The sequence below is a fragment of the Pseudomonas sp. KH_050 genome (assembly GCF_057838875.1).
Genome location: NZ_CM174478.1, coordinates 959,957 through 1,017,112 on the forward strand (window position 1 = coordinate 959,957; position 57,156 = coordinate 1,017,112).

51 protein-coding genes, 1 other RNA gene and 1 pseudogene (2 of these 53 only partly in view) are annotated in these 57,156 nt (G+C 58.5%); 26 read left to right on the plus strand and 27 right to left on the minus strand.

The window, feature by feature from the left end; translation table 11 throughout:
* Positions 1–358, plus strand: partial view of a phosphatase PAP2 family protein gene (locus AC3IUA_RS04465; protein ID WP_489359305.1) — the end only. It extends 476 nt beyond the left edge of the window; 358 of the gene's 834 nt are visible here — the last part of the coding sequence; its start codon lies beyond the left edge, outside the window; its stop codon occupies positions 356–358.
* Here the strand turns inward: AC3IUA_RS04465 and AC3IUA_RS04470 are convergent.
* From AC3IUA_RS04470 to AC3IUA_RS04480, 3 genes are all read right to left on the minus strand, one after another.
* Entirely contained in the window at positions 343–2,202 is a 1,860-nt protein-coding gene (locus AC3IUA_RS04470; RefSeq protein WP_489362234.1) for a CocE/NonD family hydrolase, read from the minus strand. The genes AC3IUA_RS04465 and AC3IUA_RS04470 overlap by 16 nt on opposite strands.
* A 90-nt stretch (positions 2,203–2,292) precedes the next feature.
* Entirely contained in the window at positions 2,293–3,741 is a 1,449-nt protein-coding gene (locus AC3IUA_RS04475; protein WP_489359306.1) for a YfcC family protein, read from the minus strand.
* 283 nt (positions 3,742–4,024) lie between these two features.
* Positions 4,025–4,930 (minus strand): LysR family transcriptional regulator, encoded by a 906-nt coding sequence (locus AC3IUA_RS04480; protein ID WP_489359307.1) that lies wholly within the window; start codon positions 4,928–4,930, stop codon positions 4,025–4,027.
* Positions 4,931–5,226: 296 nt separating this feature from the next.
* Here AC3IUA_RS04480 and AC3IUA_RS04485 point away from each other — a divergent pair, with 296 nt between their 5' ends.
* Complete coding sequence (locus AC3IUA_RS04485) at positions 5,227–6,381, plus strand: OprD family porin (protein ID WP_489359308.1); 1,155 nt, start codon at positions 5,227–5,229, stop codon at positions 6,379–6,381.
* A gap of 105 nt (positions 6,382–6,486) precedes the next feature.
* Here the strand turns inward: AC3IUA_RS04485 and AC3IUA_RS04490 are convergent, their stop codons facing one another.
* Positions 6,487–7,290 (minus strand): alpha/beta fold hydrolase, encoded by an 804-nt coding sequence (locus AC3IUA_RS04490; RefSeq protein ID WP_489359309.1) that lies wholly within the window; start codon positions 7,288–7,290, stop codon positions 6,487–6,489.
* 63 nt (positions 7,291–7,353) lie between these two features.
* A complete protein-coding gene (locus AC3IUA_RS04495) occupies positions 7,354–7,599 on the minus strand; it encodes a DUF3079 domain-containing protein (protein ID WP_489359310.1) in 246 nt (81 codons plus the stop codon).
* Between the two features lie 168 nt (positions 7,600–7,767).
* Between AC3IUA_RS04495 and AC3IUA_RS04500 the strand changes: the two genes are divergently transcribed.
* From AC3IUA_RS04500 to AC3IUA_RS04510, 3 genes are all read left to right on the plus strand, one after another.
* Complete coding sequence (locus tag AC3IUA_RS04500; RefSeq protein WP_489359311.1) at positions 7,768–8,019, plus strand: helix-turn-helix transcriptional regulator; 252 nt, start codon at positions 7,768–7,770, stop codon at positions 8,017–8,019.
* A 780-nt stretch (positions 8,020–8,799) separates the two neighbouring features.
* A complete protein-coding gene (locus AC3IUA_RS04505) occupies positions 8,800–9,234 on the plus strand; it encodes a hypothetical protein (protein ID WP_489359312.1) in 435 nt (144 codons plus the stop codon).
* 334 nt (positions 9,235–9,568) lie between these two features.
* A complete protein-coding gene (locus tag AC3IUA_RS04510) occupies positions 9,569–14,338 on the plus strand; it encodes a DUF4347 domain-containing protein (RefSeq protein WP_489359314.1) in 4,770 nt (1,589 codons plus the stop codon).
* Between the two features lie 181 nt (positions 14,339–14,519).
* On the opposite strand, the gene AC3IUA_RS04515 is transcribed toward AC3IUA_RS04510, so the two are convergent.
* From AC3IUA_RS04515 to AC3IUA_RS04545, 7 genes and pseudogenes are all read right to left on the minus strand, one after another.
* Positions 14,520–14,807 (minus strand): hypothetical protein, encoded by a 288-nt coding sequence (locus tag AC3IUA_RS04515; protein WP_489359315.1) that lies wholly within the window; start codon positions 14,805–14,807, stop codon positions 14,520–14,522.
* A gap of 257 nt (positions 14,808–15,064) precedes the next feature.
* On the minus strand, positions 15,065–15,472 hold the full coding sequence (locus AC3IUA_RS04520; RefSeq protein WP_489359316.1) for an isochorismatase family protein: 408 nt from the start codon (positions 15,470–15,472) through the stop codon (positions 15,065–15,067).
* A gap of 51 nt (positions 15,473–15,523) precedes the next feature.
* Positions 15,524–15,991, minus strand: coding sequence for an N-acetyltransferase (locus AC3IUA_RS04525; protein ID WP_489359317.1), 468 nt, complete (start codon positions 15,989–15,991; stop codon positions 15,524–15,526).
* Between the two features lie 54 nt (positions 15,992–16,045).
* Positions 16,046–16,129: pseudogene (locus tag AC3IUA_RS04530) on the minus strand (DNA repair protein RadC); the annotation flags it as partial.
* 187 nt (positions 16,130–16,316) lie between these two features.
* Positions 16,317–17,372, minus strand: coding sequence for a YkvI family membrane protein (locus AC3IUA_RS04535; protein ID WP_489359318.1), 1,056 nt, complete (start codon positions 17,370–17,372; stop codon positions 16,317–16,319).
* 96 nt (positions 17,373–17,468) lie between these two features.
* The gene (locus AC3IUA_RS04540) at positions 17,469–17,849 is read right to left on the minus strand and encodes a RidA family protein (protein WP_489359320.1); all 381 of its coding nucleotides are present in this window, start codon (positions 17,847–17,849) and stop codon (positions 17,469–17,471) included.
* 26 nt (positions 17,850–17,875) lie between these two features.
* Positions 17,876–19,012, minus strand: a complete 1,137-nt coding sequence (locus tag AC3IUA_RS04545) for an NAD(P)/FAD-dependent oxidoreductase (RefSeq protein WP_489359321.1) — start codon at positions 19,010–19,012, stop codon at positions 17,876–17,878.
* Between the two features lie 183 nt (positions 19,013–19,195).
* Between AC3IUA_RS04545 and AC3IUA_RS04550 the strand changes: the two genes are divergently transcribed.
* Together AC3IUA_RS04550 and AC3IUA_RS04555 are read left to right on the plus strand one after the other, a co-directional pair.
* The gene (locus AC3IUA_RS04550; RefSeq protein WP_489359322.1) at positions 19,196–19,810 is read left to right on the plus strand and encodes a helix-turn-helix domain-containing protein; all 615 of its coding nucleotides are present in this window, start codon (positions 19,196–19,198) and stop codon (positions 19,808–19,810) included.
* Between the two features lie 324 nt (positions 19,811–20,134).
* Positions 20,135–20,596 (plus strand): hypothetical protein, encoded by a 462-nt coding sequence (locus AC3IUA_RS04555; protein WP_489359323.1) that lies wholly within the window; start codon positions 20,135–20,137, stop codon positions 20,594–20,596.
* 157 nt (positions 20,597–20,753) lie between these two features.
* Here the strand turns inward: AC3IUA_RS04555 and AC3IUA_RS04560 are convergent, their stop codons facing one another.
* From AC3IUA_RS04560 to gltP, 4 genes are all read right to left on the minus strand, one after another.
* Complete coding sequence (locus tag AC3IUA_RS04560; protein ID WP_489359324.1) at positions 20,754–20,945, minus strand: hypothetical protein; 192 nt, start codon at positions 20,943–20,945, stop codon at positions 20,754–20,756.
* Between the two features lie 29 nt (positions 20,946–20,974).
* The gene (locus AC3IUA_RS04565; RefSeq protein ID WP_489359325.1) at positions 20,975–21,304 is read right to left on the minus strand and encodes a hypothetical protein; all 330 of its coding nucleotides are present in this window, start codon (positions 21,302–21,304) and stop codon (positions 20,975–20,977) included.
* A gap of 311 nt (positions 21,305–21,615) precedes the next feature.
* Positions 21,616–21,906, minus strand: a complete 291-nt coding sequence (locus tag AC3IUA_RS04570) for a hypothetical protein (RefSeq protein ID WP_489359326.1) — start codon at positions 21,904–21,906, stop codon at positions 21,616–21,618.
* Positions 21,907–21,983: 77 nt separating this feature from the next.
* A complete protein-coding gene (gltP, locus tag AC3IUA_RS04575) occupies positions 21,984–23,315 on the minus strand; it encodes a glutamate/aspartate:proton symporter GltP (RefSeq protein WP_489359327.1) in 1,332 nt (443 codons plus the stop codon).
* A gap of 573 nt (positions 23,316–23,888) precedes the next feature.
* On the opposite strand from gltP, the gene AC3IUA_RS04580 reads away from it, so the two are divergent.
* Positions 23,889–25,157, plus strand: a complete 1,269-nt coding sequence (locus AC3IUA_RS04580; protein WP_489359328.1) for a malic enzyme-like NAD(P)-binding protein — start codon at positions 23,889–23,891, stop codon at positions 25,155–25,157.
* A gap of 253 nt (positions 25,158–25,410) precedes the next feature.
* On the opposite strand, the gene ssrA is transcribed toward AC3IUA_RS04580, so the two are convergent.
* The 7 genes from ssrA to AC3IUA_RS04615 all read right to left on the minus strand — a co-directional run bounded on the left by ssrA (position 25,411) and on the right by AC3IUA_RS04615 (position 34,001).
* Positions 25,411–25,804, minus strand: a transfer-messenger RNA (tmRNA) gene (gene ssrA / locus AC3IUA_RS04585).
* Positions 25,805–25,901: 97 nt separating this feature from the next.
* Positions 25,902–26,180, minus strand: a complete 279-nt coding sequence (locus AC3IUA_RS04590; protein ID WP_489359329.1) for a hypothetical protein — start codon at positions 26,178–26,180, stop codon at positions 25,902–25,904.
* Positions 26,181–26,389: 209 nt separating this feature from the next.
* Entirely contained in the window at positions 26,390–29,200 is a 2,811-nt protein-coding gene (locus tag AC3IUA_RS04595) for an FAD-binding and (Fe-S)-binding domain-containing protein (protein WP_489359330.1), read from the minus strand.
* The gene (locus AC3IUA_RS04600; RefSeq protein ID WP_489359331.1) at positions 29,197–29,868 is read right to left on the minus strand and encodes a LutC/YkgG family protein; all 672 of its coding nucleotides are present in this window, start codon (positions 29,866–29,868) and stop codon (positions 29,197–29,199) included. The genes AC3IUA_RS04595 and AC3IUA_RS04600 overlap by 4 nt, the downstream gene beginning before the upstream one ends.
* Positions 29,868–31,334, minus strand: a complete 1,467-nt coding sequence (locus AC3IUA_RS04605) for a LutB/LldF family L-lactate oxidation iron-sulfur protein (protein WP_489359332.1) — start codon at positions 31,332–31,334, stop codon at positions 29,868–29,870. Before AC3IUA_RS04605 ends, AC3IUA_RS04600 begins: the two co-directional genes overlap by 1 nt.
* Positions 31,331–32,155, minus strand: a complete 825-nt coding sequence (locus AC3IUA_RS04610; protein WP_489359333.1) for a (Fe-S)-binding protein — start codon at positions 32,153–32,155, stop codon at positions 31,331–31,333. Before AC3IUA_RS04610 ends, AC3IUA_RS04605 begins: the two co-directional genes overlap by 4 nt.
* A gap of 151 nt (positions 32,156–32,306) precedes the next feature.
* Positions 32,307–34,001 (minus strand): lactate permease LctP family transporter, encoded by a 1,695-nt coding sequence (locus AC3IUA_RS04615; protein ID WP_489359334.1) that lies wholly within the window; start codon positions 33,999–34,001, stop codon positions 32,307–32,309.
* A gap of 262 nt (positions 34,002–34,263) precedes the next feature.
* On the opposite strand from AC3IUA_RS04615, the gene AC3IUA_RS04620 reads away from it, so the two are divergent.
* A complete protein-coding gene (locus AC3IUA_RS04620; RefSeq protein ID WP_489359335.1) occupies positions 34,264–35,031 on the plus strand; it encodes a GntR family transcriptional regulator in 768 nt (255 codons plus the stop codon).
* 142 nt (positions 35,032–35,173) lie between these two features.
* Here AC3IUA_RS04620 and smpB read toward each other — a convergent pair whose 3' ends face one another.
* Complete coding sequence (smpB, locus tag AC3IUA_RS04625; protein ID WP_489359336.1) at positions 35,174–35,656, minus strand: SsrA-binding protein SmpB; 483 nt, start codon at positions 35,654–35,656, stop codon at positions 35,174–35,176.
* Between the two features lie 118 nt (positions 35,657–35,774).
* On the opposite strand from smpB, the gene AC3IUA_RS04630 reads away from it, so the two are divergent.
* The 3 genes from AC3IUA_RS04630 to AC3IUA_RS04640 are packed head-to-tail and all read left to right on the plus strand — an operon-like array spanning position 35,775 to position 37,924.
* On the plus strand, positions 35,775–37,178 hold the full coding sequence (locus AC3IUA_RS04630) for a sodium-dependent transporter (RefSeq protein ID WP_489359337.1): 1,404 nt from the start codon (positions 35,775–35,777) through the stop codon (positions 37,176–37,178).
* Positions 37,179–37,185: 7 nt separating this feature from the next.
* Positions 37,186–37,620, plus strand: coding sequence for a type II toxin-antitoxin system RatA family toxin (locus tag AC3IUA_RS04635; protein WP_489359338.1), 435 nt, complete (start codon positions 37,186–37,188; stop codon positions 37,618–37,620).
* Positions 37,613–37,924, plus strand: a complete 312-nt coding sequence (locus tag AC3IUA_RS04640; protein ID WP_489359339.1) for an RnfH family protein — start codon at positions 37,613–37,615, stop codon at positions 37,922–37,924. The genes AC3IUA_RS04635 and AC3IUA_RS04640 overlap by 8 nt, the downstream gene beginning before the upstream one ends.
* A 64-nt stretch (positions 37,925–37,988) precedes the next feature.
* On the opposite strand, the gene AC3IUA_RS04645 is transcribed toward AC3IUA_RS04640, so the two are convergent.
* Entirely contained in the window at positions 37,989–38,516 is a 528-nt protein-coding gene (locus AC3IUA_RS04645; protein WP_489359340.1) for an outer membrane protein assembly factor BamE, read from the minus strand.
* 98 nt (positions 38,517–38,614) lie between these two features.
* Between AC3IUA_RS04645 and fur the strand changes: the two genes are divergently transcribed.
* On the plus strand, positions 38,615–39,019 hold the full coding sequence (gene fur / locus AC3IUA_RS04650) for a ferric iron uptake transcriptional regulator (protein ID WP_489362236.1): 405 nt from the start codon (positions 38,615–38,617) through the stop codon (positions 39,017–39,019).
* 58 nt (positions 39,020–39,077) lie between these two features.
* Here the strand turns inward: fur and recN are convergent, their stop codons facing one another.
* On the minus strand, positions 39,078–40,751 hold the full coding sequence (gene recN, locus AC3IUA_RS04655; protein WP_489359341.1) for a DNA repair protein RecN: 1,674 nt from the start codon (positions 40,749–40,751) through the stop codon (positions 39,078–39,080).
* A 251-nt stretch (positions 40,752–41,002) separates the two neighbouring features.
* Here recN and grpE point away from each other — a divergent pair, with 251 nt between their 5' ends.
* The 8 genes from grpE to AC3IUA_RS04695 all read left to right on the plus strand — a co-directional run bounded on the left by grpE (position 41,003) and on the right by AC3IUA_RS04695 (position 51,518).
* A complete protein-coding gene (gene grpE / locus AC3IUA_RS04660) occupies positions 41,003–41,569 on the plus strand; it encodes a nucleotide exchange factor GrpE (protein WP_489359342.1) in 567 nt (188 codons plus the stop codon).
* 102 nt (positions 41,570–41,671) lie between these two features.
* Positions 41,672–43,588 carry a molecular chaperone DnaK gene (gene dnaK / locus AC3IUA_RS04665; protein ID WP_489359343.1) on the plus strand — a complete coding sequence of 639 codons (1,917 nt, stop codon included), beginning with the start codon at positions 41,672–41,674 and terminating at the stop codon, positions 43,586–43,588.
* Between the two features lie 324 nt (positions 43,589–43,912).
* Complete coding sequence (dnaJ, locus tag AC3IUA_RS04670; protein WP_489359344.1) at positions 43,913–45,037, plus strand: molecular chaperone DnaJ; 1,125 nt, start codon at positions 43,913–43,915, stop codon at positions 45,035–45,037.
* Positions 45,038–45,047: 10 nt separating this feature from the next.
* Positions 45,048–45,851, plus strand: a complete 804-nt coding sequence (gene dapB / locus AC3IUA_RS04675; protein WP_489359345.1) for a 4-hydroxy-tetrahydrodipicolinate reductase — start codon at positions 45,048–45,050, stop codon at positions 45,849–45,851.
* Positions 45,852–46,108: 257 nt separating this feature from the next.
* The gene (carA, locus tag AC3IUA_RS04680) at positions 46,109–47,245 is read left to right on the plus strand and encodes a glutamine-hydrolyzing carbamoyl-phosphate synthase small subunit (RefSeq protein ID WP_489359347.1); all 1,137 of its coding nucleotides are present in this window, start codon (positions 46,109–46,111) and stop codon (positions 47,243–47,245) included.
* Positions 47,246–47,390: 145 nt separating this feature from the next.
* Positions 47,391–50,612, plus strand: a complete 3,222-nt coding sequence (gene carB, locus AC3IUA_RS04685) for a carbamoyl-phosphate synthase large subunit (protein WP_489359348.1) — start codon at positions 47,391–47,393, stop codon at positions 50,610–50,612.
* Positions 50,609–51,085 (plus strand): transcription elongation factor GreA, encoded by a 477-nt coding sequence (greA, locus tag AC3IUA_RS04690; protein ID WP_489359349.1) that lies wholly within the window; start codon positions 50,609–50,611, stop codon positions 51,083–51,085. The genes carB and greA overlap by 4 nt, the downstream gene beginning before the upstream one ends.
* Before the next feature lie 28 nt (positions 51,086–51,113).
* A complete protein-coding gene (locus AC3IUA_RS04695) occupies positions 51,114–51,518 on the plus strand; it encodes an MFS transporter (protein WP_489359350.1) in 405 nt (134 codons plus the stop codon).
* Positions 51,519–51,527: 9 nt separating this feature from the next.
* Here the strand turns inward: AC3IUA_RS04695 and AC3IUA_RS04700 are convergent, their stop codons facing one another.
* Entirely contained in the window at positions 51,528–51,836 is a 309-nt protein-coding gene (locus AC3IUA_RS04700) for a YhbY family RNA-binding protein (protein WP_489359351.1), read from the minus strand.
* 117 nt (positions 51,837–51,953) lie between these two features.
* Here AC3IUA_RS04700 and rlmE point away from each other — a divergent pair, with 117 nt between their 5' ends.
* The 5 genes from rlmE to tpiA all read left to right on the plus strand — a co-directional run.
* Positions 51,954–52,586 carry a 23S rRNA (uridine(2552)-2'-O)-methyltransferase RlmE gene (rlmE, locus tag AC3IUA_RS04705; protein WP_003177853.1) on the plus strand — a complete coding sequence of 211 codons (633 nt, stop codon included), beginning with the start codon at positions 51,954–51,956 and terminating at the stop codon, positions 52,584–52,586.
* Between the two features lie 200 nt (positions 52,587–52,786).
* The gene (gene ftsH, locus AC3IUA_RS04710; protein ID WP_489359352.1) at positions 52,787–54,694 is read left to right on the plus strand and encodes an ATP-dependent zinc metalloprotease FtsH; all 1,908 of its coding nucleotides are present in this window, start codon (positions 52,787–52,789) and stop codon (positions 54,692–54,694) included.
* 8 nt (positions 54,695–54,702) lie between these two features.
* Positions 54,703–55,554, plus strand: a complete 852-nt coding sequence (gene folP / locus AC3IUA_RS04715; protein ID WP_489359353.1) for a dihydropteroate synthase — start codon at positions 54,703–54,705, stop codon at positions 55,552–55,554.
* 16 nt (positions 55,555–55,570) lie between these two features.
* Positions 55,571–56,908 (plus strand): phosphoglucosamine mutase, encoded by a 1,338-nt coding sequence (glmM, locus tag AC3IUA_RS04720; protein ID WP_489359354.1) that lies wholly within the window; start codon positions 55,571–55,573, stop codon positions 56,906–56,908.
* Positions 56,909–56,974: 66 nt separating this feature from the next.
* Positions 56,975–57,156 carry the 5' end (the start) of a triose-phosphate isomerase gene (tpiA, locus tag AC3IUA_RS04725; RefSeq protein WP_489359355.1) on the plus strand. It continues 574 nt past the right edge of the window, so 182 of the gene's 756 nt are visible here — the first part of the coding sequence; it begins with the start codon at positions 56,975–56,977; its stop codon lies beyond the right edge, outside the window.

A 57,156-nucleotide genomic window follows, 5' to 3' on the forward strand; every position in this document is an offset into this window, starting at 1 on the left:
AGAGTGGTACGAAAATTTCGACCTGCTGAAAGTTGCTGGCCCGGGCCGCTGCTGGCCAGGTGGTCATGCCTCGGGGGGCTTCACCCTGCTCGCGTTGTACTTCGTGGCTCGCCGCTATCGCTGGCGCCATTCCAAGGCAATCCTGCATGGCTCGCTATTGCTCGGCTTTGTCTATGGCACTACCCGGGTGCTGCAGGGCTGGCACTACATGTCCCACACTTTCTGGGCGGGGATCTTCGTCTGGCTCGCCTGTTTGCTGACCGCACTGGCATTTTACGGCCGAGCACGGCTTGAGCTGCCGGCTCTGCAAAAGGCCGAAGAGCCGTTGGTGGGGGCTCAGCCTCAGTCGATTGGCTGAGATTCAAAACCTGGCAACAGCTCTGACGGGATGACCGTGAGCACCAGGCGCGAGGCAAACCTCGCGCTCAGGTGCAGGGTGTTGCAGGCAATTCTTGGGTGTTGTGCCTGGCCTTCGGCCTCGCCGCTGTTGGGGTTGACGTCGAAATGCGGGAAGTTGCTGCTGGCGATGTCCAGGCGCAGGCGATGGCCGCGCTTGAACAGGTTGCAGGTGGCAAAAGGCTCGATCACGATCTTCACCCTCTTTCCCGGTGTCAGCAGCTGCGGGTCCTCCCAGGAGTCACGGTAGCGGCAACGACGGATCCCGTCGGTGATGTTCATCGCATAACCCAGCGGGTAGTCGGCGCTGGGTGGATAGACGTCGACCAGTTTGGCAGTGAAGTCGGTGTCCGGCGCGTCGCTCTCGACCCAGAGCTCGATGCGCAGCGGGCCTGCGACAACCAGGTCCTCCTTCAGCGGTTCGGTCTGGAAACTCAATACATCGTCACGCTCTGCCAAGGGGCTGTTATCGCCACGTGTGCCGAAGAAGTCCGGATGCTCGCGTTGGTCAAAGGCTCCGCCAACGAACACCGGAGCGCCGGAAGTCAGCGCGCCGCCAATGGTCGGCACCGGTGAGGCAGGATCCGCTCGATAGCTCAGTTGCGCCTCAGTGGCGGTCGGTGGCGTGCTGCTCAGCTGCTGTTGGCGGTCAAGGTACAGCGACAGTTGCTGACTGCCCGGCAACGGCCAGTGTTGACTTTCCAGCCAGCGCCCCCCGTGCTGCAGCCGGCCATTGCAGTCTTTGGCGCCGCTACCGCCCCCCATCAAAAATACCTTTACCCCAGTGTGCGCGGGCGTCTGCTCCGATGGGCTTTTGAGTGAGCGTTCAAACCAGTTCAGGCGACAGCTCAGCCAGTCCTCGGCGACCTGCCCATCGAATGCCGCCCGCGGACCGAACTCGACATTGCCGCAGTGGCTGATATTGCGATCACCGTGTAGCCAAGGCCCCATGATCAGCTGTTGCGAGGCCTTGTTGCTGCGGCTGAATGCCGCGTAGTTGGCAAGGGTCGAACTGACATAGGCGTCGTACCAACTGGACATGAACAGCACCGGGATATCCGGTAGCTGGTCATAGTGTCCCTCGGCGTAAATGCCGGGTCTTTGCCAGTAAGATCCAAAACTGCCCTGGGCCCATTGTTCAAGCAGGTAGGCTTCGTATTCCGGGACGTGCCGCAATGGCGACTGACCCGCTTGCCAGGGCATGCGGGCAAACCATTGATGAATGTCTTCCTGTTCCAGCGCCTGGCGAATCAGTGGGTCGGCCAGTGCGGCTGGGCTCTCCTTGGCTTGCCTCCAGGCCCAGGTCGCCTGCTTGAGTTCGAACGCGCCACCTTGGCGGATGCCACACTGGAAGGCGTTGGCGAAACCGCCGGAGTCCAGGACCATGCTGCTCAACCCGGGAGGCTGCAGGCAGGCCATCGCCAGTTGGGTATGGGCGGCATAAGACAAGCCCATGCTGCCGATCCGGCCGTTGCACCAGGGCTGCTCGATGATCCAGGCCAGGCTGTCGTAACCGTCCTCGCCCTCGGTGGTGTACTTGGTGAACACCCCTTCGGAAGCATAGCGGCCACGACAATCCTGGAATACCGCAACAAACCCCTGGGCAGTGAAGCGCGCCGCCATTTCCTCGCGGCAAAGATGATGACCGTCGAGTTGCTTTTCCGAGCGCGAGGGTTTGCTCTTGTCATAAGGCGTGCGCTCGATGACCACCGGGAATGGGCCCTGAGCATCGACGGGCAGGTAGATATCGGTGGCCAGGTGGACGCCATCGCGCATGGGGATCAGTTGGTTGCGCAGAAGCTGCAGGGCCGGGAATGCTGGTTCGCAAGTAAAAGTCATATCAAAGCCTTGTTGAAACCGGCGCCGGACGGCAGGGCCGCGGGCGCCGTTGAATACTCAGTAACCGGTCGTCACCGCGATGGCCAGCAGCACCATCGACAGCGCTGTGTAGATCAGGAACAGTGGCAGGATGTAGCGCGCCCATTGGCCCCAGCCCACCTGCGCGGTGGCCAGCAGCACCAGCAAACCACTGGAGGTCGGGGTGATCATGTTGGTCAAACCGTTGCCCAGCAGGAACGCATAGACGGTGGTCTGCGGGCTGACGCCAGACAGCTGGCCGAGCGGGCCGAAGATCGGCATGGTCACTGCCGCCTGGCCGGAGGTGGAGGGAATCAACACATCCAGGCCCAACTGAGCGAAGAACATCCCATAGGCAGACACCACCGGCCCATGGTCACTCACCACACTGGCCAGGCCATTGACGATAGTGTCCAGAACCTGGCCGGTGCTGAGGATGATTTCCACCGCGGTGGCCAGTCCGATCAGCACACCGGCGATCAGCACCTTTTTCATACCGTCGACAAACGCGCCGGCGGCGATGCTGGCGCCCAGGCCGGCAATCAAAGTGAAGGCCACGCTCAACAGCAGGTAGAACGCCGACAGCTCGTGGTATTTCCACTCCCAGCGGGTCGAGGCATAGACCATGAAGGCGATGCCGCTACCCAGGACCAGCAGGTTGATCAGGTGCCGGATCGGCAATGGTTTATGTTCGAAAGTGATCTTCGCGCTGGCGTCGTATCCGTGTTTGCGGATGCTCCACAGCACAAACGCGATGCCCACCAGCAAGAACAGGGCGTATGCGGCGACGCGCATGCTCATGCCGCTGAAAATCGGTAAACCCACCATGGGTTGTGCCACCGACAGCGCCACCGGGTTGGTGATCGATGCCAGGTAGCCGATCTTTACCGAGATGCACACGATGGCCAGGCCGATCAGGTTCGACAGCCCGAGGCGGTTGGCCATGGCGACCATCAACGGCACGATCAGGATGAACTCCTTGGCCAGTCCCATGAAGGTGCTGCCGGCGGAAAACACCAGCATCAGCGTCGGCACCAGCACATAGATGTTGCCTCGGGTCAGGCCGAGCAAGCGTTCGAGCCCGGCATCTATCACCCCGGCCTTGTTCAGTACGCCGAACATGCCGCCGATGAACAACACCATGAAAATCAGCCCGGCGCGCTTTTCGATGCCCTGGGGAATGGCCATGAAACCTTCCACCAGCGACACCGGCCGGGCCACCGTATCGCCGGCCTTGCGTGGCTCAATGGAGAACAACTGGCTCAGTGAGTCCTGTTTTTCCAGCACCTGATAGGAACCGGGGACCACCAGGCCATTCTGGCGCTGGAACTTGCCGGAGTTGACCGCATAGGTGAAGGCCACGGCGAGCAGGACGATGCTCAACAGGATGATCGCTGGATTGATTTGCTTACGTTGGTTGAGCTTGCCCGACTCCTCTTGAGGAGGTTTGGCGGTTGATTGGCTGATGGTTATCTGTGGTTCAGTCATGGTTCTTGCCCTGGCTGGCGACATGTCGTTGGAGGACGGAACCCAAGGTCCCGAATGAACGGTGCGAGGACGACGCTACGCCTGGCGCAGCAATGGTCCTGCAGTCAAAGGAGGGGCAACGTGGTGCTTTTCAACGAACATGGCAGGATGGCCCTCGCGGTTATTGTTTTTGGTAGTGGCTCTTGGTGACGCAGACACTAGGGCAAACTTTCGAGGGCGACAACGTTATGCGTGGAACGGGTTGAGCTATGCGTTTTGTCATGGTTTGCGAGGGGGGGGGGGCTTAATTTGAGTTGCGCACCGCCTCACTCAAACGCAGCTTGAGGTGCTCGGCAAATGCATTCACCACCTTGGAACGCGGTTCGTCACGGCGGAAGGCGAGGCCGAAGGAATAGGGCAGGGCAGGTCGGAAGGGCCGTGTGACAATCGGCAAATGAAGGAAGTGACTGGCCAGCAGACCGTTGACAATCGATACCCCTAAACCTTCGGCGACAAAGCTGCACGCGGCCCCTGCCGAGTGCACTTCGATCCGCACTTGCGGCGTCAGATTAGCCCCGCGAAAGACTTGATTGAGCTCTGCCCGCAAGGCTCGTTGACGGCCCAATAGCACCAGCGGCACATCACGCAAATGCTGAACCTCGATCACTTCATGACGCGTCAACGGATGGCCTGCCGGCATCACGCACACGCCTTCGGTTTCCAGCACCGGCTCGATGTCGAAGTCTGGTATTTCCGTCGGCAAGCGCACAAATCCGAGGTCGGCGGATCGGTCGAGCACTGCCCGCTCGATGGTGTCGTAAGAGCCGGTCAGCAGCTCGACAACGATGTCCTCATGGTCCTTGAGAAACCCGGCAACAATTTTTGGCAGCAGCTCCTGAGTCATGCTGGTCGGCACCCCGACCTTGAGCAGGCTTTTGCGCGAGCGGCCGACCCGCATCTCGTCCGCCAGCCGCTGAATGCGCTGCATGCCATCGACCAGCCCGGCGACTTCGGCGAGCAGTTCTTCGGCTTCGGGGGTGGCCATCAACCGCCCCTTCTTGCGCAGGAACAAGGCAAACCCCAACGCGTCTTCGAGCTGGCTCAGCAGGCGACTCACTGCTGATTGGGAAAGGCCCATTCGGGTCGCCGCACCGATGGTCGAGCCGGTGGACATGATGGCTTTGAAGGCTTCGAGTTGTTTGAGATTCACCCTGGTTTTCCTGTGGTTCGCGGCTCTTCGAAAGATCCTGCAACGTGATTTGCGCATAGCCTGATGCGCTTCTCGCATAACGTTGTCGGCGTTCCGGCGAGCCGTTAGTGTCCGCTCCCTAACGACGCTGAGTCCAGTGTGTAGCCAAACAACATCGAGTCATTTTCCATTCACTGGACGCTAGCGACTGCCAAATAAAACCGACAATACGGCACTGAGGATTTTTTATGCGTGAGCTTTTCACGAGGGGGAGCGTCGTCTCTGCGGGGCTGTTGGTAAGTCTTTCGCCGGAGCTGATGGCACAGGGATTTTTCGAGGATGCGCAAGGCAAACTGACGCTGCGCAATTACTACTTCAACGACGGTTATCGCGACGGTGGCGAGGACCGCAAAGAGTGGGCACAGGGTTTTTTGCTCAACCTGCAATCGGGTTACACCGAAGGCACCCTTGGCTTCGGTCTGGATGCCTTGGGGCTGGCCGGGCTGAAGCTGGATTCGAGCCCGACCCACGCCGGTACCGGGTTATTGCCGGTACACGATGACGGGCACGCCGCGAGTGAATATTCCAGCCTCGGCGTGACGGCGAAGATGCGTATCGGTGATGCCGTGGTGAAAACCGGCACGTTGCTGCCGAAGATCCCGGTGCTGGTCCACAACGATGGTCGCCTGTTACCGCAGACCTTCCGTGGCACCCAGATTGAATACTCCGGTGTTCCCGATCTGTACCTGCACGCCGGGCATCTGGATAAGTTCAAGCAACGCAACTCCACCGACAGCGTGAACATTCATCCTCAGGGCTACAACGGTAACAAAGGCAGCGACTTCGATTTCGCCGGCGCGACTTACAGGTTCACGCCCAACCTCAGCGGCACCTGGTACTACGGCGAAATGCGCGAGTTCTACCGCCAGCAGTTCCTTGGACTGGTCCACAAACAACCGCTCGGCCCCGGCAACCTGACCAGCGACCTGCGTTACTTCATCAGCGGCGACGCGGGCGAGGCGCGCAACGGCAAAGTCGACAGCGACATGTTCAGCGGGCTGTTCACCTATCGCCTCGGCGCTCAGGCGTTGGGCCTGGGTTACCAGAAAGTCAGCGGTGACACCGCCCTGCCTTACACCAGCGTGTCCACGGTGTACTCGTTCAGCAATGCCGGCGTCGGCAAATTCATCCAGGCCGGTGAGCAGACCTGGATGCTGCGTTACGACTATGACTTCGCCGCAGTCTTGCCGGGCCTGAGCTTCATGACGCGCTACTACAAAGGCGAGAACGGCGATTTCAGAGGCCGCGAAGCCCGCGAGTGGGAGGCCGACACCAACCTGCGTTACGTTGTTCAGGACAGCGCCCTCAAAGGGCTGGGAGTCGAGCTGCGCAAGGCGACTTACCGCTCGACCTACGCCAGTGACCGCGATAACACTCGCCTGTACCTGACCTATGACATTGCCCTTTGGTAGGCGAAAAAAGCGCGGGAGAGCGGGCAAAACCTTAGTGCCTTGAATGACAGGGCGGGGACAGCCGATGGAGTGAAGAAAAGTTCATCTATCGGCCCAAGAGAAGACTCAGCTCCGCTCGATAAATCGTGCAATGACCTGATTGACGATGTCTGGATGAGTAACGGGACCCATGTGCCCGAGCTCTTCGAATTGCACCCTCTCGACGTTTGGCAAAGCACCGGCCAGTAGCCGCGCCACCCCAAGTGACGAAACCGGCGAGTGCTTGCCTGTCATGTAGAGCACCGGAATGTCGAGCGAGCGAAAAGCCTGCAGGGGCGTCGGCTCGGTCAACAACGCGTGGGCCCAGCCGCGGACATTGGCCACCGCGGCGGTGATGGATTGCTTGCGTTGCTCCGGGGTTCGTTTCCACGCTGCAGAACCCATCCAATAATCAATGAAACGCTCGGCGGCCGCATCCTGGTTACCTGCATCGAGGGCGTTGCCGGCGTCGGCGACGACCTCTCGGATCAGGTCCGCCTCATTGGGTGGGGGCATTTGCGCATCAAGCAGCGAAAACAGCGTGGGCTCATACACCGCGATGGCACGCACCCGTTCGGGATGGCGCAACGCGGCAATCAGTGCGACGGCGGCGCCATAAGAATGACCCACGAGCGTGAGAGGTGCGCCCGCTCTGGCAAGCACCGGCTCTGCGAGCGCAACTTCGTCGCTGAGGCCGATGATCCGGTCGGCTGGCCATGGGGGGCTCTTGCCTGCGCCGTAGGAGTCGAGAGCCAGTACATGGAACCGCGGAGCCAGGCGCTCCAACAGCCCTCGCCACTGCGCCGAGCTGCTCGCATTGGCGTGAAAACACACCACGCCCGGGCCAGCACCCACGCCAGATTCCTGGAAAAAGGCTTCGATGAGTTCCACGCAGACCTCCGGAGAAGAGAGACTGTGGACAATTATTTGCCTGATCGGGAAAAGAGGACAGTGCTATTCATCAACATTTGCAAGCCGGATAACAGCGCTGCCCGGATCGTCCACCGGCTTTTGCGCCACAGTGGCCGGGTCGATGCCCCAATCCCCATGCAAATACCAGTCATCACCGATCATCTCGGCCGGATGCATCGTGCGGTCAGAGCCATTGCCACACGCCAGGGAGCTCGCCGGACAGTACCTGTCACAGCCCCAGCAGATGCGCTCGGGATGTTTCGGGTGGAGGGGGAATATCTTGGCCATGGCGATCTCCAGGTGACGGGTAGGAGTGGCCTTCAGCCTACAGAGTCAGGGTGGGTAGGGAGTTGATGGTGATCAAGAATGGGGGAGTTACCGAGTTGCGTGGCCATTTTGCTTATTGATTTGTTGCGTATACGTTACATTGCTTCTGGAATGTAACGAGAACAGAACATGGACTACGAACTTCTGATCTACCGCTTGAGTAAGCAAATACGCGAAAAGCGGTTGAGTCGGGGCCTGACGCAAGCGGATCTTGCGCAGATTGCTGGGTTGACTCGGCAAAAGGTGATTGCTGTTGAAAAGGGCACTCTCTCTGTGGGCATGAACGCATATGCGCGGGTATTGGGCGCCTTGGATTGTGAACTCGCTGTCATTCCTGCGGTTATGCCGACACTGGATGAGGTTCAGGATCTGTTTGAATGAAAAGACCTCAGCGCCTCATTCGGGCGCGAGCAAGAGTAGGAGACAGTCTTTGCTATCGGGAAAGCACTTATCTCGATCACTTCAAAAAACAGGCGGCCTTGAGGCCCAATGCCAGTCAGTTAAGACGTTAAGTGAACCGGCATTGGCCCTGAGACCACCCGTTTTCTTATGACGATGAAACCTGCGCCTGCAACCGTCGCCCGATGACGTCCAGCCGCCATAAATCAAACGGCATGCATGGGAGACGCGCAAGGCATGGGGTTGTTTCCCCAATATTGGATAAGTATCGGCCTTCCTGCCAAGTCTCCGTCTTTCGGGTTTTTAATTCAGAAAGGTGTAACCATCCTTAGTTAGTGATTCAAACGAATCGGTCATCGGACTTGTGTCTGGTTGCAGGTCACTCTCCGGTCTTTTTTTTTGAGTACTGGCCATTAGCAATCCATCAAGTTTTGCCTATAGTCTGAGCGTGGGCCGCGGCGTTGCTTCCAAGCCACGATCAGGCCAGAGATAGAGCGATTGCTGGCCCATATTTTGCGTGCTGTCCCCATCGTTTTTGGGGGGTAAACCAGAGAGACGAGCGGACGGTGTTGTTCTGGGCCTGGAGATGCTGAATACGCTGCACACCAGGATCCGGAAAGGCTATTCGAGTATCAAACCTGGCCCAGAACAGTGTCCGATTCAGTGATCGGGTAAGTCCCAGTGCGATTTTTCGATAGTGGCTATTGGCCGCCATGGATAAGCTAACATAGATAAACCGCATTTTTTTCCCAGGAGAAAGTCATGCCGCGTTTGGTCAAACCATCGGACTATGTACTCCAGGCTGTGATGGATAAAAAGATCTATATCCTGCCCTGGGAACGACGACTTTGTCCGGGTAATCCTACGGACGAACCCGAGCAAGGTGCGCTGCTCTACAACAATTACATTCTGAATTTCATTCATGGCGTTACACCGCGCTCACCCAACGAACGGGTGGTCGAAATTGCGCAATGGTGTCTGGCAATGACTGGAGAGCCAGCCAGGGCCTTGGCAGATGATTTGTCTGCGGCCTATCTGAGCCGATACAGTTTTTTGCTCGACGACTTGTCAAGGCATGACGATGAATCGAAAGAGTTTCGGGGACATTTGGCTGTTTGGCCTGACGAGATCAAAAAGCTGCCGGCGAGCCTGGTGATGGCTTTGCGTGCTCGTGCTGCAGGCCTCTTGTTACACTGACGCCGGTTGGTTCACAGAGAGAGATCGCGGTGATTCAACTCCCGGATTTCAAATCGAGTAACCACCCCAAGGCCGGGTGTTTGACTCGACCAACCAAGCCCGGGGCGTGACCTGCACCCAATTTTATTTTGTTTGGCGAGCTGAGGCGGAGGTCTATGCGTCCCTACAGGCGCACTATGACCGCAGAGCCTTGTCTCCTACACTGTGCAGCGGTTGACGGAGGCCAACCGCTGGATTGGCTTCCATCGAGAAAGTGCTCCTCCCAGTAACCATCGAAATGCTTATTCGACGAGTCAATGGGTTCGTTGGAACTGAATGCGGCAGGGATGCGAGTATGACCAGGAATTTTTTCTTTATTGATAGCCGTGTGGCGAATCGCGAAACATTGATTGCGCAGCTTGGCAGCGATACACAATGGGTGGTGCTCGATGCGAATGAGGATGGCCTATCGCAGATACAGTCAGTCCTCGCGAGCTATAGCGACCTGAGTTCGATCCAGATCATTTCGCACGGCAGTGTAGGGGCGCTTTACCTCGGCTCGACGGTGCTGGATTCGAGCAGCCTCAGCACGTATCAGAGTCAGCTGCAATCCATTGGGCAATCACTTACCGCGGCAGGAGACATCCTGCTCTACGGCTGCAATGTGGCGCAGGACGATGAAGGGCAAGCCTTCATCGAGCGCCTGGCTCTAATCACCGGAGCGGATGTTGCAGCATCGGATGACCTGAGTGGCGCTTTAAGTCAGGGTGGTGATTCGCAACTTGAAGTCCATGTAGGTGAGATCGAGACAAACACGCTCGATCTGACTGCCTATGCCGCTACCTTGGCGGCCCTCAATGGCACGGACGGTAACGACATCCTCGAGGGAACAGTCGACAACGACACCATCCAGGGCGGTGCCGGTTCTGACCAGATCAGTGGCAGCGGTGGTGCGGACTATATCGTTGGTGGCGATGAGTTGGATCAATGGGGCGGGGATCAGATTCAAGGCGGCCCGGGCAATGACACCATTCTGGGTGGCGCCGGCAACGATATCTTGGATGGCAATACCGGCAACGACAGTCTGGACGGTGGCGCCGGCAATGACTCTCTGAACAGTAACAGTGGCGAAGGCAGCGATACCCTGCGGGGCGGCGATGGCAATGACCGTTTTACTGTATGGAGTATCAGCGGCACGGCCGAAACGGTGCTGATCGATGGTGGTGCCGGTGATGATCTGATCCAGACGTTCATGTACAGCGGTGGCAATCGTACCCTGACCGCAACGGGAGGCGCGGGCGTCGATACCTATGCCTTCCTTTCCGGTGGGTATACCGCCAATTACAGTGTTACTGACTTCGTTGCGGGTGCAGGTGGCGACCGCCTCGATGTCTCCACGCTACTGGACCACAGCGCGGCCGATGGCCGGGGTTACGAAGGTGGCAACCCGATGAAGGCCGAGCAGGGCTACCTGCGCTTGCTGCAAAACGGTGCCAACACCCTGCTGCAGTACGACGAAGACGGTGCCGCCGGCACGGCCTACACCTGGCACACCGCTATTACTCTGCAAAACGTGCTCGCCAGCACCCTTACGGCCGCCAATTTCGTTGGCGCCATTGCACCTGATGGTTCCGATGTACCGGGGCTGCAACTGACTGGCACGGTCGGCAATGACACGCTGCAGGGCAGTCACTTCGCCGACACCATCCAGGGCGGTGCCGGTTCTGACCAGATCAGTGGCAGCGGTGGTGCGGACTATATCGTTGGTGGCGATGAGTTGGATCAATGGGGCGGGGATCAGATTCAAGGCGGCCCGGGCAATGACACCATTCTGGGTGGCGCCGGCAACGATATCTTGGATGGCAATACCGGCAACGACAGTCTGGACGGTGGCGCCGGCAATGACTCTCTGAACAGTAACAGTGGCGAAGGCAGCGATACCCTGCGGGGCGGCGATGGCAATGACCGTTTTACTGTATGGAGTATCAGCGGCACGGCCGAAACGGTGCTGATCGATGGTGGTGCCGGTGATGATCTGATCCAGACGTTCATGTACAGCGGTGGCAATCGTACCCTGACCGCAACGGGAGGCGCGGGCGTCGATACCTATGCCTTCCTTTCCGGTGGGTATACCGCCAATTACAGTGTTACTGACTTCGTTGCGGGTGCAGGTGGCGACCGCCTCGATGTCTCCACGCTACTGGACCACAGCGCGGCCGATGGCCGGGGTTACGAAGGTGGCAACCCGATGAAGGCCGAGCAGGGCTACCTGCGCTTGCTGCAAAACGGTGCCAACACCCTGCTGCAGTACGACGAAGACGGTGCCGCCGGCACGGCCTACACCTGGCACACCGCTATTACTCTGCAAAACGTGCTCGCCAGCACCCTTACGGCCGCCAATTTCGTTGGCGCCATTGCACCTGATGGTTCCGATGTACCGGGGCTGCAACTGACTGGCACGGTCGGCAATGACACGCTGCAGGGCAGTCACTTCGCCGACACTATCCAGGGCGGTGCCGGTTCTGACCAGATCAGTGGCAGCGGTGGTGCGGACTATATCGTTGGTGGCGATGAGTTGGATCAGTGGGGCGGGGATCAGATTCAAGGCGGCCCGGGCAATGACACCATTCTGGGTGGCGCGGGCAACGATATCTTGGATGGCAATACCGGCAACGACAGTCTGGACGGTGGCGCCGGCAATGACTCTCTGAACAGTAACAGTGGCGAAGGCAGCGATACCCTGCGGGGCGGCGATGGCAATGACCGTTTTACTGTATGGAGTATCAGCGGCACGGCCGAAACGGTGCTGATCGATGGTGGTGCCGGTGATGATCTGATCCAGACGTTCATGTACAGCGGTGGCAATCGTACCCTGACCGCAACGGGAGGCGCGGGCGTCGATACCTATGCCTTCCTTTCCGGTGGGTATACCGCCAATTACAGTGTTACTGACTTCGTTGCGGGTGCAGGTGGCGACCGCCTCGATGTCTCCACGCTACTGGACCACAGCGCGGCCGATGGCCGGGGTTACGAAGGTGGCAACCCGATGAAGGCCGAGCAGGGCTACCTGCGCTTGCTGCAAAACGGTGCCAACACCCTGCTGCAGTACGACGAAGACGGTGCCGCTGGCACGGCCTACACCTGGCATACCGCGATTACTCTGAAAAACGTCATGGCTACTGCCATCAATGCCCATAATTTCAAGCCCTTGACCATCGAAGGCACGGCAGGTGCAGACATCCTCGAAGGCGGCCTCGGCGTCGACACCCTCAACGGTGGCGCTGGCAATGACGTCCTCGACGGTAACTGGGGCGGCGACTCCATGATCGGTGGCACCGGTAACGACATCTATTATGTCGACAACCTGAGTGATCTGGTGAAGGAGGTCGCCAGCGAAGGTGCCGATAAGGTCGTCGCCACCATCAACTACGTCCTGGCGGGCAACGTCGAAAATCTCGCCCTCGGGAGCGGAGCGATCGTAGGCACTGGTAATGCGTTGAACAACGCCCTCACCGGCAATGCCGCGGCGAACACCCTGAATGGTGGCGCTGGCGCAGACACATTGGCCGGAGGCCTCGGTAACGACACTTATGTGGTCGACAATGCCCTCGATGTGATTAGGGAAACCAGCACGCTGGCCAGCGAAATCGATACGGTGAAGTCCTTGGCAACCTGGACCCTCGGCGCCAACCTCGAGAGGCTGGTACTGACCGGTGCTGCCACTATCAATGGCACTGGTAATGCGTTGAACAACGCCCTTACCGGCAATGCCGCGGCGAACACCCTGAATGGTGGCGCTGGCGCAGACACATTGGCCGGAGGTCTCGGTAACGACACTTATGTGGTCGACAATGCCCTCGATGTCGTTAGCGAAACCAGTACGCTGGCCAGCGAACTCGATACGGTGCAGTCCTCGGCAACCTGGACCCTCGGTGCGAATCTCGAGAAGCTGGTACTGGCCGGCGCTGCCGCCATCAATGGCACCGGAAATGCGTTGAACAATGCTCTTACCGGCAATGCCGCGGCGAACACCCTGAATGGTGGCGCTGGCGCAGACACATTGGCCGGAGGCTTCGGTAACGACACTTATGTGGTCGACAGTGCCCTCGATGTCGTTAGCGAAACCAGCACGCTGGCCAGCGAAATCGATACGGTGCAGTCCTCGGCAACCTGGACCCTCGGCGCCAATCTCGAGAAGCTGGTCCTGGCCGGCGCTGCCGTCATTAATGGCACCGGCAATGCGTTGAACAATGCCCTTGTCGGCAATGCCGCGGCGAACACCCTGAATGGTGGCGCTGGCGCAGACACATTGGCCGGAGGTCTCGGTAACGACACTTATGTGGTCGACAATGCCCTCGATGTCGTTAGCGAAACCAGTACGCTGGCCAGCGAAATCGATACGGTGCAGTCCTCGGTGACTTGGACCCTCGGCGCCAACCTCGAGAATCTGCGCGTTCTGGCAACCGGCGCTGTCAACGCTACCGGCAACAGTCTCAATAATCTGATTTATGCCGGAGTGGGCAACAATACCCTGAACGGCAGTACCGGCATCGATACCGCGTCCTACGCCTATGCAGGCAGCGCCATTAGCGCAAGCCTGAGCACTTCCATCGCGCAAGCCACTGGCGGCTCGGGTTTGGATACCCTGCTCAATTTCGAAAGCCTCGCGGGTAGCAACTACAACGACACCCTCACCGGTAACACCACCGCCAATACCCTCAACGGTGGTGCAGGCAACGACACGCTTTCGGGAGGCGCAGGCAACGATCTGCTGATTGGCGGCGCAGGTGTCGACAAGATTAATGGCGGCAGCGGGGCGGATCGTTTTGACTTCAATACCTTGAGCGAAATGGGCCTAGGGGCGCTGCGCGATGTGCTGGGGGATTTCAAAAGCAGCGAAGGCGATAGAATCGATCTGTCGACCCTGGACGCCAACGTAGTTACCGTGGCTAATGAGGCCTTTAGCTTTATCGGCTCGGCGGCATTCAACGGTACCAATGCGGCCGGTCAACTGCGTTTCGCCAGCGGTGTGTTGTACGGCAGCACCGACGCCGACTCGGTCGCCGAGTTCGAAATTCAGTTGCTGGGGGTGAGCACGTTCAACGATGCCAATCTGATTGCCTAAGCGGTCTTGCGCTGCAGCCTCTGCCATATGTAGCGGCAGAGGCTGAATCGTCATTTAGCCGTTAGCTTTATCTCGGAGCCCAGCAACGCGCTGCTTAAAGGCTGCGTACTGACAGGGAATCGGTGCCAGGGGGCAAATCAGGGGTCTCAGCCTCCATGGCCTGGATTACCGCGTCAGTCGCTCACTGATCACCTTTGCTGGTGTTCTGGATTTTCTGCATCGCCTGGGTGGTCAGGGAAATGCATTCTTTGGCCCCTTCCTCGGTGCCCTTGGCTTTAGCGGCCGTGGCCTGATGAATAGTGGCATCGATATCGGATTTCAAGCCCTCGCTCATTTGCTCGGTGCTGACCTTGGCGTCGCGGATTTTTTGCAGGTTGATGTTGCAAAGATCATCCTGCGCGCCAGCAAATACCGGTGAGGCCAACATTGCAGCGGTAATGAACAGTCCAGCCAGTGCAGAACGCTTCATGGGTATCTCCTTGAACTGATTGGCTCGGTGCTGCCGTTGAATGGGCGGCCTGGCCGAGGTCGGTTGTGAGCCTCAGATAATGGGGCCTAAGCAAAAGACTATAACTGCGCGCAGTAATTCGATTTGCTTCTTGAGATAAGAGAAATAAACCGGTTTTAGCCCGGTAAAGGGACTGAAAAGGGGCAAGAGAATGCCCCTTTCAAGTTTGGAAATCCTTAGGCCTGTCTGGCCCCGATATCGGTACGCCAATGCCCCCATCACACTTCATTCAACTTCACAGTGTGCTTGAAGTGTTGCTGCCAAAGCCTGACCCCCAACCCACCCGTCCGATCCAGCGACGATCCCACCGTCAGATCGCTAATCAAGGTCGGTTGCAGCCCGGCATCGAACAACGCAAACCCGGCGGCCAGGCAGCAGGTCTCAGTCTGTAGGCCACAAACAAGTACCCGGTCCAGATTCAGGCTCTTCAGGTGTTCGATGGTTTGCGGGGAAGGCGCGTAACCGTGCTTGATGAAGATACGGTCGGCCTGGACCAGGCTGTCGTCATCCAGCGCGGGATGCCAGCCGAGTTGTTCATCGCCGCACCGCCGCTCCCACACTGGATCTCCTTCATTCCGAGGGCTGCGTTTTTGAGCTGGATGAGCCTTACGCACCAAGGCCCGCACAAGGCGGGTTTCGTTGATGCTTCGTTTAGGCTGGCGACCAAAAGCTTGCTCTCATGGTAGTTCAGAACCGGTGATGGATATGGTGCATGCTTTGATGGCGACCCAGCGCATCACTTTCTCAGGGTGGCCAGTGTGTTCGTCCAGTTGTTCATTGAGAACTACAAAACCCTGGTTCTCATAGAAATGGATACCAGGAGCATTCGCCGAATACACAGTCAGCTGTAGAGTTGACTTAGATGCCATGGCGTCCTCGAGAAGCTGCGTACCTATGCCGCCCCCCTGATGCTCAGGCGATACGAATAGCGCTGCAAGTGTGTCTCCATATACAGAGCAGAATCCTGCTACCGCCCCATCTGCCTCAAACACTCGGGACATGGCGCCGGGTAGGTAGACCTCACGCATAGCGTCAAGCTGGTTACGCCAGAATTTGGGGGCTATGAAGTGATGTGCCTGGATTGACGCTCGTAGCCAAATGTCCAATACGGGCTCCAGGTCAAGGTTTCGAAAGTCGCGGATCATGAGGCCTCAACGATTGAGTCAGGAAGGAAACATTGTGTCATCTGCGTGCGCCATGGTTAGCGTGCGATCGGCTTGACTGGGTTCAGGATCGCCGGATGGATGGAGCGCTGCGCAACGGTGCTCCGTTTGCAGATCTACCCAAGCCGATCGATCAGTAATATTTGGGGCTGGATCTGTGACCGCCAACGCCAGTACCGGTTTGCTCTGGGCGTTGACAGTCTGTTTGGGTCGCTGGCATGAGTATCGCCCAGCACGGCCTGCCGATTCCTTTTACGGTCATGGCCGCACTGATCGCTTTTTGGCTCGGCACGCCACTATCGACGGATTAAGCCTGGGCCAGGCGCCCTACGCGTAACCAGCCAACGACCACTGCGCCAATCAGCAAAAAGCCCAGGTAGCCAAAGAGTGGATAGACCTGGCCCACCAGGTTGACAAATCCGACCAGACTGCCGACGAAAGCCAGTACGCCAGCGGCCGCTGAGCCGACGCGGAATTTGCGAGTGCCTGCTGGCAGTAGCCGAGCCGAAAAGGAATACAGGGTACCGACGGCCGTGTTGACGATCATCAGGAAAATGATCGTCGCCATCAGCAGGCCGAGGACCGGCGAAACCTCCGTGGCGATGGACAGCATGGGCATTGGCAAATCCGCCACGCTGTCCAGGCGTGACAGCAATCCCAGACTCATCACAAGCATCAGCAGCCCCAGCAACGCGCCACCGAAGATGCCCCCCCAGATGGCCTGCTTCTCGGATTTCGCGGCGCCGCCCATGATCGCCAGAAACGGCACCCCGGCCACGATGTTGTAAGACACGTACAACAACGCTCCCAGCAGCCAATGGCTCGCGCCAGCGTCTTGCTGGCTGGCCAGCTGATTGAGTTCACCGAAACTCAAGCCCCGGGTGGCGGTGCCATACAGGGCCACCGCTACCGCCGTCAGGATCAACAACGGAGTGACGGCGCCGATCATGCCAATGACCTTCTGCACATCCAGGCACACGATGGCGACCACGATCAGGGTCACCGCCACGCTGCCGAACATGGCGGGGATGCCGAACTGTTGTTCCAGCAAGGCGCCGCCGCCGGCCAACATGACAACGGTCACCGCAAACATGAAAAAAGTGACCATCAGGTCGACAAAGGTGCCCAGGTAGCGTCCGCACAGTGCGTACACTACGTCCTTATGGGACCTTGCCCGCAGTTGGCTACCCATGCCCGCCAATGCCATCCCGAGAAAGGTGAAGAGCGCGGCGCTGACCACAGCCCCGAGCAGTCCCCATACGCCGAAATCCACGAACATCAACTGCAGCTCCCGACCGGAGGCGAATCCTGCACCGACAATCACACCGACAAATGCACCGGCTATTTTCAGACTTTCTTTCATGACGATTTCCCTCAGTTTGTTTTTGTTATGGCTTATGGGGACGACCACTGTTCATGGCCCTCCCGGGGCATCGCACTGGCAAACAGCAGGGGTGGATCAGCGGGCGCCGACCCACGCCTGGACTTCGATCTCCACATCGACCCCCAGCGCCAACTGGGCGCCGCCGACCGTGGAGCGCACTGGAAAACCGTTCTGGAAGTGGCGCTTGTACACCTCGTTGAAACCGGCGAAATGTTGCATGTCCGACAGCCACACCGTGGCTTTCACCACCTGATCAAAACCCACGCCGCATTCGGCCAGGGTCTCGCCGATGCGGGCCATGGTGGCCTCGGTTTGCTCGCGGATATCACCGAGCACCACCTCGCCCAGAGGGTTCATCGGTACTTGCCCGGAGAGATACAGAAAATCGCCGACCCGAATGGCCTTGGAGAACGGATAGGGCAGGTGGCTGGGGTAACGCTGGAGAGTGTCAGACATGGTACGGACCTCTTTGGGATGAGTAATTAACGCAAGCGGTCAGGTGCCAGGCGTTGTGGCTCGATGCCCTGGCGGTGAAGTGTTTCGGGTAGGGGTTGATCGAGCAATTGGGCACAGGCCAGTTGTGATACGCCGGCCGCGGACTGAATGCCGTAACCGCCCTGTGCCGCCAGCCAGAAGAAGCCTTCGCGGTGATCATCCCAGCCGACCACCAGATCACCGTCGGCGACGAACGAGCGCAGGCCGGCCCAGCTGTGGCGTGGGCGGCGGATGATCAAGGAGGTGGCGGCTTCGATGTGGTAGATCCCGGTGGCGATGTCCAGCTCTTCGGGCATCACGTCCTGTGGCGGGACGGGATCGGCGTTGGCCGGCGAGCCAAGCAGTTGGCCGGCGTCCGGTTTGAAGTAAAAACTTTCGTCGATGCCGATCACCGCAGGCCATCGTGAGAAGTCCATGCCCTCAGGGCCGTCGAAGGTAAAGGCGGTGCGTCGGCAGGGCTGCAACCCAATGGGCTTCACACCGCACTGCTGCGCCACCTGGTCGGCCCAGGCACCTGCGGCATTTACCAGATTGCGCGCGCGCAACTGGCGGCCGTCGGCCAGTGTCAGGTGCCAGTGACGACCTTCGCGGGTAGCGACGCTCAGTTGGGCATCGCACTGCAGCACGCCACCGGCACGGCGCATGGCCCGCAAAAAACCTTGGTGCAGGGCGTGGACGTCCAGGTCACGGGCGTCGGTTTCGAGCATCGCCCCGACAATTGCTTCTGGGCGCAGGCACGGCACCAACGCGAGAGCGTGCTCGGTATCAATCAATGAAACATTGCCAGCCTGTGCCCGGCTGACTTCGAAGGTTTGTTTCAGCAGGGATTGTTGCCCCTCACCTGCGACGTACAGGCAGCCACGAGGTTCCAGCAGCGCATGTTCGGTAAAGTCAGTTGGCGGTTGCTCATAGAAGTCCCGGCTGGCGCGGGTCAATGCCTGGATCTGCGGTGTGCCATAGCTTTCCATGAACATCGCGGCGGAGCGTCCGGTGGCGTGATAACCCGGCTGGCTCTCACGTTCGAGCACCACAACGCTGGCTTGCCCGGCCAAGCGATAGGCCAGGGAGGCCCCCGCAATACCACCGCCGATGATGGCGAAATCGAAACATTCGCTGCCGTGCATACCGAAGTACCTCCTGTCTCTGGGGATGGGGAAGAACGGTTCTCCCCTCAATTTTTATAATTCTCAGATAAGAGAAATGTAAGATATGAGAATTTCCCAGTCAACCCATTACCATGAGGTATTATTCCAGCCCATGCCTTGGCTCAGTCCCAGGCACCGTTTTTTGTACGACAGAGAGTCTGCATGAGTTCCGATCGAGCCTCGGGTTCCACAGCCCATCCCTTGATAGATCGCGCCCAGGTCGGTGCCCGACTGCGTGTCATCCGCAAAAACCAGAAGTTGACGCTTAAGCAACTGTCTGAGCGTTCAGGCGTGGCGCTGTCGACCTTGTCGAAGATGGAGCTGGCGCAAGTGTCGGTGAGTTACGAAAAACTAGCGGCCGCAGCTCGGGCCCTGAGTGTGGACATTGCCCAGCTTTTCAGCCCGGCCAAGGCGGGCGTCAGCCCTGTACAGCCCACGGTGGTCAGCACCGCCATCGACAGTGCGGCGGGTTACAGCACGGGCAATTATGAATACCACCCGATGGCGGGGGATTTTCCCGGGCGCAGTATGACGCCCATGTACGCGCGGATCTGTGCACGCGAGCTGAATCAGTTCGAAGACTACATCCGTCACCCCGGACAAGAGTTCGCCGTCGTCCTGTCAGGTCGTGTGCGCATTCAATTCGAAACTGGCGAATCCCTCAGCATCGGCTGCCGCGAAACAGCCTATTTCAACAGCTCAATTGGTCATATTTATCTGGCTGAAGGCCAGGATGGCGCCGACGCTGAAGTGATGGTGGTGATGTCGGAGTACTGAGGCTGACGTCAGGCTGCGATCAATTTCGAGATCGCTCACGATGCCAGCGGTGCGGCGGTCGCGCGTCAGCGCAACGAGACGGTGTTGGTCTCTGAGGTTTTCTCTCTGAAGAGCCAAGCGGCGCTGCTCGCTGCGTAATTCGATGTAGCTGCGCACCACTTCTGCTACCACGCAGACACGCGCCATTCGCAGCAGAGGTAAGGGGGGGCCGTAATATCTTTGCTGGCGTGGATTCTATCGGCGCGTAAACCTCTTCCCCGCTACGCTGCCAGGGTACACTTTTTACTGATATGATATTGCCATCATTCGTAATGGAGTGCGTTCATGGACTACGTAGTTGTTTTGATAGTGGCTTTTTTATCTAAAAGCTTTTTCAATAGTAAGCTTTGTAGAGGGGATTTTGGTTTCTTTAAAACCTATTTCATCTACGGTGCGATAGGTTCGTTCTCCATAATATTTGCCGTAATGTACATCTTCGGCCCTTCCGCTCTGAATAATGATAGTGGCAATGGTCTGTACGCTCTGCGATCAGTGGCGCGTCTGCTCATGTTCTGCCTGGGTGTATATTTGGCTGGCATTGGCCTGGCAGTGTATAGAATAAAAAAGAAGGGCGGTCTCAGCTCACTGATGGAGCTATATCTTTGGCTTCTCATCATTGCTTTTGTGCTGTTACTCCCAACCGCTGTATTTACAGCGCCAGTGCACTTTGTTGTTTACGCGGTCGCAATATATGCCCTGTATTCCCTACGTTGGAATAAGGTGTTCATTGAGCGGGCTTCAAATTAGTATCGGCATGAAATAAATTGTTGTTTGGCTCCGCCTTTGCAATTTGCCAAAGAGTTTCAGCCCTGGAGCCGGCAGTGGTATCCGCCGCCGGCATCCATCTTCCTGGGGGCGGTTAGAAGGAGACATTCAGCTTCAGCTACGCACTGTGCGCAGCGAATCAGGGGCGCTTGTTGGCCCGGATTCCAAGTCCTGACAGCGCTTCGAACAGCGCCTCAGCCCCCTCGGAAATACGGCTGCTGTCGTCGTTTGCATGCGTCAGGATCAAGTAGCCGTCAGCTTCATGCAGGGTGACGGCATCCACCTCGGCATAAAACTTGCTGTTGTGTCTGAACGATACCGCTGAATACATTTTGGTTCCTGCGGTACACGTGGGACGGATCACGACGCGACCGGATCGGGTGCCAGGTCATGGATGCCCTCACGCATGGGGGGCAAGCTGTGGATTTTGTCAGCGGTCACGGCCAAGGCCACACTCGCCATCCGACTGCGCTGAATTTCAGTGATGACCCCCGCATCGCGTAAGCCCAAGGCATAGCCCTCGGCACGACCGGCGGCTTCCATCACCAGAGGTAGGAGGCGGCCTTCGATGATCTTGAACAGCAGGTTCCCCCACCGTACCGTCTGCCCGCTGCTCAGCCCCATAACTGCGTCATACGCGGCGAGAGAACTCAACATATTACTGTCAGCCAGAACATTGGAATTCGACATGAATTAAATCTTTTTTTGTTTTTGAGTGGGTTTTATACAGACGAAAAAAAACGGCGGGATGAAAGCCGCCGCTTTCTACGGATTCCGTATCCATTGGGTATCGTCCCTGATGCATCGCTCTACTGCGATTCCCCTGGCTCTCAGCCTTGTCAGCCTGGTCGATCCATCAACACAACGGATGATATTAGCTAGCCAGGCAACAATTAGGCAGCGGACAACGGCCTAAACCATTGTACGCATTTGCTTACAACACCTCCGAGGCCAGACTCGATGGAGGATAAAGGCGAAATTCGACTCCATCGGCCCCTGGATTACGCGCTCTCACCCATAGCGATCCGCGAGGGCATTGTCCAGGATTGCAGCGTGTAGCCCCCCTGGCTCAACTCGGCGCGCGCCTCTTCCAGCAGGCTTTCCAGCTGCGCCGGATCGGAATAGGCACTGCTTGGAATCTGTTTGCGGCCAATACGAGTGTTGGTCCGGTCGATGACGGTCAGGCTCAGTTCGCCATTACCGTCTTGCGGAGCCCAGGCGACGCATTGAAAAGGTTCAAATGCGTCGCCGGCAATCAAAAGTGCTTCGTTGATGCGCAGCGGGGTGCTCATGGGGCTTCTATCCTTGTACCCAAAAAATGATGTGCCGTCGGTTGGGCTTACCGGTCGGCTGGCTATTAGTAGGGGTCTCAGTTGTTAGAAGCCTCGCCAGCTGGCAGCGGCTCTTTGCTGCGCCAGTGTGGCAGGGAGTTCCAGTAGCGTTGACCTTTGGCGTCGTCGTACATGCCTTCCCAGCGTGAGATGACCAGTACGGCGAGGGCATTGCCGATCACGTTCAGCGCGGTGCGGGCCATGTCCATGATGCGGTCGACACCGGCGATGAACGCCAGCCCTTCCAATGGAATCCCGACACTGCCCAGGGTCGCCAGCAGCACCACGAAGGACACGCCCGGTACCCCGGCGATGCCTTTGGAGGTGACCATCAGGGTCAGCACCAGCAGCAATTGCTGGCTGATCGACAGGTCGATGCCGTACAGCTGGGCGATAAAGATCGCCGCGATGCTTTGATACAGGGTCGAGCCGTCGAGGTTGAAGGAGTATCCGGTTGGCACCACGAAGCTGCAGATGGCTTTCGGCGCGCCGTAGGCTTCCATCTTCTCGATGACTCGCGGCAACACGGTTTCGGAACTGGCGGTGGAGTAAGCCAGTACCAGCTCATCCTTGAAGATGCGCATCAGCTTGATCACCGAGAAGCCAAACAGACGAGCGATCAGGCCCAGCACCACGAAGGCGAAGAAGGCAATTGCCACGTAAACCAGGATCACCAGCTTGGCCAGCGGCAACAGGGAAGCGAAGCCGAAGTTGGCGACGGTCACCGCGATCAGTGCGAATACGCCGATCGGGGCGTAGTTCATGATCATGTGGGTGACCTTGAACATGCTTTCCGACACGCCCTGGAACATCTTCACCAGAGGGTCGCGCAAATCGGACTGCAGGCTCGACAGGCCAAGACCGAAGAGTACGGAGAAGAAGATGATCGGCAGCATCTCGCCACGGGCAATGGCGGCAAAGATGTTCGAAGGAATCAGGTTGAGGATGGTTTCGATGAGCGCATGTTCATGCTGGACCTCGGCGGCCGTGGCCTGGTACTTGGAAATATCCACCGTACCCAGGGTGCTCATGTCGATACCCGCGCCCGGATGGAACGCGTTGGCCAACATCAGGCCGACAACGATAGCGATGGTGGTCACCACTTCGAAGTAAAGAATGGTCTTGAGACCAATGCTCCCGAGTTTCTTCGCATCCCCTACGCCAGCAATGCCGACAATCAGCGACGAGACCACGATCGGGATCACGATCATCTTGATCAGACGGATAAAGATATCGCCCGCCGGTTGCAGGACGTTGCTGATCCACCAGGCTTTTTCGGCACTGAAATGGTTGAGCAGCGCCCCGATTGCAATCCCCAGTACCAGACCGATCAGGATCTGCCAGGCGAGGCTAAGCTTTGTCTTCTTCATATTGTTTTTTTATCCTTACTTCAGTTTGACTCAGGCAGGTGCGCAAACTGGAACGCTCATTGGCGGAAAAGTCTGCGCATCTGCCCCCAGATAAGGTCGCTCAGAGATCGTGTTTATGGCTCTCTGTCATGCGGCGAAGAAGGCGCGACTATTCCGATGCAAGGGAGCGGCGTCTAATGCTGTAACCGCCTACCCTATGCTGAATCAGCATGGGATTTCTCAAACAAAACCATAGTCCCACGCTGTTCGAATGCGCCATTTCGGCAGGCATAAGTGCCGTGAACCGGCCATTACAGGGGATGGCTGAGCGTTTTTTGATCAGTGAATTGAAGGGTTAAAACTTAGGAAAGTTCGTACAAGAAATAGCGAAAAAGCAGCATCATTTAATTCAGCCTTTTCGATACCGGAATGCCTTCGGCGACCAAGGGGATGGGGGCTGGCCTACCATTCCTCTTGGCCCAAAGTCGTAGGGCAGAGCGCTTGACAGGGGTGACTGGTCAGTCTTGTGGGGATTTTGCAACACAAGTATCTTCGGCGATCCGTCTGTCCAACAGTAAAAAACGGAATGCCGATATGTCTGATCTGAAAACTGCCGCTCTCGAATATCATGCCCATCCTCGTCCGGGGAAGCTGAGTGTCGAGCTCACCAAAGCCACCGCTACCGCTCGCGACCTGTCGCTGGCCTACAGCCCCGGTGTAGCCGAACCAGTCCGCGAAATCGCCCGCGACCCTGAACTCGCCTACAAGTACACCGGCAAGGGCAATCTGGTTGCAGTGATTTCCGATGGCACCGCGATTCTCGGCCTGGGTGACCTCGGTCCATTGGCTTCCAAACCAGTGATGGAAGGCAAGGGCGTGCTGTTCAAGCGCTTCGCCGGTATCGACGTGTTCGACATCGAAGTCGACTCCGAAAGCCCGCAAGCCTTCATCGACACCGTCAAGCGCATCTCCATCACCTTCGGTGGCATCAACCTGGAAGACATCAAGGCGCCAGAGTGCTTTGAAATCGAACGCGCTCTGATCGAGCAGTGCGATATTCCGGTGTTCCACGATGACCAGCATGGCACCGCGATCGTGACCGCTGCCGGCATGATCAATGCCTTGGAAATCGCTGGCAAAACCCTGCCAGAAGCCAAGATCGTCTGCCTGGGCGCTGGTGCTGCCGCTATCTCCTGCATGAAACTGCTGGTGAGCATGGGCGCCAGTATCGAAAACATCTTCATGGTTGACCGTACCGGCGTGATCCACTCCGGCCGTGACGACCTGAACCAGTACAAGGCAGTCTTCGCTCACGCCACCCACAAGCGCACCTTGTCCGATGCGCTGGAAGGTGCTGACGTGTTCGTCGGTCTGTCCGGCCCGAACCTGCTGAGCGCAGAAAACCTGCTGCTGATGGCGGCTAATCCGATCGTTTTCGCTTGCTCGAACCCGGACCCGGAAATCTCCCCGGAACTGGCTCACGCTACCCGCAACGACGTGATCATGGCCACCGGCCGTTCGGACTACCCGAACCAGGTCAACAACGTACTGGGCTTCCCGTTCATCTTCCGTGGTGCCCTGGACGTTCGCGCCAAGCGCATCAACGAAGAAATGAAAGTCGCTGCCGCCAACGCCCTGCGCGAACTGGCCAAACTGCCTGTACCTCAGGAAGTGTGCGACGCCTACGGTGGCATCCCGCTGGAATTCGGTCGTGAGTACATCATCCCGAAACCAATGGACGCTCGCCTGATCACCGTAATCTCCGACGCCGTGGCCAAGGCCGCGATCGAGACTGGCGTGGCAACCCTGCCGTATCCGAAGAACTACCCGCTGAAAAGCGTGGACGATGTGTTCAATGGCTGAGTAGCAGTCCAATAAAAAAACCGGCCATTACAGACTGTGTGAAAGCTTGGCAATCTGCTCTCCGGTTAAAGAAAATGCCCGTATCGAAAGATACGGGCATTTTTCTTATGCGTGTCCAAGGTGAAGACCCCGTGCAAGGCATAAGCCAGGAGGAAGCTGTCATTAAGCCGGCATCACCGAGCCAAAACCACCCATTCAGGCAAAAAAAAGGCACTTGCGATAAACGCTAAGTGCCTGATTTGTAACGCTTAATTGGTGGAGCCGGGGGGATTTGAACCCCCGTCCGCCAGTACTCCGCTGTCGGTACTACATGCGTAGCCGTGTCTATTAAGTTAACCCTCAGCGACCCGACGGGCAGGGTGCATTGGGCGAGTTGTGTGAGTTTTAGCCGCTTCGTCCACAACGTACTGCACGGCGATTCTGTTCTATATGACAATCACTTTGGGTTTACAGACATCCCCTGATGATTGCTGGACCCGAAGGTACCAGGAGGGAAGGGCTAAGGCTGCTTACGCAGCGAGAGCGTATTCCCCGTAGGTTTCGTCATTGGCAACTATAAGAAGTTGCAACAGTGGATTTACGAGTTCTGTTACCAACTCGGCATGCACCTAAAGTTTCGCAACCGGCGTCGAATCCTAAACGGCCCCGAACTCACTGCTCTGTGAATCAATTCGAGCAGCAAGCACATGTAGTGTACGTCAACGCGGCCCATAAGGCCAACCCGAAGGTTGGCCTGTTGACGCGTCAGCCCTTGTTGGCCGGGTTTCGGGTCTGGATTTTTTGCAGTGTCGAGCTTGTTTCATCGATGCATTTCTTGTCGTCGCCAGCGGCCTGGGCCTTTTTAGCTTTTTCCAGCGCGGCTTTTACGTTGTCCACGGCGGTCTCTGATGTCGAGGGTGCGGTGGCCAGCGCGTCTTCGATGGATTGTATATTTGACGCACAAAGATCTTTGTCCGCAGCAAACACCGGCGAGGCCAACATTGCGGCAGTGATGAACAATCCAGCAATTGCAGAACGCTTCATGGATATCTCCTTATGCATGAGGGCTCGGTGCTGCCGGTCGATGGGGCCGCTGGCCGAGGTGGTTATAAGCCCATTCACGGGATCTCGCTAAATGACTATAGCCCACGCCGGAATTCGGTATTTTTTGCCGATTGAATGAAAAGGCCGGTCACTGCGCAGCAAAACGCAAAAAAGGGGCGAACAATCGCCCCTTTTTTAACAAATCGCCCTTACACCGCGCGGGCTTGTGTCACTCGGTCCACCAGGTAGATCAGCCCGTGATAGTCGATCCCGCCATGCTGGCTCAGGCCGATTTCACAGGTGCGGCTGGTGGAGATGCCTTCGCTGCAATGCTGCACCGCGTCCTTCAAGGTGCGCAGCGCATGAGCATTCAGCTCAGGCGTGGTGAAACCCTTGTCACCGGCAAAACCACAGCAGTGAATACCTTCGGGGATGACCACGTTCTTGCTGCAACGCCGGGCCAGATCGATCAGTGCCTGGCTTTCCCCAAGGTGCTGGGTGCTGCAGGTGACATGCACGGCAATCGGCTCTTCCTGGGGGGTGAAGTCCAGGCGGTCGATCAAATGGGTGCGAATGAAGCGCACCGGATCATAGAGATCCAGGCGCACTTCACCCAAGTCCTGGACCAGGCGCAGGGTGCAGGGGCTGGTGTCGCAATAGATCGGATCGAGGCCGCCGCGGCTGGCATGCAGGAGTGCCCCGATCATTTCCTGGCGTTTGTGTTCGGCTTGTTCCGCATAGCCTTTGGAGGCAAATGGTTGGCCGCAGCAGAGGCTGTCCAGGTTGTCCGGGAACACTACCTGGTAACCGGCTTTTTCCAGCAGGCCGCGGGTTTTGTCGTAGAGCGACATCTGCTCCTTGTCTCCCGCGGCAGGCCCCATGACCCGTGACACGCAGGCCGCCAGATAAACCACCCGCGGGCGTTGATCCGTGACCGTCGGGCTGAAGCGAATAGGCCGTTCCGGTTGCGGCATGGCATTGGTCCATTGCGGGACCTTGCCTTTGGACAGCCTGGTCACAGCAGCAGAAATCTTCGCCAGTCGCGGCGCCCCCAGCAACATCCGCGCACCGTTGGCTGCATGCAGGGTGAAGCGCGCGCCTTGTAGCGCGGTTTCAAAGTGCGTGCCCAGCCAGTTGGCGGTTTTGCTGTGAGTGGCGGTGCGGCCGCGCAATTTCTTCACCAGGTCGCCGGTGTTGATGCCGACCGGACAACGTTGCGCGCACAGACCGGTGGCGGCGCAGGTGTCGAGGCCTTGATATTCGTAGGCTTGTTCCAGCTCAGTGGTGTCGATGCCGGCGCGTTTTTTTGCCTGGATATCGCGCCAGATCACGATGCGCTGGCGCGGGCTGAGGGTCAGGCCTTTTGACGGGCAGACCGGTTCGCAGAAACCGCACTCGATGCACTTATCCACAATCTCGTCGGCGGCGGGCAGCGGCTTGAGGTGCTTGAGATGGATCTGCGGGTCTTCGCTGAGCACCACGTCCGGGTTGAGAATCGCGCTGGGATCGAGCAGGCGTTTGAGCTGCCACATCAACTGGTAGGCATCACTGCCCCATTCCAGTTCAACGAAGGGCGCCATGTTGCGACCGGTGCCGTGTTCGGCTTTCAGCGAGCCGCCGAACTCCACGGCCACCAGTTGCGCGACGTCGTCCATGAAGGCCTGGTAGCGCGCGACTTCTTCTGCGCTGTTGAAACCCTGGGTGAAGACAAAGTGCAGGTTGCCTTCCAGGGCATGGCCGAACAGGATCGCTTCGTCGTAGTGGTGCTTGTCGAACAGCTCGATCAAGCGGTTCACGCCCAGAGCCAGTTGTTCTACCGGGAAGGTCACGTCTTCGATAATCACCGTGGTGCCGGTTTTGCGCACCGCGCCGACGGCGGGGAAGGTGTCTTTGCGGATCGCCCAGAGTCTGGCGTTTTCCACCGGGTCTTCGGTGAAGTCGACCTGCTTTTCCACCGGGAACGAGGCCAGAGAAGCCATGATCCGGGTCAGCTGTTCCTGCAGCAGCCCGGAGGTTGCAGCGCGGGATTCGATCAGCAAGGCGCAGGCGTTGGCCGACAGTTGCTGGACGAAGGCCGGCATCCCGGGTTTGTCCTGCACCGAGCGTAGGCTGCGCCGGTCCAGCAGTTCGACCGCCGAGACCGGCTGGCTTTTCAGGACGCTGACGGCGTTGCAGCAGGTTTCGACATCGGGGAAGACAATCAGCGCCGAGGCTTTGTTCGGATGGTCGATCACGGTGTCGTAGGTCACCGCGCTGATAAAGCCGAGGGTACCTTCGGAGCCGACCAGCAAGTGGCTGAGGATATCCAGCGGCTCATCGAAATCCACCAGGGCATTGAGCGACAGGCCGGTGGTGTTTTTCAGACGGTATTTGTGCCGAATCCTCGCCGCCAGTTCGGTGTTGGCGCGGGTCTCGCGACCGAGGGTTGCCAGGCGTTCCAGCAAGTCTGCATGGCTGGCACGGAAGGCCGCGACGCTGGCCGCGTCTTCAGTATCGATGCGGCTGCCGTCCGCCAGCACCAGGCGAATTCCGGCCAGGGTGTGATAGGTGTTTTGCGCTGTGCCGCAGCACATGCCGCTGGCGTTGTTGGCGACGATGCCGCCGATCTTGCAGGCATTGATCGAGGCTGGGTCCGGACCGATCTTGCGCCCGAACGGTGCCAGCCAGGCGTTCGCCTGCGCCCCAATGACGCCCGGTTGCAGACGGATCTGCTGGCCCTGGCCGCGAATTTCTCTGCCGCCCCAGTTATCGCCGAGCACAATCAGCACCGAGTCGCTGATGGCCTGGCCCGAGAGGCTGGTGCCGGCAGCGCGGAAGGTCACTGGAACCTGGTCACGTTGCGCCAGCTTGAGCAGGGCGACCACTTCGTCTTCGGACTCGACGCGAATCACCAGCTTGGGAATCAAGCGGTAGAAACTGGCGTCGGTGCCGAACGCGAGGGTCGAGAGCGGGTCATCAAAACGTCGATCCTGGGGAATCAGTTGCTGTGCATCACGCAGAAAAGCGGCCGGTAGACTCATTGGTCCTCCAGGATCAGCACGACGAGGTCTTTCGGGCCGTGAGCGCCGTAAGCCAGAATTTGTTCGATGTCGGCAGTTTTCGACGGGCCGGACACCAGCAAGGCGTTGGTCGGCATGCCTTGGGCCCAGTTGAATTGCTGCTGCACCTGATAAAAGTTGTCATGGATTTCGCTGGCCTTGAGCAGGGCGAAATGCACCGGCGGCACCAGGCTCATCAACCGTGGCTCTTCGCGGGTCGGCCAGATGATCAGGCTGCCGGTGGCGGCGATGGCGCCGAGGGTGGTGGTGAGGCTGGCCGGAGTGTCGTTGAACAACTCGGCTTTCCATTCTTCCACGGGCCGGTCGTAGGCCTTGAGCGCTGGCAGCCCTGGGTTCTGCGCCCAGTGCTCGGTGATGCGCTGGCCGTGAGGCGTAGTCGGGGCGATCAGCAGGCTTGGCAGTTGGCGGTCATGCAGCAATTGCAGGAGCAGTTCCGGCCAGGCCTGTTCCGACGTCAGGTGGATTTCGGTGTGAACCGCTTCCATCAGTTTGCGCAGTTGGGCGATGCGTTGCTCCGGTGGATAAGTCCAGGGCTCGGTAACCAGCGCTTCGTCGAAGTTGTCGGCCAGCGGCGTGGTGCCGGTCAGGCTGTTGCGCAGTTTGTTGAGGATGTTCTGCTTGGCGCTCATCAACGATCTCCCTGTTTGGCCAGGTGCTCGCGGGCCATGTCGTGCAGTGAACGGGCGGCGGGCTTCGGCGCGCTGTGGTTTTGCGTCCAGGGGCCGACGTTACTTGGCGTCAGGGCGCGCAGACGGGTGGCACAGAAAACGAACAGCCGATACAAGGTCGGCGAGGCATTGAGCCGGGCCCAGGCGTTCCAGATAAAGCGTTCCTTGCGCGAGTACTTGCTGCCCTGGCCGCGCATCACTTGATTCGGGCTGTCGGGGGCTTTGACGTTTTCTTCGCGCAGGCGGCGCAGCAATGCCGGGATCGGAATCTTCACCGGGCAGACTTCACCGCAGGCGCCGCACAGCGACGAGGCGCTCGGATGGTCCGGGACTTTCGCCAGGCCGACCATGTGCGGGGTGATGATTTTGCCGATCGGGCCGGGGTAGACCTCGCCGTAGGCATGCCCGCCGATGCGGGTGTAAACCGGGCAATGGTTCATGCAGGCGCCGCAGCGGATGCAGTTCAGGGTCTGGCGCAATTCGCTGTCGGCAAAGGCCTGGCTGCGACCGTTGTCCAGCAGCACCAGATGCACTTCTTGCGGGCCGTCGAGTTCATGGGCCTTGCGCGGGCCGGAGATCATATTGACGTAGGTGGTGATCGGCTGGCCGAGGGCCGAGCGGGTCAGCAGCGAGAGCAGGGGCACCACATCGCGCAGGTTCTCGACGACTTTCTCGATCCCGGTGACGGCAATGTGCACCGGTGGCACGGTGGTCGACATGCGGCCGTTGCCTTCGTTCTCCACCAACAACAGGGTGCCGGTTTCGGCCACGGCGAAGTTGACGCCGGAGACGCCTATGTCGGCTTCGAAGAATTTCTGCCGCAAGACGTTGCGACCGATCTGAATGAGTTGGTCAACGTCCTTGGTGTACTCCACGCCAAGTTTGTCGTGGAACAAGGACGCGACCTGACCGGCATTCTTGTGGATCGCCGGCATAATGATGTGTGAAGGCTTCTCATGGTCGAGCTGGACGATGAATTCGCCCATGTCCGACTCCAGGCATTCAATGCCTTGAGCCGCGAGGACATGGTTCATTTCCATCTCTTCGCTGACCATTGATTTGCCCTTGATCACTTGCCGCGCCTCGTGAGCCCGGATGATCGAGAGGACGATGCCATTGGCCTCGTCCACCGTCTCCGCCCAGTGCACGGTCACACCGTTGCGGGTCAGGTTCTGTTCAAGCTGCTCGAGCAGGTCGGGCAACCTGGATAACGCACGAGCGCGGACGGCATTGCCGAGCGTTCGCAGATGTTCTCTTTCGTGGGCGTCGCTGAACGACGCCGCACGTTTGCTCATCAATGAATCCATGGCGCTGCGAAAGTTGTTTCGCAGTTGCGAGTCGGCCAGAGCCTCGTGAGCCCGGGTGCGAAAATCTTCCGACACTGCCACGTGCTCTTGGTGAACAGGAATCAGTGTTGGCGTGCTCATACAGCACCCCCGGTTCGCTGCCAGAGGAAGCTGGCCAGGTGTTGGCCACGCAACGCTTCGTTCTGTTTCTCCAGTGAGCCGTTGATGTTCATCAAGCAGCCACAGTCGGCGCTCAGTACCTGATGTGCGCCGGATTCCTTCAAGGCCCGGGTCTTGTCGGCGACCATCGCGCCGGAGATGTCCGGCATCCGGACGCTGAAAGTCCCGCCAAAGCCACAGCATTCGCTTTCGTGGCTGTGTTCTACCCGTTCCACGTTACTCAGCTGTGACAACAACTCACGCCCGTGCAGGTGGGTGTTCATTTCCCTCCGCGCCGAGCACGAGGTGTGCAATGCCACCTTCACCTGTTGACCGTTGTCCTTGAGCCGCACCTTACAGACAAACAGCAGGAACTCGGCCAGTTCAAAGGTCCGTGCCGCCAGGGCCTGGACCTGTTTCAGCGTGTCCGGCTCGTCCTTGAACAAGTCGGCGTAGTGTTCCCGCAGCATTCCGGCGCAGGAGCCCGAAGGCACCACCACCGGATAGTCCCCGGCGAACAGCGCCAGTTGCGAGCGTGCTACCTGCCGTGCCTGATCGGTGTAACCCGAGGTGTAGGCCGGTTGCCCGCAGCAGCTTTGCCCTTGCGGATACTCGACGCGAATACCTTCGCGTTCGAGCAGATGAATCGCGTCCATCCCGGCTTCGGGGTAGAACAAGTCGACCACGCAGGTACCGAACAGGTAGACCCTCTGCGGTTTCTCGCTGGGGTATTGGCGCGGTTCGGGCATTGGCGGTGCGACGCGGGTCGCGTTCGGCACAGCGTTGTAAAAAAGCTCGCTCATCAGGCGTGTCTCCGGGTGGGCCCGGTTATCCGTCTGCTGCAGCGGCTGAATATAAAGCGTGAAGCTTTCAGCAGCCTTGCAGACCGGGTGGTGAATAGCTGACGCCGGGGTCGTGGCCCGGCGTCTGTTTTTACCCTAAGGAGTGTGGCACTTAGTGCACCAGCATGCCGGTGAACCAGTAGGCCTGGGCCAGGGTGATCAGGCCGACGATGGTGGCAAAGAACAGGCTGTGCTTGAGGGTGAAGCGGAACAGGTCGGATTCCTTGCCCACCAGGCCGGTCGCGGCGCAGGCCACGGCGATCGATTGTGGGGAAATCATCTTGCCGGTCACGCCGCCGCTGGTGTTCGCCGCTACCAGCAAGACATCACTGACACCGATCTGGTGGGCGGTGGTGGATTGCAGTGAGCTGAAGAGCGCGTTGGACGAAGTGTCCGAACCGGTCAGGAACACGCCCAGCCAGCCGAGGAACGGCGAGAAGAACGGGAACGCTGCGCCAGTGCCGGCCAGCACCAGGGCCATGGTCGACGACATGCCCGAGTAGTTAGTGACGAAGGCGAAGGCCAGCACCATACCGATCGACAGAATTGGCCAGCGCAGCTCGTAGAAGGTTTCTTTTAAAGTGGTCAGACCAGTTTTGACGTGGATGTTCAGCACCCACATCGAGATCAGCGCGGAGAAGAAAATCGCCGTGCCGGTCGCCGAGATCGGGTCGAGCTTGAACACGGCCGGGATCGCGGTCGGTGCGGCGACGATCGGCGCGACCTTGATCACCAGTTGGTCCAGGTGCGGGATAGCGATGTTGAACACCCAGCCGTACATCGAGCCGCCAGCGGCGAACATTGCCTTGAACGGTTTGAGGGTCCAGATGGTGACCAGTACGGTGAGGATCAGGAACGGCGACCAGGCCTTGAAGATTTCACCGAGGCTGTAGGGCGAAGCCACGGTGCTGCGCGGCTGACCGAAACCGCCGGCGCTGGCGCTCACCACGGAAGCCGAGACGGCACCGACGATGTGTTGGCCTGCGGCGCGCTTTGGCTGCCAGACTTTCAGGAACAGCGTCAGGGAAATCAGGCTGGCCAGGGCCGAGGTGATGTCCGGCAGTTCCGGGCCGATGAAGTTCGAGGTGAAGTATTGGGTGACGGCAAAGCTCAAACCGGCGACCAGTGCCGCCGGCCAGGTTTCCCGCACGCCGCGCAGGCCGTCCATCATGAACACCAGCCAGAACGGCACGAATAGCGACAACAGCGGCAGTTGGCGACCGGTCATGGCGCCAATCTTGAACGCGTCGATGCCAGTCACCTGCCCGGCGACGATGATCGGGATCCCCAAGGCACCGAATGCTACCGGCGCGGTGTTGGCGATCAGGCACAGGCCGGCGGCATACAGCGGATTGAAGCCCAGGCCGACCAACAGTGCGGCGGTAATGGCTACCGGCGCGCCGAAACCGGCGGCACCTTCAAGGAAGGCGCCGAAGCAGAAACCGATCAGCAGTACCTGCAGGCGTTGATCGTCGGTAATCGACATCACCGAGCTGCGGATCACCTCGAACTGGCCACTCTTGACTGTCAGTTTGTAGAGGAACACCGCGGCGACAATGATCCAGGCGATGGGCCACAGACCGTAGGCAAAGCCGTAGCCGGCAGCTGCGAACGCCATGTCGACCGGCATCTGGAAGGCAAAGATCGCCACCAGGATCGACAGCGCCAGGGTAATGCTTCCGGCGACGTGTCCTTTGAGGCGGAACACGGCCAAGGCCAGGAAGAAAAATATGATGGGGATGACTGCCGCGAGAGCGGACAAGCCAAGGCTGCCGAGCGGACTGTAGAGCTGTTGCCAGGTTTGCATATGGGGTGGCCCCTAATTGTTGTTGGTCAGGCACTGATAAGCGTTCTTGGATAATTGGTAATACCAATTTACAATCGCTGTGGGCTAGGTTAAAAGCCTTAGTAGCCACGTGTCAATTTGTCACCCGAAAACTTTTGTCGAATAGGCTGCGCAGGTGCGTTCTGATTGGGTCAATCGAGCGTCGCCTGATAGGTGCTGACCCAGCGCCAATAGGCCAGAATAGAGAGCCCCGGCGAGTAGCCGGGATCGTGGAGAATGAGTTATGGGGTTTGATCAAATTCGTCAGCGCCGTTTGTCTGACGATATTGTCGAGCGGCTCGAGGGGATGATTCTTGAGGGCACGCTGAAAGCTGGCGAGCGGTTGCCGGCCGAAAGAGCGCTGGCTGAGCAGTTCGGCGTGTCCCGTCCTTCATTGCGCGAGGCAATCCAGAAGCTGGCAGCCAAAGGGTTGCTGGTCAGTCGTCAGGGCGGCGGCAATTATGTGGTGGAATCCCTGGGCTCGACCTTCAGCGATCCGTTGCTTTATCTGTTGGAAAACAACCCCGAAGCGCAACGCGATCTGCTGGAGTTTCGGCATACCCTCGAAGCGTCTTGTGCGTATTACGCGGCATTGCGGGCGACCGAGGTCGATCGCGAGCGGTTGACTGTTGCGTTCAATGAGTTGCAGGACTGTTATACGCGCTCCGATGAGGTGAGCCGGCTGGAGGAGGGCGCGGCTGACGCGAAATTCCACCTGGCGATTGCCGAGGCCAGTCATAACGCGGTGTTGCTGCACACCATTCGCGGTCTGTTCGATTTGCTCAAGCGCAACGTAGTGACCAACATCGGCGGGATGTACAAGCAGCGCACCGAAACCCGCGACATGCTGATCAGTCAGCACCGGGATTTGTATCAGGCGATTATCGAAGGGCGGGCGGAACAGGCGCGGGAAATCTCCAGCCGACACATTCTGTATGTGCAGGAAGTACTGGAGGAAGTGCGCCAGGAAGTGCAGCGCATGGCTCGGGCGGAGCGGCGCAAGGGGATGTAATCAGCGGGGACGCAAAAGATCGCAGCCTGCGGCAGCGCCTACACCGACCGCGTTCCACCCGATTTATCGTGTGTACGCAAATCCCGTAGGAGCTGCCGCAGGCTGCGATCTTTTCGGCCGCGCCAAGGGTCAGGACGAAAGACTAATCTTCCTTGCCCTTGTTACGCACCGCACGCTGCAACTCGCGATTGGAATCGCGCTCGCGTTCGGTATCGCGCTTGTCGTATTCCTTCTTGCCCTTGCCCAGAGCGATCTCGCACTTGATCAAGTGCTTGCTCCAGTAAAGCGCGAGGCAGACGCAGGCGTAGCCCTTTTGCTGCACCGCGGCAAACAGCTTTTCCAGCTCGCGCTGGTTGAGCAGCAGTTTGCGCGTGCGCGTGGGGTCGGCGATAACATGCGTACTGGCGGTGGTCAGAGGCGAGATATGGCTACCCAGCAGCCAGGCTTCGCCATCCTTGAGCAGCACATAACTGTCGACCAGTTGTGCCTTGCCCGCACGCAAACTTTTTACTTCCCAGCCGGCCAGGACCAGACCAGCCTCGAAACGGTGTTCGATGAAGTAATCGTGTCGCGCCTTTTTATTTTGCGCGATGGTCCCTGTTGGGTGTTTCTTTTGTTTAGCCATAGGGGCGGCATTATAGGGAGTTGCACGTCAGTCGGCTACGGTGAAGCTACGTGCTTGAGCACCTTGAGTGAATCCCGGACAATGCGCCCTCTTTTTTGATCGCTTGGGCGTGTTAACGATGTCGACAGACAAGGTTTCTGTCCACGGCGGATGGGCTAGCCGCTGGGTCTTTATACTCGCTGCAACCGGTTCGGCCGTGGGCCTGGGTAGTATCTGGAAATTTCCCTACATGGTCGGCGTCTATGGCGGCGGCGCTTTCGTCCTGGTGTTTCTGGCCTGTATCGCGCTGATCGGCGTACCGGTAATGCTGGCCGAAACCCTGATTGGTCGACGCGCCCGGCAAAGCCCGGCCAATGCCCTGAAGGTGCTGGCGCTGGAGGCCGGGCATTCCGGCAAGTGGTCCTGGGGCGCTTTTGCCGGGATGATCACGGCGTTGCTGATCCTGTCTTTCTATAGCGTGGTGGGTGGCTGGTCGCTGGATTACATCATCGACATGGGCCGTGGAGACTTCCAGGGCGTGACGGCCGATCAGGTGGGTGCGTATTTCGGTGGAGTGATTGCCGATCCGTGGCGCCTGACACTTTGGCATACGATTTTCATGCTGCTTTCGGCAGTGGTTATTGCCAGGGGCGTGGTCGCCGGGCTGGAACGCAGCTTGCGGATCATGATGCCGCTGCTCTTTGTGATGCTGGTGATCCTGCTGGGCTACAGCCTGACTACCGGACATTTCATGGAGGGTGTGCATTTCATGTTCGACTTCAATCCGGACAAGCTGCTCGACGGCTTATTGCCTGCCATGGGCCATGCGTTTTTCTCGTTGAGCGTGGGAGTCGGCTCGATCATGATCTACGGCGCTTATATGCCGAAGAATTCGTCGATCTCCGGGACTATTGTCGGTGTGGCGCTGCTGGATACCTTTGTCTCGCTGCTGGCGGGGCTGGCCTTGTTTCCGATTGTGTTTGCCGCGGGCCTGAACCCGAGCGAAGGGCCTGGGTTGATGTTCGTCAGTTTGCCCTTCGCCTTTGGTAACGTGGCGTTCGGACAATTGATGGGCGTTATTTTCTTCATCCTGGTGGCCATCGCGGCCTGGAGTTCGGCGATTTCGCTGCTGGAGCCGATGGTGGCGTATCTGGTTGAGCGGACTAAAATCCGCCGCGGCTGGGTGACCTTCTGGCTGGCCTTTATCTGCTGGTTTGTGGGGCTGGGGACGGTTTTCTCGTTCAATATCTGGCAACAAGCCAAGTTTTTCGTGAACGATGGTGCAGGTTTCCATCTCTATCAATGGGGTGCGACAAGCGGCCTGGACTTCTTTGGGGTGATCGATTTCTTCACCTCGCGAATCATGTTGCCTCTCGGTGGTTTGTGTTTCGTGGTATTTGCCGGGTGGGTGATGGGCCGTGAGACTGTCCGTGATGAGCTGTCGATCCGCAGTCCGCTGCTGTTTGCACTGACCTTGTTCTTGATGCGCTATGTGGCGCCAATCGGCATTCTTGTAGTGTTTGCCGCCCAGCTGTGGAAGTGACGCTGACATGACGACACATATTCAACGTTCGGCCCTGCTGCCTTATCCGGCACAAGCCCTCTATGACATGGTCAATGATGTGGCGCGTTACCCGGAGTTCCTGCCTTGGTGCTCTTCTGCCGAAGTACTGGAGGCCAGTGACGAACACATGCGCGCCAGCCTGGCTGTCGCTAAAGGCGGGTTCAGCCAGCATTTCGTCACGAGCAACACGTTGGTCCCGGGTCATTCAATTGAAATGAACCTGGAGGAAGGTCCGTTCAACCAACTGCACGGTGTCTGGGTGTTCAAGCCATTGGGTGAGAAGGCCTGCAAGATCAGCCTGGATTTGGCCTTTGACTACGCAGGCCCGATTGTCCGGGCAACACTGGGGCCGCTGTTCAATCAGGCGGCCAACACCCTGGTCGATGCTTTCTGCCAGCGCGCCAAGCAGTTACATGGGTGAGCCATTGATTGAGGTCGAGGTGGTATATGCCGCTGTCGACCGTCAGGTTTTGCTCAAGGCGACTGTCCCGGCCGGGACTACTCTGCGTGCGGCATTGTTGAGTTCGGGAATCGGCGCAGAGTTTCCCGAGCTGGATCTGGCGAACTGTCCGCTGGGAATTTTCGGCAAAGTGGTCATTGATCCGGACTGTCGTGCGGTGCAGGCAGGTGATCGAATCGAAATTTATCGTCCGCTGCTGGCTGATCCGAAAGAAGTTCGCCGGTTGCGTGCGGCCAAGGCTGCGCAAGCAAAGGCACGAGAGTAATAGCCTTGATCAAGCCGCAGGCAACAAAAAGCCCGGCATGCCGGGCTTTTTGTTGTGTTGCGAATTATTGCGGCGAAGTGTCCAGCGCTTCTGGAGTCGGGACCGGAACAGTTTCTACACCGTCTACGTCCTTCTGGATCTGATCCAGCAGTGAGCCTGGCTTGACCGGTTTTTCTGGTTTCGGCTGTTCGACCTTTTCCGCCGGGGCGGTCACCGTCGTGCCAGTGTCTTTGCCCAGGATGGCTTCGTCACGGCTCACGCCGGGCATGAAGTCACCTGACAGGCTGACGAGTTGGTCATTGGAATTGAAGATAACGCTGATGCGTTCCTGTTGGCGTTCACCGCCTCCAGGCTGCAGGCTATACAGGTAATCCCAGCGATCGGCATGGAATGTGTCGGTCAGCAGAGGGTTGCCCATGATAAACCGTACTTGCCGACGGGTCATTCCCGGGCGTAACTGGTCTATCATGTCCTGCGTGACGACATTGCCCTGCTGGATGTCGATTTTGTAAACCCCGGGGAATGAACAACCGGCGAGTGCGAGCAGTCCCACAAGGGTGAAACTGGTTAGCAGGAGCTTGGTGTTTTGCATCGGTGGGCGACTTCCACTATCTTGGCTGGGACAACGTAAACCCCGATCATACCCGCATTAAGAGAAGCTGCGAAGCAGCATCCGCGAGAAAGCTGACCATGGTTGAAAATAGCGAACTACGTAAAGCAGGCCTGAAAGTGACCCTGCCACGGGTCAAAATTCTACAAATGCTCGATTCCACCGAGCAGCGACATATGAGTGCCGAAGATGTTTACAAGGCACTGATGGAAGCTGGCGAGGATGTTGGTCTGGCCACGGTTTACCGTGTCCTGACTCAGTTTGAAGCCGCAGGGCTGGTGGTTCGCCATAATTTTGATGGCGGTCATGCGGTATTTGAGCTGGATGACGGCAAGCACCACGACCATATGGTTAACGTGGAAACCAGTGAAGTGATCGAGTTCTTCGACGAAGAAATCGAGAAGCTGCAAAAGGCGATCGTCGAGAAGCATGGCTTCGAGATGGTCGACCACAATCTGGTGCTGTACGTGCGCAAGAAAAAGTAAGCAAAACCGCAATACGATCGAAGGCGACCCCAGGGTCGCCTTCGTGCTTTCTGCCGTCTTAGATTTTGCTGGCGATAACCATCTTTTTCGCGTGCGCCAGGGACTCTTTGGTGAGATCGATGCCGCCCAGCATGCGCGCCACTTCCTCGATCCGTTTGGTCTTGCTCAGTTTGGACACCGCCGTGTGGGTGGCATCGCTGCCGCGTACCTTATGCACGAACAGGTGCTGATGGCCCTGGGCAGCCACTTGCGGCAAGTGGGTGACGGTCAGGACCTGCCCGCGCTCGCCTAGCCGGCGCAGCAGTTGGCCGACGATTTCCGCAGTCGGTCCGCCGATACCGACGTCCACTTCGTCGAACACCAGCGTCGGCACGCGCGAGGTTTGCGCGGTGATCACCTGGATGGCCAGGCTGATCCGCGAGAGCTCGCCACCGGACGCCACTTTGGCCAGTGCCTTGAGCGGTTGTCCGGGGTTGGCGCTGACCAGCAGCTCTACTTGCTCCAGGCCGTTGGGCAACAGCTCATTGCTGGCGTTGGGGCGCAGTTCGATGGTGAAGCGTCCGCCGGGCATGCCCAGGCGCTGGATTTCAATTTCAACGGCACTGGCCAGGCTGCCTGCGGATTGTTGGCGCAAATCGCTCAGTTCCCTGGCTTTCTCCTGATAATGCCGGGCATAGGACGCCAGTTCGTCAGCCAATCGCTCAATGGATTCATCGTTGGCGTTCAGCATTTCGATCTCGTCCAGCAGCCTTTGCTGCATATCAACGACTTCGGTGGGCTGGATGCGGTGTTTGCGAGCCAGGGTGTAAATCGAATCGAGGCGCTCCTCAAGTTGCTGGAGGCGCGCCGGATCAGCGTCGAAGTGGTCGAGAAACCGATTCAGTTCGCCAACGGCCTCTTCAACCTGGATCTGCGCGCTGGTCAGGAGGTCGGTGGCCTCGCCCAGGGCGCCCACCGAATTGTTCACGCTCGACAGGCGGTTGAGGCTGACCGTCAGGGCATTGAGCACATTCCCTGAATCGCTTTCGCTGCACTGTTCGACCACTTGCCGACAAATCCCCAGCAGGGTTTCGGCATTGGTCAGGTTCTTGTGTTCTTGTTCCAGCTGTTCCAGCTCGTTCTCGCCAAGGCCGAGGTTTTCCAGCTCTTCGAGTTGGTAGCTGAGCAGTTGATGCCGGGCGCGTTGTTCATCGCCGGAATTGGAGAGCCGCTCCAGCTCCTGGCGGGTCTGGCGCCAGCGCTGGGCGGCGAGTTGTACCTGGCGGGCCAGGTCCGTGGCGCCGGCGTATTCATCGAGCAGGCGACGATGGGTGTCGGTTTTCAGCAGGGACTGGTGTTCATGCTGGCTGTGAATGTCGATCAGCAGTTCGCCGAGGGCTTTCAGGTCGCCGAGCGGGCAGGGGCTGCCATTGATATAGCCGCGTGATCGCCCTTCGGCGGTGATCACCCGACGCAGGATGCACGGGCCGTCGTTGTCGAGGTCGCGCTCGGCGAGCCAGGCACTGGCTTCCGGAATGTCCACCAGATCGAAGGTGGCCAGGATATCGGCCTTGTCGGCGCCCGGACGAACCACGCCGCTGTCGGCGCGATCACCGAGGGTCAGGCCCAGGGCGTCGAGCATGATCGACTTGCCGGCGCCGGTTTCGCCTGTGATTACGCTCATCCCGCGATCCAGTTCCAGATCGAGATGTTCAACGATGGCGTAGTTATGTACAGACAGGTGCACCAGCATAGAGGCCGCTCCCAGGCGTTAGGTCTGGTTATTTATACAGTGTTTTGTTTCTCGCTGACAATGCCTTCCCTTAGCTCGATTTGCTTGGATGAGGAAAATTTTTAGCGCACTTCGTAATGACAATGCCCGGGCGTCACGAATGGTTAGTAGCCTTTGCCACGCTGTCAGCTCTTGAACCTGAAAATTGCGACCCCATATACCGGGGCAGAAGCGCGAGTTGAGCTCGCGGACGAAATCGAAAGGAGAAATCTATGGCTGACGAACAGACGCTGGATACGCAAAATCTCGACGCCGAACAGGCTCCCCAGGATTCGGGGGATGACCTGGTGGCTCGTGTGCAACTGCTCGAAGAGCAACTGGCTGGCGCCCATGATCAGGCTTTGCGTGTTGCTGCCGATCTGCAGAACGTCCGCCGTCGCGCCGAGCAGGACGTGGAGAAAGCCCACAAGTTCGCGCTGGAAAAATTTGCCGGCGATCTGTTGCCGGTTATCGACAGCCTCGAGCGTGGCCTGGAGCTGTCCAGCCCCGATGACGAAAGCATTCGCCCAATGCGCGAAGGGATCGAGCTGACCCTGAAAATGTTCCAGGACACCCTCAAGCGTTATCAGCTGGAAGCGATCGATCCTGAAGGCGAACCCTTCAATGCTGCAAAACATCAGGCGATGGCCATGCAGGAAAGCGCCGACGTTGAGCCAAACAGCGTGTTGAAGGTGTTTCAAAAGGGTTACCAGCTCCACGGTCGCTTGCTGCGCCCGGCCATGGTTGTGGTCAGCAAGGCACCTGCGGCAGTTTCGCCTTCGATTGACGAGCAGGCTTGAAATTAGCAGCAAGACCCCCATTTAGAAGTCAAGCGTTTAAGTGCTACCGCAGTTAGCCACCACTGCTGCGGCAACCAAATCCAAAATTTAGGGAGAGTTAACATGGGCAAAATCATCGGTATCGACCTGGGGACCACCAACTCCTGCGTCTCCGTGCTTGAAAACGGTAAAGCCAAAGTTATTGAAAACGCTGAAGGCGCGCGTACCACTCCGTCGATCATTGCGTATGCCAACGACGGTGAAATCCTGGTTGGTCAGTCGGCCAAACGTCAGGCAGTGACCAATCCGCATAACACCCTGTACGCGGTGAAGCGTTTGATCGGTCGCCGTTTCGACGAAGAAGTCGTGCAGAAAGATATCCAGATGGTCCCTTACAAGATCGTCAAGAATGACAACGGTGACGCTTGGGTCGAAGTCAACGGCCAGAAAATGTCGCCTCCGCAGATTTCGGCTGAAATCCTGAAGAAAATGAAGAAAACCGCCGAAGACTACCTCGGCGAGACGGTGACCGAAGCGGTGATCACCGTTCCGGCCTACTTCAACGACAGCCAGCGTCAAGCCACCAAAGATGCCGGTCGCATCGCCGGTCTGGACGTAAAACGTATCATCAACGAACCGACCGCGGCCGCTCTGGCTTACGGTATGGACAAGGCCAAGGGCGATCACACCGTGATCGTTTATGACCTGGGTGGCGGTACTTTCGACGTTTCCGTGATCGAAATCGCGGAAGTCGATGGCGAGCACCAGTTCGAAGTGTTGTCCACCAACGGTGACACCTTCCTCGGCGGTGAAGACTTTGACATTCGTCTGATCGACTACCTGGTTGACGAGTTCAAGAAAGAAAGCGGCATGAACCTCAAGGGTGACCCGCTGGCGATGCAGCGCCTGAAAGAAGCCGCTGAAAAAGCCAAGATCGAGCTGTCTTCGAGCCTGCAGACCGACGTCAACCTGCCGTACATCACTGCAGATGCGACCGGTCCAAAGCACTTGAACGTGAAAATCTCCCGCGCCAAGCTCGAAGCGCTGGTTGAAGACCTGGTTCAGCGCACTATCGAACCTTGCCGCATTGCGCTCAAGGATTCCGGTATCGACGTTGGCGCGATCAACGACGTGATCCTGGTCGGCGGTCAGACCCGTATGCCACTGGTTCAGAAGCTGGTGACCGAGTTCTTCGGTAAAGAAGCGCGTAAAGACGTCAACCCGGACGAAGCTGTAGCCATGGGTGCTGCTATCCAGGGCGCGGTACTGGCCGGTGATGTGAAAGACGTTCTGCTGCTCGACGTCAGCCCGCTGACTCTGGGCATTGAAACCATGGGCGGCGTGATGACTGCGCTGATCGAGAAAAACACCACGATTCCTACCAAGAAATCCCAGGTGTTCTCGACTGCCGATGACAACCAGGGCGCAGTGACCATTCACGTGCTGCAAGGCGAGCGTAAGCAGGCTGCGCAGAACAAGTCCCTGGGCAAGTTCGACCTGGCCGAGATTCCACCGGCTCCACGTGGCGTGCCGCAAATCGAAGTGACCTTCGACATCGATGCCAACGGCATCCTGCACGTAGGCGCGAAAGACAAGGCCACCGGCAAGACTCAGTCGATCGTGATCAAGGCCAACTCCGGTCTGTCCGAGGAAGAAATTCAGCAGATGGTGCGTGATGCTGAAGTCAACGCCGACGAAGATCGCAAGTTCGAAGAGCTGGCCAGTGCCCGTAACCAGGGCGACGCGCTGGTTCACTCGACTCGCAAAATGATCGCGGACGCTGGCGACAAAGTGACCGCGGAAGAGAAAACTTCGATCGAAGCAGCTCTGGTTGCCCTTGAAGCCGCTGTCAAAGGCGACGACAAGGCGCTGATCGAAGCCAAGGTTGAAGAGCTGTCCAAGCTGTCGGCTCCGATTGCTCAGAAAATGTACGCCGAGCAAGCCAACCCTGCAGACGCGGCGGCCAAGCCAGCTGAATCGGCTGAAAAAGCTGACGACGTTGTCGATGCCGAGTTCGAAGAAGTCAAAGACCACAAGTAAGCTAGCTTGTTGGTCGGCCGGTTGACTGCAATTAAGCGGTGACTGGTAGGATGTCGCCGCGCGGGAGCTTGCTCCCGCGTTGGCGCGTCTGGAGTAAGCGAATTTTTACAGCATGCGACAACGCTCGGGTGCTGGCGGTACGGTCGGGGATGCTCCTGCTTTCCGGTCGATAGTTATCGCGCCCGCTGGCCAGTTTTCTGGCTGCAAATCAAAGACCAGGATCGTTGAATTGACGTGAGTTGGGTCCGGGCCTGTATTGGGGCTCAACGAGTTTGGCGAGGCTCAGGAGGGGTTTGCCGAACGTCCTTAAGAGTGCAAAGACTTATGGCAAAGCGTGACTATTACGAAGTGTTGGGTGTGGAGCGCGGCTCCAGCGAGACGGAGCTGAAGAAGGCTTACCGTCGACTGGCGATGAAGCACCACCCGGACCGTAATCCCGATGACAAAGCATCGGAAGATATGTTCAAAGAGGCCAATGAGGCCTATGAAGTGCTGTCCGATTCCAGCAAGCGCGCGGCCTACGATCAGTATGGTCATGCGGGCGTTGACCCAAGCATGGGCGGTGGCGGTGCCGGTTTTGGCGGTCAGAATTTCTCGGACATCTTTGGTGATGTCTTCAGTGATTTCTTCGGCGGCGGTCGCGGCGGTGCTCGTGGCGGCGCGCAGCGCGGCAGCGATCTGCGTTACACCCTGGAGCTGAACCTGGAAGAAGCGGTGCGCGGCACGACCGTGAATATCCGCGTTCCGACACTGGTCAATTGCAAGCCTTGCGATGGTTCCGGCGCCAAGAAAGGTTCCGCGCCTATTACCTGCCCGACCTGCGGCGGTATCGGTCAGGTGCGCATGCAGCAAGGCTTCTTCTCGGTGCAGCAAACCTGCCCGCGCTGCCATGGCCAGGGCAAGATCATTGCCGATCCATGCGACTCCTGCCATGGGCAAGGTCGCGTCGAAGAGTCCAAGACCCTCTCGGTAAAAGTACCGGCTGGCGTGGATACCGGCGACCGTATTCGCCTGTCTGGCGAAGGCGAGGCGGGTGCTCAGGGTGGGCCGACCGGTGACCTGTACGTGGTGATCAATGTGCGCGAGCACGCGATCTTCCAGCGCGACGGCAAGCACTTGTTCTGCGAAGTGCCGATCAGCTTCGTTGACGCAGCGTTGGGTGGCGAGCTGGAAATCCCGACCCTGGATGGCCGGGTCAAGCTGAAGATTCCTGAAGGCACGCAAACCGGCAAGCAATTCCGGGTTCGTGGCAAGGGCGTTGCTCCCGTGCGTGGTGGCGGTGCCGGCGACTTGATGTGCCGTGTTGCGGTCGAGACCCCGGTCAATCTGGGTCGTCGTCAGCGTGAGTTGCTGGAAGAGTTCCGCAGTTCCCTGGCCGACGACAACAGCCAGTCACCGAAAACCACTGGCTGGTTCGAAGGCGTGAAGCGTTTCTTCGGCGATTTATAAGGAGCAAGGCATGCGACGTATAGCTGTGATGGGCGCTGCAGGGCGCATGGGCAAGACGTTGATCGAAGCCGTGCAGCAAGCGCAGGGTGCCGGTCTGACCGCCGCTGTGGATCGTCCGGACAGTTCGCTGGTCGGCGCTGATGCGGGTGAGTTGGCTGCGCTGGGGCGTATCGGTGTGCCGCTGTCGGGGGATCTGGACCGGGTGGCCGATGAGTTCGACGTGCTGATCGACTTCACTCACCCGACGGTGACCCTGAAGAACCTCGCATTCTGCCGCAAGGCGGGCAAGGCCATGGTCATCGGCACCACCGGTTTCACTGTCGAAGAGAAGCAACTGCTGGCCGAAGCCGGCAAAGACATTCCAATCGTCTTTGCCGCCAACTTCAGCGTAGGGGTCAATCTTTGCCTGAAATTGCTCGACACCGCTGCACGGGTGCTGGGTGATGACGTCGATATCGAAATCACCGAAGCCCATCATCGGCATAAAGTCGATGCGCCTTCCGGCACTGCGGTGCGCATGGGTGAAGTGATTGCCGGTGCCCTGGGGCGCGACCTCAAGGAAGTGGCGGTTTACGGTCGTGAAGGTCAGACCGGCGCACGGGATCGGCAGACCATCGGTTTCGCGACTATTCGTGCTGGCGATATTGTCGGTGATCACACGGTGCTGTTCGCTGCTGATGGCGAGCGTGTCGAGATCACTCACAAGGCCTCCAGTCGCATGACCTTTGCCAAGGGGGCGGTGCGTGCTGCGTTGTGGCTGGATGGTCGTGAAGCCGGCCTGTATGATATGCAGGATGTGCTTGATCTGCGCTGAGATGCATCGAAAACAGGGGTCAGGTAAGAGCTTGAGCCCTGTTTTATCCCGCTTGGCGATGTTCTGTCGCATTCCTCTGCCTTTAGGGCTCATTAGCGGTAGACCAAAAAAGCCTTTTTCTGTAAGCTACAGCTTTAGTGTGTCCACTAAAAGCGCGCAGATAATTCGACGAAGAAGCGGGGTGACGTGTCTATACGTCATTCCGCTTTTTTGCAACCTGCGATCGCCCTTTCAGGCTTTATTTACGGGAGGTCTTCTTGACTAAGCCAGCCATACTCGCCCTTGCTGATGGCAGCATTTTTCGCGGCGAAGCCATTGGAGCCGACGGTCAAACCGTTGGTGAGGTGGTGTTCAACACCGCCATGACCGGCTATCAGGAAATCCTTACCGATCCTTCCTACGCCCAACAGATTGTTACCCTGACTTATCCGCACATCGGCAACACCGGCACCACGCCGGAAGATGCCGAGTCCGACCGCGTCTGGTCGGCTGGCCTGGTCATCCGTGACCTGCCGCTGGTGGCGAGCAACTGGCGTAACACGATGTCGCTGTCCGATTACCTGCAAGCCAACAACGTTGTGGCGATCGCCGGTATCGACACTCGCCGCCTGACACGCATCCTGCGTGAGAAAGGCGCGCAGAACGGCTGCATCATGGCCGGCGACAACATTTCCGACGAAGCGGCTATTGCTGCTGCGCGCGGCTTCCCAGGCCTCAAAGGCATGGACCTGGCGAAAGTTGTCAGCACCAAAGAGCAGTACGAGTGGCGCTCCACGGTCTGGGAGCTGAAAACCGACAGCCACGCGACTATCGAAACCTGCGACCTGCCATACCACGTGGTTGCCTACGACTACGGCGTCAAGGTGAACATCCTGCGCATGCTGGTCGAGCGCGGTTGCCGCGTGACCGTAGTGCCGGCGCAAACCCCGGCCAGCGAAGCCCTGGCACTCAAGCCGGACGGCGTGTTCCTGTCCAACGGCCCTGGTGATCCGGAGCCTTGCGACTACGCAATCCAGGCGATCAAGGATGTTCTGGAAACCGAGATCCCGGTGTTCGGCATCTGCCTCGGTCACCAGTTGCTGGCCCTGGCTTGCGGCGCCAAGACCCTGAAAATGGGTCACGGCCACCACGGTGCCAACCACCCTGTCCAGGATATGGACTCCGGTGTCGTGATGATCACCAGTCAGAACCACGGTTTTGCGGTGGACGAAGCGACCCTGCCAGCCAACGTTCGGGCGATCCACAAATCGCTGTTCGACGGCACCCTGCAAGGCATCGAGCTCACCGACAAGAGCGCATTCAGCTTCCAGGGTCACCCTGAAGCGAGTCCGGGCCCCAATGACGTGTCGCCACTGTTCGATCGCTTCATCGACGCCATGGCCAAGCGCCGCTAATCGCGCGCCTTGAGAATGTAGCGAAAAGGCGCCTGAGGCGAGCCCGGTAACCCCGGCGATTGTCCCTCAGGCACCTCGGAAAATGTTCAAGGCGGCCTCTCCCTCCCGGGATGGCCGTCGGACCTGCGGATTTGAGTGACAACTAATGCCAAAACGTACAGATATAAAAAGCATCCTGATTCTCGGCGCTGGCCCGATCGTTATCGGCCAGGCCTGTGAATTCGACTACTCCGGCGCCCAGGCCTGCAAAGCCCTGCGCGAGGAGGGTTACCGCGTCATCCTGGTGAACTCCAACCCGGCGACCATCATGACCGACCCGGACATGGCCGACGCCACCTACATCGAGCCGATCAAGTGGCAGACTGTTGCCAAGATCATCGAGAAGGAACGTCCTGACGCGCTGCTGCCGACCATGGGTGGCCAGACCGCTCTGAACTGCGCCCTGGACCTGGAGCGCGAAGGCGTTCTGGAGAAGTTCGGCGTGGAAATGATCGGCGCCAATGCCGATACCATCGACAAGGCTGAAGACCGTTCGCGTTTCGACAAGGCGATGAAGTCCATCGGTCTGGACTGCCCGCGTTCGGGTATCGCCCACAGCATGGCAGAGGCCAACGCGGTGCTCGAGAAGCTTGGCTTCCCGTGCATCATTCGTCCGTCCTTCACCATGGGTGGCACTGGCGGCGGCATCGCTTACAACCGTGAAGAGTTCGAAGAAATCTGTGCTCGTGGTCTGGACTTGTCGCCGACCAAAGAGCTGCTGATCGACGAATCGTTGATCGGCTGGAAAGAATACGAGATGGAGGTTGTCCGCGATAAGAAGGACAACTGCATCATCGTCTGCTCCATCGAAAACTTTGACCCGATGGGCGTGCACACCGGTGACTCGATCACCGTTGCGCCGGCGCAGACCCTGACCGACAAGGAATACCAGATCATGCGTAACGCCTCCCTGGCGGTACTGCGTGAGATCGGCGTGGAAACCGGTGGTTCGAACGTGCAGTTCGGTATCTGCCCGGACACTGGCCGCATGGTCGTGATCGAGATGAACCCGCGGGTATCGCGTTCCTCGGCACTGGCCTCCAAGGCCACCGGCTTCCCGATTGCCCGGGTCGCAGCCAAACTGGCCATTGGTTACACCCTCGACGAGCTGCAGAACGAAATCACCGGCGGCAAGACCCCGGCGTCCTTCGAACCGTCCATCGACTACGTCGTGACCAAGCTGCCACGTTTCGCCTTCGAGAAGTTTCCCAAGGCTGACGCTCGCCTGACCACGCAAATGAAGTCGGTCGGCGAAGTCATGGCTATCGGCCGGACCTTCCAGGAATCCCTGCAGAAAGCCCTGCGCGGCCTGGAAGTGGGCGTTTGCGGTCTGGACCCGAAACTCGACCTGAGCAACCCGGAAAGCATGGGCGTGCTCAAGCGCGAGCTGACCGTGCCGGGCGCCGAGCGTATCTGGTACGTCGCGGATGCCTTCCGTGCCGGCATGACCGTCGAAGACATCTTCGGCATGAACATGATCGACCCTTGGTTCCTGGTGCAGATCGAAGATCTGGTCAAGGAAGAGGAGCGGGTCAAGACCCTCGGTCTGGCCACCATCAACCGTGACGTTATGTACCGCCTCAAGCGCAAAGGCTTCTCGGATGCGCGCCTGGCCAAGCTGCTGGGTGTGACCGAGAAGGCCCTGCGTCGCCATCGTCACAAGCTTGAGGTCTATCCGGTCTACAAGCGTGTCGACACCTGCGCCGCCGAGTTCGCGACCGATACCGCCTACATGTATTCGACCTACGAGGAAGAGTGCGAGGCCAATCCGTCGACCCGTGACAAGATCATGATCCTGGGTGGCGGTCCAAACCGCATCGGCCAGGGCATCGAGTTCGACTACTGCTGCGTTCACGCGGCACTGGCGCTGCGCGAAGACGGGTACGAGACCATCATGGTCAACTGCAACCCGGAAACCGTATCCACCGACTACGACACTTCCGATCGCCTGTACTTCGAACCGGTAACCCTGGAAGACGTGCTGGAAATCGTCCGCGTCGAGAAGCCTAAAGGCGTGATCGTTCAGTACGGCGGCCAAACCCCGCTGAAACTGGCTCGCGCCCTGGAAGAAGCTGGCGTGCCGATCATCGGTACCAGCCCTGACGCCATCGACCGCGCCGAAGACCGTGAGCGTTTCCAGCAAATGGTCGAGCGTCTGAACCTGCGTCAGCCACCGAACGCTACCGTGCGCAGCGAAGACGAAGCGATTCGCGCTGCCGGCAAGATCGGTTATCCGCTGGTGGTGCGTCCGTCCTACGTATTGGGCGGTCGGGCGATGGAAATCGTCTACGAAGAAGAAGAGCTCAAGCGTTACCTGCGTGAAGCGGTACAAGTGTCCAACGACAGCCCGGTGCTGCTGGATCACTTCCTCAACTGCGCCATCGAGATGGACGTCGACGCGGTCTGCGACGGCACCGACGTGGTGATCGGCGCGATCATGCAGCACATCGAACAGGCAGGCGTGCACTCCGGTGACTCCGCTTGCTCGCTGCCACCGTACTCGTTGCCTGCGCACATCCAGGACGAAATGCGCGAGCAGGTCAAGAAAATGGCCCTGGAACTCGGTGTGGTCGGCTTGATGAACGTTCAGTTGGCGCTGCAAGGCGAAGACATCTACGTCATCGAAGTCAACCCGCGCGCTTCGCGTACCGTACCGTTCGTCTCCAAGTGCATCGGTGTTTCCCTGGCAATGATCGCAGCTCGCGTCATGGCCGGTAAAACCCTGAAGGAAATCGGCTTCACCAAGGAAATCATCCCGAATTTCTACAGCGTGAAAGAGGCGGTGTTCCCATTCGCCAAATTCCCTGGCGTTGACCCGATCCTCGGCCCTGAGATGAAGTCCACCGGTGAAGTGATGGGCGTCGGCGATACCTTCGGCGAAGCCTTTGCCAAAGCCCAGATGGGTGCCAGTGAAGTGCTGCCGACCGGCGGTACTGCATTCATCAGCGTGCGTGACGATGACAAGCCGCTGGTTGCAGGCGTGGCCCGTGATCTGATCAACTTGGGTTTCGAAGTGGTCGCCACCGTCGGTACTGCCAAGCTGATTGAAGCCGCAGGCCTGAAAGTGCGCCGTGTGAACAAGGTGACCGAAGGTCGTCCGCACGTGGTCGACATGATCAAGAATGACGAAGTCACGCTGATCATCAACACCACCGAAGGTCGTCAGTCGATCGCTGATTCGTACTCCATTCGTCGTAATGCCTTGCAGCACAAGATTTACTGCACCACTACCATTGCTGCTGGCGAAGCCATCTGCGAAGCGCTCAAGTTCGGTCCCGAGAAGACCGTGCGTCGCTTGCAGGATCTACACGCAGGATTGAAGGCATGATCAAATACCCAATGACCGTCCAGGGCGCAAAAGCCCTGGAAGAAGAGCACGCTCACCTGACCAAGGTCGTCCGTCCGAAGCTTAGCCAGGACATCGGTACGGCCCGCGAGTTGGGTGACTTGAAGGAAAACGCTGAATACCATGCCGCCCGCGAACAGCAGGGCATGGTCGAGGCGCGGATCCGTGATATCGAAGGCCGCATGCAGAACGCGGTGATCATCGATGTCACGAGCATTCCTCATACCGGCAAAGTGATTTTCGGCACCACCGTCGAAATCGCCAACGTCGAAACCGATGAAAGCGTGACCTATCACATCGTTGGTGAAGACGAGGCTGACTTCAAGCAGGGCAAGATTTCGGTCGGCTCACCACTGGCTCGCGCCTTGATTGCCAAGGAAGAGGGTGATGTGGTGGCCGTTAAAACGCCTGGCGGCGTTATCGAGTACGAGATTGTCGAAGTTCGTCACATTTGAGCTGAGGCGCCCGCTACGCGCGGGCGCCATGCTCTGGCAGCTGACCCAGATGTTGTGGGTGGGCGGCGTGTGGCTGCTGCACATTGGTCTGCTACCGGTGCTCGGGCAAATTGGCCTGGCGCCGCTGCTGATCGAAGAGATTGGTAATATGCTGACTGCGCTGCTGGTAGGATTTTCGGCAGTGTGCGTGATTCTGCAGGTTCTGGTGCTGATACGGGCCCTGGGCCTGTCGAGTCTGTGGCTGGATATTCGCGGGCAACTGTTGCTGATGGCGCTGTATGGGTGCGGGATGTATTTCGCCGTGCGCATCGGCTTGCCGGAAGCGCTTCGCTGGCAGTTGTTCAGCTATCTGGTCCTGGGGTTTTCCGGTCTTGTGCTGGCATTGCAGCCAGTGCCAGGATGGGGCGGCAGGGTGCGCGAAGCACACCCTTGACCCTTGAAATCACTTGAAGCGATGAACGTTCGACAGCTGCTTGTTGACGCTGAAGTTCTTGCGGTATATCAACGCCATTTTGCCGATGACTTGCACCAGATCCGCCTTGCCGGCCTTGCACAGCTCGGCAACGGCACCCAGGCGCGATTCGCGATCGAGGATGTTGAGCTTGATTTTGATCAGCTCGTGATCGCTCAATGCGCGTTCCAGTTCGGCTAACACACCTTCAGTCAAACCGTTATCAGCCACAGTCAATACTGGTTTCAGATGGTGGCCAATGGATTTGTACTGTTTCTTCTGCTCTTGAGTGAGCGGCATAATCTGACCCCTGTGTCTGATCTTGTAAAAAGCGGCGGCCAGTTTACCCGAGCGAGTCCGGGACCGCCCGGTTAATCACGACCCGTTTTATTTTTGAGTTTATTTTTGAGGTGGCCCGTGGCCCGTTCCAAGACAAGTCTTAAATGGCTCCAAGAGCATTTCAACGACCCCTTCGTGAAAATGGCGCAAAAAGACGGGTATCGCTCCCGTGCCAGCTACAAGTTGTTGGAAATCCAGGAACGGGATCGTTTGATCCGTCCGGGAATGAGCGTGATCGACCTTGGCGCGGCCCCAGGTGGCTGGTCCCAAGTGACCAGTCGTCTGATTGGTGGGCAAGGTACGTTGATCGCTTCCGACATTCTGGAAATGGATAGCATCCCTGACGTGACCTTTATTCAAGGCGACTTCACAGAAGATGCCGTGCTGGCGCAGATTCTCGAAGCTGTCGGAAAAAACGAGGTAGACCTTGTGATTTCCGATATGGCCCCCAATATGAGTGGATTGGCGTCTGTAGATATGCCGCGATCGATGTTCCTGTGCGAGTTAGCACTTGACCTTGCGACTCGGGTGTTGAAGCCAGGTGGTGATTTTTTGATCAAGGTCTTCCAGGGTGAAGGCTTCGATGAATACCACAAGAGCGTTCGCAAGCAGTTCGAGAAGGTCACGACGCGCAAGCCGAAATCGTCGCGCGATCGCTCCCGTGAGCAGTACTTGCTGGGCCGTGGTTTCCGCGGGCGTAGTGAGGAATAAGAGGTTTTTCGACCGGGGCGATAGGTTTTTCGTATTTCGCCCCGTGAGCATTAGCGAATATTGTGTAGAAAGTGTTTCACAAAGGGTTACAGACAGCGCCTGCCAGAGCTGTAGGTAATGTAGTAAGTTAGGCCGGTGAATATCATGCGAAGCGCGCGCCAGTAGCGGAGCTTGCTTCAGAGGGTAGTTAATTGAACGATATGGCAAAGAATCTGATCCTGTGGTTGATCATCGCGGCTGTCCTGGTGACGGTGATGAACAACTTCTCCAGCCCTAACGAGCCACAGACCCTCAACTATTCCGACTTCATCCAGCAAGTGAAGGATGGCAAGGTCGAGCGTGTAGCTGTCGATGGTTATGTGATTACCGGTAAGCGCGCCGATGGCGAAAGCTTCAAGACCATTCGTCCGGCGATCCAGGACAATGGCCTGATCGGCGACCTGGTGGATAACCATGTGGTTGTCGAAGGCAAGCAGCCGGAGCAGCAAAGCATCTGGACTCAACTCCTGGTCGCAAGCTTCCCGATCCTGGTGATCATCGCCGTGTTCATGTTCTTCATGCGCCAGATGCAGGGCGGTGCGGGGGGCAAGGGCGGGCCGATGAGCTTCGGCAAGAGCAAGGCGCGCCTGCTGTCCGAAGACCAGGTGAAAACCACCCTGGGCGACGTTGCCGGTTGTGATGAAGCCAAGGAAGAAGTCGGCGAGCTGGTCGAGTTCCTGCGCGATCCGGGCAAGTTCCAGCGTCTGGGTGGTCGTATTCCGCGCGGCGTGCTGATGGTCGGTCCTCCAGGTACCGGTAAAACCTTGCTGGCCAAGGCGATTGCCGGCGAAGCCAAAGTGCCGTTCTTCACCATTTCCGGTTCCGATTTCGTCGAAATGTTCGTCGGTGTCGGCGCCAGCCGTGTTCGCGACATGTTCGAACAGGCCAAGAAACACGCACCCTGCATCATCTTCATCGATGAAATCGATGCCGTCGGTCGTCACCGTGGCGCCGGCATGGGTGGTGGTCACGATGAACGCGAGCAGACGCTCAACCAGTTGTTGGTAGAGATGGATGGTTTCGAGATGAATGACGGCATCATCGTCATCGCCGCAACCAACCGTCCCGACGTGCTCGACCCGGCATTGCTGCGTCCAGGTCGTTTCGACCGCCAGGTCGTTGTGGGTCTGCCGGACATTCGTGGTCGCGAACAGATTCTGAAAGTTCACATGCGTAAAGTGCCAATGGGTGATGACGTCGCTCCGGCAGTCATCGCGCGTGGTACTCCAGGCTTCTCCGGTGCCGATCTGGCCAACCTGGTGAACGAAGCCTCGCTGTTTGCCGCTCGTACGGGCAAGCGTGTGGTCGAGATGAAAGAGTTCGAACTGGCGAAGGACAAGATCATGATGGGCGCAGAGCGCAAATCCATGGTCATGTCCGAAAAAGAGAAGCAGAACACTGCTTACCACGAAGCGGGTCACGCTATTGTCGGTCGTGTTGTGCCTGAGCATGATCCGGTCTACAAGGTCTCGATCATCCCTCGCGGTCGCGCGCTGGGTGTGACCATGTTCCTGCCGGAAGAGGACCGCTACAGCCTGTCCAAGCGTGCGTTGATCAGTCAGATCTGCTCGCTGTACGGCGGCCGGATTGCTGAAGAGATGACCCTGGGCTTCGACGGTGTCACCACTGGCGCCTCCAACGACATCATGCGTGCCAGCCAGATTGCGCGGAACATGGTGACCAAATGGGGTCTGTCGGAAAAACTCGGTCCGCTGATGTACGCCGAAGAAGAAGGCGAAGTGTTCCTGGGTCGCGGCGGCAGCCAGCATGCCAGCTTCTCGGGCGAAACCGCGAAGCTGATCGACTCCGAGGTGCGCAGCATCATTGACCAGTGCTACGGCACGGCCAAACAGATCCTCACCGATAACCGCGACAAGCTCGACGCCATGGCGGATGCCTTGATGAAGTACGAGACCATCGATGCCGAGCAGATCGACGACATCATGGCAGGTCGGACTCCACGCGAGCCTCGTGACTGGTCGGGTGGTGCCGGTACTTCCGGAACACCTCCGGTGGTGCAGGGCGAGCGTCCGGAAACGCCCATCGGTGGTCCGGCTGCTGACGTCTAAGGTTTGAAATGACTCCTGTACAGTCCTCGACCCGGTTGCCTTGCGGCAACCGGGTTCTTGATTTGGCCCGCACGCACGTGATGGGCATTCTTAATGTCACTCCTGATTCCTTCTCCGATGGTGGCCGTTTCAGCCAGCTCGATGCGGCCTTGCGTCATGCCGAAGCAATGGTTGCGGCGGGTGCTACGCTGATCGATGTCGGTGGCGAGTCGACCCGGCCTGGCGCGCGGGTGGTTTCCCCGACCGAAGAGCTTGAGCGTGTGGCGCCCATTGTCGAGCGGATCCATCGTGAACTGGATGTGATCATCTCGGTCGATACCTCGACACCCGCGGTCATGCGTGAAACTGCGCGACTGGGTGCGGGTCTGATCAACGATGTGCGCGCATTGCGCCGTGATGGAGCGCTTGATGCAGCGGCGGCCACGGGGCTTGCGGTGTGCCTGATGCATATGCTCGGCGAGCCCGGGGATATGCAGGACGATCCGCGGTACCAGGACGTGACCCGCGAAGTGGGTGCGTTCCTGGCCGAGCGAATGGCCCAATGTGAGTCGGTGGGGATCCCTGCCGAGCGGATCATTCTCGATCCAGGCTTCGGTTTCGCGAAAAACCTGCAGCACAATTTGAGTCTGTTCAAACATATGGAAGCGCTGCATGCCTTGGGCCGGCCTCTTTTGGTCGGGGTTTCGCGCAAGAGCATGATAGGCATGGCATTAAATCGTCCGGTCGGAGAGCGACTGCACGGCGGTCTGGCTCTCGCGGCACTGGCTATGGTCAAGGGTGCGCGGATCTTGCGCGTGCATGACGTGGCCGAAACAGTAGATGTGGTACGGATGATCGCAGCAGTTGAATCAGCCGAATAAGAATGATGGAGCACTCATGACGAAAAAATATTTTGGCACTGACGGCATTCGCGGTCGGGTCGGCGAGTTCCCTATTACCCCTGATTTCATGCTCAAGCTCGGTTGGGCTGCGGGCATGGCCTTTCGCAGCATGGGTGCCTGTCGGGTGCTGGTGGGCAAGGACACGCGGATCTCCGGCTATATGTTCGAATCTGCTCTGGAGGCCGGCCTGTCCGCTGCCGGGGCTGATGTTATGCTGTTGGGGCCAATGCCGACACCGGCGATCGCCTACCTGACCCGCACCTTCCAGGGCGAGGCCGGTATTGTGATCAGTGCTTCGCACAACCCGCATGACGACAATGGCATCAAATTCTTTTCCGGGCAGGGCACCAAGCTGCCGGACGACATCGAGTTGATGATCGAGGAGCTGCTCGATACGCCGATGACCGTCGTCGAGTCGAGCAAGATCGGCAAGGTTTCGCGGATCAACGATGCGTCGGGTCGGTATATCGAATTCTGTAAAAGCAGCGTGCCGACCGGTACCAGTTTTTCCGGTCTGAAGATCGTTCTCGATTGCGCCCACGGTGCTACCTACAAGGTGGCACCCAGCGTCTTTCGTGAATTGGGTGCGCAGGTCACCGTGCTGTCTGCTCAACCCAATGGTTTGAACATCAATGACAACTGCGGTTCGACTCATATGGGGCAACTGCAGGCAGCCGTGCTCGCCGAGCATGCCGATCTGGGTATCGCCTTCGATGGCGATGGCGATCGGGTGTTGATGGTCGATCACACGGGCGCGATAGTCGATGGTGATGAGTTGTTGTTCATCATTGCCCGCGATCTGCATGAGCGTAACAAGCTGCAGGGTGGTGTGGTCGGGACTCTGATGAGTAATCTGGGGCTGGAGCTGGCCCTGGCCGACCTGGGTATCCCATTCATCCGCGCCAATGTAGGTGACCGCTATGTGATTGCCGAGTTGCTCGAGCGCAACTGGCAGGTTGGCGGTGAGAACTCAGGGCACATTGTCTGCTTCCAGCACACCACTACCGGCGATGCGATCATTGCGGCGCTGCAGGTCTTGATGGCCTTGAAGAGTCGTGGCGAGGGTCTGGCGCAGTGCCGTCAGGCGTTGCGCAAGTGTCCTCAGGTGCTGGTCAATGTGCGTTTCTCGGGCGGTGTGAATCCGGTCGAGCATGCGGCTGTAAAAGAGGCCTGTGACCGGGTTACCGCGCAGATGGCTGGGCGTGGTCGGGTGCTGTTGCGCAAGTCCGGCACCGAGCCGTTGGTTCGCGTGATGGTCGAAGGTGATGACGAAACCCAGGTTCGCGGCTATGCCGACGAGCTGGCAAAACTGGTTGCTGAAGTTTCTGCCTGATTTCGGCTTGCCAGTGTTGATGCGGTTGGGTAACATCTGCGCCCACTTTGACCGACGAGGTACAGCATGCGTCGCCCTATGGTAGCTGGTAACTGGAAGATGCACGGTACCCGCGCCAGCGTCGCTGAGCTGATCAATGGCCTTAGTCATATGGCCTTGCCGAGCGGTGTTGATGTTGCGGTATTCCCGCCTAGCTTGTTTATCAATCAAGTGATTGATGGCTTGAAAGGCAAGTCGATTTCGGTCGG

Bases quoted from the DNA above. Each gene is read 5' to 3' on its own strand.
- AC3IUA_RS04700 (WP_489359351.1), bottom strand. From the start codon at position 51,836: ATGCCGCTCACTCAAGAGCAGAAGAAACAGTACAAATCCATTGGCCAC.
- AC3IUA_RS04550 (WP_489359322.1), top strand. From the start codon at position 19,196: ATGAGTTCCGATCGAGCCTCGGGTTCCACAGCCCATCCCTTGATAGAT.
- AC3IUA_RS04605 (WP_489359332.1), bottom strand. From the start codon at position 31,334: ATGAGCACGCCAACACTGATTCCTGTTCACCAAGAGCACGTGGCAGTG.
- AC3IUA_RS04620 (WP_489359335.1), top strand. From the start codon at position 34,264: ATGGGGTTTGATCAAATTCGTCAGCGCCGTTTGTCTGACGATATTGTC.
- smpB (WP_489359336.1), bottom strand. From the start codon at position 35,656: ATGGCTAAACAAAAGAAACACCCAACAGGGACCATCGCGCAAAATAAA.
- AC3IUA_RS04645 (WP_489359340.1), bottom strand. From the start codon at position 38,516: ATGCAAAACACCAAGCTCCTGCTAACCAGTTTCACCCTTGTGGGACTG.
- AC3IUA_RS04475 (WP_489359306.1), bottom strand. From the start codon at position 3,741: ATGACTGAACCACAGATAACCATCAGCCAATCAACCGCCAAACCTCCT.
- carB (WP_489359348.1), top strand. From the start codon at position 47,391: ATGCCAAAACGTACAGATATAAAAAGCATCCTGATTCTCGGCGCTGGC.
- AC3IUA_RS04590 (WP_489359329.1), bottom strand. From the start codon at position 26,180: ATGAAGCGTTCTGCAATTGCTGGATTGTTCATCACTGCCGCAATGTTG.
- AC3IUA_RS04535 (WP_489359318.1), bottom strand. From the start codon at position 17,372: ATGAAAGAAAGTCTGAAAATAGCCGGTGCATTTGTCGGTGTGATTGTC.
- AC3IUA_RS04565 (WP_489359325.1), bottom strand. From the start codon at position 21,304: ATGTCGAATTCCAATGTTCTGGCTGACAGTAATATGTTGAGTTCTCTC.
- AC3IUA_RS04600 (WP_489359331.1), bottom strand. From the start codon at position 29,868: ATGAGCGCCAAGCAGAACATCCTCAACAAACTGCGCAACAGCCTGACC.
- AC3IUA_RS04545 (WP_489359321.1), bottom strand. From the start codon at position 19,012: ATGCACGGCAGCGAATGTTTCGATTTCGCCATCATCGGCGGTGGTATT.
- dapB (WP_489359345.1), top strand. From the start codon at position 45,048: ATGCGACGTATAGCTGTGATGGGCGCTGCAGGGCGCATGGGCAAGACG.
- fur (WP_489362236.1), top strand. From the start codon at position 38,615: ATGGTTGAAAATAGCGAACTACGTAAAGCAGGCCTGAAAGTGACCCTG.
- AC3IUA_RS04555 (WP_489359323.1), top strand. From the start codon at position 20,135: ATGGACTACGTAGTTGTTTTGATAGTGGCTTTTTTATCTAAAAGCTTT.
- AC3IUA_RS04495 (WP_489359310.1), bottom strand. From the start codon at position 7,599: ATGGCCAAGATATTCCCCCTCCACCCGAAACATCCCGAGCGCATCTGC.
- AC3IUA_RS04515 (WP_489359315.1), bottom strand. From the start codon at position 14,807: ATGAAGCGTTCTGCACTGGCTGGACTGTTCATTACCGCTGCAATGTTG.
- AC3IUA_RS04595 (WP_489359330.1), bottom strand. From the start codon at position 29,200: ATGAGTCTACCGGCCGCTTTTCTGCGTGATGCACAGCAACTGATTCCC.
- greA (WP_489359349.1), top strand. From the start codon at position 50,609: ATGATCAAATACCCAATGACCGTCCAGGGCGCAAAAGCCCTGGAAGAA.
- AC3IUA_RS04635 (WP_489359338.1), top strand. From the start codon at position 37,186: ATGACGACACATATTCAACGTTCGGCCCTGCTGCCTTATCCGGCACAA.
- recN (WP_489359341.1), bottom strand. From the start codon at position 40,751: ATGCTGGTGCACCTGTCTGTACATAACTACGCCATCGTTGAACATCTC.
- dnaK (WP_489359343.1), top strand. From the start codon at position 41,672: ATGGGCAAAATCATCGGTATCGACCTGGGGACCACCAACTCCTGCGTC.
- folP (WP_489359353.1), top strand. From the start codon at position 54,703: ATGACTCCTGTACAGTCCTCGACCCGGTTGCCTTGCGGCAACCGGGTT.
- gltP (WP_489359327.1), bottom strand. From the start codon at position 23,315: ATGAAGAAGACAAAGCTTAGCCTCGCCTGGCAGATCCTGATCGGTCTG.
- AC3IUA_RS04580 (WP_489359328.1), top strand. From the start codon at position 23,889: ATGTCTGATCTGAAAACTGCCGCTCTCGAATATCATGCCCATCCTCGT.
- AC3IUA_RS04525 (WP_489359317.1), bottom strand. From the start codon at position 15,991: ATGATCCGCGACTTTCGAAACCTTGACCTGGAGCCCGTATTGGACATT.
- AC3IUA_RS04505 (WP_489359312.1), top strand. From the start codon at position 8,800: ATGCCGCGTTTGGTCAAACCATCGGACTATGTACTCCAGGCTGTGATG.
- grpE (WP_489359342.1), top strand. From the start codon at position 41,003: ATGGCTGACGAACAGACGCTGGATACGCAAAATCTCGACGCCGAACAG.
- AC3IUA_RS04540 (WP_489359320.1), bottom strand. From the start codon at position 17,849: ATGTCTGACACTCTCCAGCGTTACCCCAGCCACCTGCCCTATCCGTTC.
- AC3IUA_RS04630 (WP_489359337.1), top strand. From the start codon at position 35,775: ATGTCGACAGACAAGGTTTCTGTCCACGGCGGATGGGCTAGCCGCTGG.
- AC3IUA_RS04695 (WP_489359350.1), top strand. From the start codon at position 51,114: ATGCTCTGGCAGCTGACCCAGATGTTGTGGGTGGGCGGCGTGTGGCTG.
- AC3IUA_RS04500 (WP_489359311.1), top strand. From the start codon at position 7,768: ATGGACTACGAACTTCTGATCTACCGCTTGAGTAAGCAAATACGCGAA.
- AC3IUA_RS04610 (WP_489359333.1), bottom strand. From the start codon at position 32,155: ATGAGCGAGCTTTTTTACAACGCTGTGCCGAACGCGACCCGCGTCGCA.
- AC3IUA_RS04640 (WP_489359339.1), top strand. From the start codon at position 37,613: ATGGGTGAGCCATTGATTGAGGTCGAGGTGGTATATGCCGCTGTCGAC.
- AC3IUA_RS04510 (WP_489359314.1), top strand. From the start codon at position 9,569: ATGACCAGGAATTTTTTCTTTATTGATAGCCGTGTGGCGAATCGCGAA.
- AC3IUA_RS04485 (WP_489359308.1), top strand. From the start codon at position 5,227: ATGGCACAGGGATTTTTCGAGGATGCGCAAGGCAAACTGACGCTGCGC.
- dnaJ (WP_489359344.1), top strand. From the start codon at position 43,913: ATGGCAAAGCGTGACTATTACGAAGTGTTGGGTGTGGAGCGCGGCTCC.
- AC3IUA_RS04560 (WP_489359324.1), bottom strand. From the start codon at position 20,945: ATGTATTCAGCGGTATCGTTCAGACACAACAGCAAGTTTTATGCCGAG.
- glmM (WP_489359354.1), top strand. From the start codon at position 55,571: ATGACGAAAAAATATTTTGGCACTGACGGCATTCGCGGTCGGGTCGGC.
- AC3IUA_RS04570 (WP_489359326.1), bottom strand. From the start codon at position 21,906: ATGAGCACCCCGCTGCGCATCAACGAAGCACTTTTGATTGCCGGCGAC.
- ftsH (WP_489359352.1), top strand. From the start codon at position 52,787: ATGGCAAAGAATCTGATCCTGTGGTTGATCATCGCGGCTGTCCTGGTG.
- AC3IUA_RS04615 (WP_489359334.1), bottom strand. From the start codon at position 34,001: ATGCAAACCTGGCAACAGCTCTACAGTCCGCTCGGCAGCCTTGGCTTG.